We start from the raw sequence: 54,308 nt of genomic DNA, 5'->3' as shown, positions 1-54,308 counted from the left end.
CCTCGCCACAATGATTCAAGCTGGCCTTGGATTCAGGCAAGCCTTAAGTGAGCGGCATACCTGTGGGAGCGAGCCTGCTCGCGATGAGGCCGGCAAGCCATTCACATAAACCAGCAGGCAAAAAAAACCGGCGCAACCTAAGTCGCGCCGGCGGTGGTGCCAGTGGCTGCGCGGATATTCGTGGGTCCGCACAAACCACTGTTGAACCCGTGTGGGTTACGCCCGTTCCAGCGCCAGGGCCACGCCTTGGCCGCCGCCGATGCACAGGGTCGCGAGGCCTTTCTTGGCGTCGCGCTTGATCATTTCATGCAGCAGCGACACCAGGACCCGGCACCCCGAGGCGCCGATAGGGTGGCCCAAGGCAATGGCGCCGCCGTTGACGTTGACCTTGTCCATGTCCCATTTCAGTTCTCGGGCCACGGCCAGCGATTGGGCGGCGAAGGCTTCGTTGGCTTCGATCAGGTCCAACTGGTCCAGGGACCAGCCGGCCTTGTCCAGGCAGCGACGGGTGGCCGAGACCGGGCCAATGCCCATGATGGCCGGGTCGACGCCGGCATTGGCGTAGGCACTGATTTTCGCCAGCACCGGCAAGCCCAGGGCCTTGGCTTTCTCAGCGCTCATCAGAATCACTGCAGCGGCGCCGTCATTGAGTGAGGACGCATTGCCCGCCGTAACGCTGCCATCCTTCTTGAAGGCCGGCTTGAGCTTGCCCAGGGACTCGGCGGTGGTACCGGCGCGCGGTTGTTCATCCGTGGCGAACGCCACGGGATCGCCTTTGCGCTGGGGAATCAGGATCGGCGTGATCTCATCGGCGAATCGCCCACCTTCGATGGCGGCAACGGCCTTCTGCTGGGACCCGGCGGCGAAAGCATCCTGCTCCTCGCGGCTGATGCCGTACTTGTCCACCAGGTTCTCGGCGGTGATGCCCATGTGGTAATCGTTGAAGGCATCCCACAAACCGTCGGTGATCATGCTGTCGATCATCTTCGCGTGACCCATGCGCAGGCCGGTGCGAGCGGCCGGCAACACGTACGGAGCCAGGCTCATGTTTTCCATGCCGCCGGCGATGATCACCTCGGCGTCGCCACAGCGGATCGCCTGGGCGCCCAGGTGCAACGCCTTGAGGCCCGAACCGCAGACCTTGTTCAGGGTCAGCGCCGGTACCGCGTGGGGCAGGCCGGCGAGGATCGACGCCTGGCGCGCCGGGTTCTGTCCGGAACCTGCGGTCAGCACCTGGCCAAGAATCACTTCATCGACCTGTTCGCCGGACAAACCGGTCTGCTCCAGCAGGCGGCGAATCACTGCGGCACCGAGTTCCGGTGCGGGAATGGCCGCCAGCGAACCCTGGAAGCTGCCGATGGCGGTACGGGTGGCGGCGACAATCACGACTTCTTGCATCGAATCTCTCCTCACTGGGCAGTGAACTGCATTTCAGGGACGTGGTCCGGCACGATCAATTTGCCGGCGGTCTTGGCGACGATTTCCTCGACGCTGACGCCCGGGGCACGTTCTTTCAGGATGAAGGCGCCGTCCTGGATTTCCAGGTAGGCGAGGTCGGTCAGCACGCGCTTGATACAACCGGCGCCGGTCAGCGGCAGGCTGCAACGCGGCAGCAGTTTCGACTCGCCGTCCTTGGACGCATGGGTCATGGTGACGATGATGTTCTCGGCACCGGCCACCAGATCCATCGCACCGCCCATGCCCTTGACCAGTTTGCCGGGGATCATCCACGAGGCGATGTTGCCTTCGACATCCACCTCGAACGCACCCAGCACGGTCAGGTCGATGTGGCCGCCACGGATCATGGCAAACGATTCGGCCGAAGAGAAGATCGACGCGCCAATGCGCGCAGTGACCGTCTGCTTGCCGGCGTTGATCATGTCGGCATCGACTTCGGCTTCGGTGGGAAACGCGCCCATGCCGAGCAGGCCGTTTTCCGATTGCAGCATGACTTCCATGCCTTCGGGAATGTAATTGGCGACCAGGGTGGGAATGCCGATGCCCAGGTTCACGTAGTAGCCGTCCTGCATTTCGCGGGCGACGCGTTGAGCCATTTGTTCGCGGGAAAGTGCCATGGTGTTATTCCTTCATTCGGGCCGGGGGCAGGGGATCACTTACGCACGGTGCGCTGTTCGATGCGCTTTTCGAACGTGCCGCAAATGACCCGGTCGACGTAGATGCCAGGGGTATGGATCTGCGTCGGGTCCAGCTCGCCGGGTTCGACGATTTCTTCGACTTCCACCACCGTGATCTTGCCCGCCGTCGCGGCCAGCGGATTGAAGTTCTGCGCGGTGTGGCGATAGATCACGTTGCCGAAATGGTCGGCCTTCCAGCCTTTGACGATGGCGAAGTCGCCGGTGATGGATTCTTCCATCAGGTACTGGCGGCCGTGGAATTCACGCACTTCCTTGCCTTCGGCCACGGGCGTGCCGACGCCGGTGGCGGTGAAGAACGCCGGGATGCCTGCGCCACCGGCGCGCATTTTTTCGGCGAGGGTGCCTTGGGGGGTGAGCACGACTTCGATTTCGCCGCTCAGCAGCTGCTTCTCGAACAGGGCGTTCTCGCCGACGTAGGAGGCGACCACCTTGCGAATCTGCCTGTCTTCCAGCAGCACGCCGAGGCCGAAACCGTCGACGCCGCAGTTGTTGGACACCACGGTGAGGTCGCGGATGCCCTTGCGCTTGATCTCGGCGATCAGGTTTTCCGGGATGCCGCACAGGCCGAAGCCGCCGGCGATGACGGTCATGCCGTCCTTCAAGCCTTCCAGCGCTTCCTCATAAGAGCTCACGCGTTTGTCGAAACCTGCCATAGACACCTCTTTTATTCTTGATGGGGTCGCAATGGAATGCAGTGTTGCGCCAAGTCATATATTTGTTAAGTTGATTTTTAGATTGGATTGATTGATAAAACTCAATAATTGCCGGCATCCGCTTGCGGCTTGAAGCTAACCACTTGCCGCTGGAAGCAGAGCGACCATGACCCTCAAGCAAATCCGTGCCTTCCTCGCCGTGGCCCAGAGCCTGAGCTTCGCCGTGGCCTGCGAGCGGCTGCACCTGTCCCAATCGGCCCTGAGCCTGACCATCAAGGCCCTGGAAGAAGGCCTCGGTGGCCGCTTGTTCAGCCGCAACACCCGTAACGTGGCGCTGACCCCCGAAGGTGAGTCGTTGTTGCCATTGGCCCGCCGGCTGGTGGCCGACTGGGACAACGCCGAGGACGAAATGCGCCAGCGCTTTACCTTGCAGCGCGGGCGCGTGACGTTGGCGGCGATGCCGTCGTTTGCCGGAAACCTGCTGCCGCCGATCCTCAAGACCTTCCGCGCCCGCTACCCGAATGTCAACGTCACGGTCAACGACGTGATCAACGAACAGGTGCTGGAAATGGTCCGTGATCGTCATGTCGAACTGGGCGTGGCATTCGAACCGATGCAGGGATCGTCCTTGGCGTTCACGCCCTTGTATCTCGATCGCTTCGTTGCGGTGGTGCCGCTGGATTCACCGCTTGCCCAGCGCGACGAAGTCCACTGGGAAACCCTGCTGGAGCAGCCATTCATTACGCTGCAACGACCCTCCACCGTTCGGGTGATGCTGGAGGAGCATCTACAGGCCCGAGGAATGAAACTGCCCGTGGAGTTCGAAAGCCATCAACTGGCGACCGTCGGGCGGATGGTCGCCAGCGGCCTGGGTGTCAGTGCCGTGCCGGCGCTGTGTGTCGGGCAGATGCATGAGCTGGGTGCTCGCTGCATCACCTTGAGCGACCCAGTGATCGAACGGGCCATTGGCGTGCTGACCAAGCCGGGGCATGAACTGTCAGCGGCGGCGCAGGCGTTGTTCGATACGCTGAGGGATCAGGATTTACCCGTACGTTAACCCGTTCCCTTGTGGGAGCGAGCCTGCTCGCGATGCGGTGGCACATTCAACATAGATGCCAGCTGAACCACCGCTATCGCGAGCAGGCTCGCTCCCACAGGGGAGGTGGTGGTGCGATTAGAACGGGTGTTGTGTCAGCAGTGGCAGCAGTTCTTCGCACGGTACTTCAACCTTCAAGTCCAGCAACTCATCAGCCCGGGTCTTGCCGCGGTTGATCGCCAGCAGCGGCTTGCCCTGGTCCTTGATCGCCCGGCACAGGCGGAACGCCGAATACGCCATCAACGATGAGCCCACCACCAATAGCCCATCCGCCTGTTCCACCGCCTGGGTGGCGCGAATCGCGGTGGCAGCGGCGACGTTCTCACCGAAGAAAACCACATCGGGCTTCAGGCGTTCGCCATCGCAATGGGGGCAACGAGGCACCTGGAAGCGCGCCTCGAACGCCGGGTCGAGCAAGGTGTCGCCGTCGGGTGCCTGCACTGCATCGACGCCGGCCAGGTAAGGGTTTTCAGCTTCCATCAAGTGTTGAATCTGCTGTCGCTCGCTGCGCTGGCCGCAATCCAGGCACAGCACGCGATGCAGGCTGCCGTGCAGTTCGATGACACCTTGGCTGCCGGCCTGGTCGTGCAACGCGTCGACATTCTGGGTGATCAGGCCACTGACGCGATCCTGCCCTTGCAACGCCGCCAAGGCCTCGTGGGCCTGGTTCGGCCGGGCTTGACGCAGGCGTGTCCAGCCCAGCATCGCTCGCGCCCAATAGCGCCGTCGCGCCTCGGGCTTGGCGAGGAACTCCTGGTACATCATCGGTTGCTTGCCCCGCCGCACGCCGTCGCTGTCGCGGTAGTCGGGAATGCCGGACGGGGTGCTGATTCCCGCGCCGGTCAGCACCAGGAAACGGCGCCCGGCCATGTACTGCTGCAGTTGTTCGACGGGGTCACGCTGAAGATCGTCGGGCATCTGGGTTCTCCGTTGGCCTGGAATCGTTGAGGTTAGCAGCGGGCTTGCCGCGCGCCTTTCGTCGCCCTCCGAGGGTGTTTCTTCAAACTTTCCCCGGGCGTGGGACATCCACCTTATGTGCGCTATCTCAAAGCTCTTCGCACAGCAGTGCGCCAATGACACTGATAAGGAGAAGGAAATGGCAACCCCTAAAGAGAACCTGCTGGATTGGCTCAACGATGCCCATGCCATGGAACAGCAAGCGGAGAAAATGCTCAAGGCCCAGGCCGAGCGTCTGGAACATTACCCGGTCCTCAAGGCCCGGATCGAACAGCACATCGAGGAGACGCTCGGGCAGCAGAAGCTGGTGGAGCAGTGCATCCAGCGCCTGGGCGGTAGCCCGTCGATGCTCAAGGACATGGCCGGCAAGCTGATGGCGTTCGGTCAAGCCATGGGCGGCATGGCGATGAGTGACGAAGTGGTCAAGGGCGCCATGAGTGGCTACGTCTTCGAGAACCTGGAGATCGCGTCCTACACGGTGCTGATCGAAGCGGCGAAAGTGGCCGGCGATGTGGAGACACAACGGGCCTGCGAGCAGATCCTGCCCCAGGAAATCGCCATGGCTGAATGGCTGCGCGACCACCTGCCGCAGATTACCGCAGCGTTTCTGGAGCGTTCGGCCAACCCGCATACCGAAGCCAAGCGCTGAGGTGAAATGTGTGGCGCGGCTTGGCCGCGCCCAACCTGCCGTCAGACAAAAGAGGACAGGTATGAAGCAGACCACCGGTGAGGTAAGAGCCATCAATCGACAGAGCGCCAGGGTGGGCATCTACGTGTCGGAAGAGGAGGGCCATACCGTGCTTGAGCTGGGGCCCGCCAATGACGTCGACATCGGCGATGTCATGGAATGGGACACAACGGCCCTTGGCACCCAGACGTATCGCAACCTGACCAAAGGTTGGACCGACGAGGTGTATGTGGCGAAGCACGGCGTCGCAGCGGCCAACCTGGAGGTTCAATTACTGGTGGGATCGTGACAACACCCGGTCCCCAGGAGGACGAACATGAGCGAACTGCGTTGTGGCTGCCCCGGCTGCCATTGCGAGGTAGATGCTGAGCGGGTGTTCAATCATGACGGCGAGGCTTATTGCAGCCAGGCCTGCGCAGAACAACACCCCAATGGCGAGCCGTGTCCGGCGGCGGATTGTCATTGCGAACGAAGTGGCAAGGTCGGCGAGAGGGACATTACCAACAACCAACTGGATGAAGCACTAGAGGAAACGTTCCCGGCCAGTGACCCGATTTCACCCTGAACATAGCTATATCCGGGCATCGGCGACAGGGTGCCCGGACACCGCAAGCCGGTCAGTGCGGTGGTGCAGGACAACACCGGCAGCCCGCGAGTTTTGGCTTCCTGGAACGGCGCGAGGCTTGGGTGACGAGACCGGTGCAATGGGGTGCCGGCGCCACCTGGCCCTTGGCGGACGGCGTGGAAAGACACGCACTGTTTTTGCTGGTGAAGCGCGGCAATTGTGGAAGCGAGCTTGCGCGCGATAGCGGTGTGTCAGTCGACATCAATGCAGGCTGATCCGCCGCCTTCGCGGGCAAGCCCGCTCCCACAGGGTTATTGGATGACCTTGAGGTTTGGGTACAACACAGGGCCATTGTGGGAGCGGGCTTGCTCGCGAAGACGGCGGCACAGCCAACCTATATGCCAGCAGGTCCACCGCCTTCGCGAGCAAGCCCGCTCCCACAGGTTTCTTCGTTGGACGAAGTTTCGATATTTAACACTGCCAATCAATCGCCGCTTGTTTAATAGGCTGGCGCAATAAATACCCGGGCAGTGGGGATATAAATAAGGGTGTTGACCGTTCGTCGCCGTTTGCAGCTCTTTTTTAAAACCTTGGCGGCCTCAGATTTTCCGAATAAGACGAGCCAACAGGTTCGTTGACATCAACTAACGAGGTGAATGAAATGGCTAACACAGGTAATAACAACCCTGGCAATTTCGCTAACGATCGTGAGAAGGCATCGGAAGCCGGAAAAAAAGGCGGCCAGGCGTCGGGCGGCAACTTCGCCAACGACCCGGAACGTGCTGCCGAGGCCGGCCGCAAAGGCGGGCAAGCCTCGGGTGGTAATTTTGCCAACGACCCTGAGCGGGCTTCGGAAGCCGGCCGCAAAGGTGGCCAGGCGTCGGGTGGCAACTTTGCCAACGACCGGGAAAAAGCCTCCGAAGCTGGCAAGAAAGGCGGTGAAAACAGCCACGGTGGCGGTCGTAAATCGTAATGTCCCGTGGTCTCGCAGGTCCCATGCCGTTGGCATGGGACCTGTTCCTGCGGTGATATTAAAGTCGGGTATTTTATGCCCGGCTTTACCGATGTATTGATTGTCTAAAAGATGAGTGCGTTGCAATTAACCACTCGTCTTCTGTCTTGAACAAATACTAAATTTTATTCGTTTAACTTCTTCAGAGTTTCATGGGCCTGTCGTCGACAGTGTTCTCATGATGTGTGCCTGAGCGAGGAGTTCAATCATGTTTCTACATAACAAACGATTGCAATACACCGTGCGTGTCGCTGAGCCTAATCCCGGACTCGCCAACCTGCTGCTCGAGCAGTTCGGTGGCGCCCAGGGGGAATTAGCGGCGGCGTCGCGTTATTTCACCCAGGCTTTGTCCGAGGATGATCCAGGGCGCAAGGATTTGCTGATGGACATTGCCACCGAAGAACTCAGCCATCTGGAAGTGATCGGTTCGATCATCGTGATGTTGAACAAGGGCGCCAAGGGCAAGATGGCTGAAGGGGTCGAGCAGGAGGGCCAACTGTACCGGGACATCAACGGTGCCGGTAACGACTCTCATATCACCAGCCTCCTGTACGGTGCCGGTTCGCCATTGACCAATTCCGCAGGGGTGCCGTGGACCGCCGCTTATGTGGACACGATCGGTGAGCCGACGGCGGACATGCGTTCCAACATCGCCGCTGAAGCCCGGGCAAAAATTGTCTATGAGCGATTGATGAACGTCACTGACGACCCGGGGGTAAAGGAAGCGTTGGGCTTTTTGATGACCCGTGAAATCGCGCATCAATTGTCGTTCGAAAAAGCCTTGCATGCCATCCAGCCCAACTTCCCACAAGGTAAGTTGCCCGGCATGCCGGAGTTCACCAACGTGTACTTCAACATGTCCCAGGGTGAACCTACCGTGCGTGGTCCATGGAACCAGGGCGACGATTGGGAGTTCGTCGAGAATCCGGTTCCGGCAGTCGACGGTGGCGATGGCCTGGCCAGCGTGCAGCTGAGTGAAAAGGACGAAGCACTGTTGATGGACATGAAGGCGCGAACGATGTCCAACCCTGAAAGCAACCCCACCACAGGCGCCGACTTGGGTTCGGGGATGCAAAGTGACAAACTGTAAAAAATACGGCGGGGGAGGCGACTCCCTCGCCTGATATTCCGTTTGATCGTTGCCCCATTGCCGCGACGATCAGCCATGCCAGGGTCAAGACCTGTAAGGACATTCGATGGACCAACCCACCTCTCGGATTCGATCTCCCTGGCGCACCTGGCTCAACCCCGTGCAAGAGAACCTGCTGCTGGGCCTGACGTTCTGGATCGGGCTGGCGCTGGTGGCCGCGTTGTTGCTCTACAGTGGCTACAACGCCTTTGTGGGTGCCGACCGGCATAACCTGGGCTACGCCGTACTGGGCGGGACGTCAGGCTTTGCCGCCACCGCCCTGGGAGCGTTGATGGCGGTGGTGCTGCGGGACATCTCCTCGCGTACCCAGGACATTATGCTGGGGTTTGCCGCCGGCATGATGCTGGCCGCCAGTTCGTTCTCGTTGATCCTGCCGGGTATCGAGGCGGCACAGGTCATTTGCGGCAATCAATTGCTCGCCGCGTTTGTGGTCGTGGTGGGGCTGGGGTTGGGCGTGGCCTTGATGATCGGCCTGGACCGCTTCGTACCGCACGAACATGAGCTCAGTGGCCGTCGTGGTCCCCAGGCCGAGCGGATCAATCGCGTCTGGTTGTTTGTGCTTGCCATCACCTTGCACAACTTGCCGGAAGGCATGGCCATCGGCGTCAGTTTTGCCGACGGCGATTTCAAGGTCGGCTTACCCCTGACCACCGCCATCGCCATCCAGGACATTCCCGAGGGCCTGGCCATTGCCATGGCGCTGCGTGTCACCGGTATCAGCACCTTGCGTGCTGCGCTCATCGCGGTCGGTTCAGGGCTGATGGAGCCACTGGGGGCCGTGATCGGCCTGGGCATGTCGTCGGGCGTAGCCGTCGCGTACCCCATCAGCTTGGGGTTGGCGGCGGGGGCGATGATCTTCGTGGTCTCCCACGAGGTGATTCCCGAGACCCATCGCAACGGCCATGAAACCCCGGCCACTCTCGGCTTGATGATGGGATTTGCGGTGATGATGTTTCTCGACACGGCGTTGGGTTGAGAGACCACGGATACTTTCTGTCAACGTTTCGGCAAATTTCTTGAACGTCCGAAATTTTCTCCGGGTCAGTGTTGATGACAGGTGAAGCGATGCTTCACCACTTCAATTCGATGGAGGCTCACCTGAAGGGGGCCTCCTGCTGACCGGAGGATACCGAGATGGCCAGAAAAACCGTGACAGACCTGTTCATCCACGAACTGTCTGACGTCTACAGCGCCGAAAAGCAGATCACCCGTGCCTTGCCACGCATGGCCCGGGCCACCACCAACCCGTTGCTGGCGCAAGCATTCAACGATCACCTCGAGGAAACCCAAGGCCAGATCGAGCGAATCGATACCCTCGTCGAAGTGGCGGGTATCAAGCTCAAGCGCATGAAATGCATTGCCATGGAAGGGCTGGTGGAAGAGTCCAAGGAACTGATCGAGGAAATCGAAAAAGGCGCGGTGCTTGATGCGGGTCTGATCGGCGCGGCGCAGAAAGTCGAGCACTACGAAATCGCCAGTTACGGCACCTTGATCGCCATGGCCAAGCACTTGAACCTGGGCGATGAAGTGGTCGGCCTGCTGCTGGCGACCCTCAAGGAAGAAAAAGCCACCGACGAGAAACTCTCGAAGATTGCCGAGCAGGGCGGCAACCAGGCGGCGACGATGGAGTCCTGAGTTCGACGCCGCTTTTTTGTGGCGAGGGAGCTTGCTCCCGCTGGACTGCGCAGCAGTCCCAGGTTTTGGGGTTGAACGCAGAAATTATTGAGGCTGCTTCGCACCCCAGCGGGAGCAAGCTCCCTCGCCACAGGTTCCGTGTGCATTGGGCATCGGTATTCACAACCAATGCCCATTTTTTTGCCGTAAAAAACCATCAAGCGGCTTCAACGACCACACAGCGTCCAGCCTTCAAACTCGTTGGAACTAGCCCGCATCGCGTCCCGTCATTTGTTCTGAGAGGCACTTATCCAGGCATCGCTTAGCGACTGCCTGTCGTTGAGTTTTTCATCACGGAGGCGATGGACAGACATGACTATCCCGGACAACAACCCCGAGCGACAAAGCGGCACTTCAAGCCAAGGTCGGCCTGAGGAATCCCTGAACCACATCAAGGAGGACGTGAACGAAGCGATCGGCAGCGCCCGCGAGAAAGCCGATGCGCATTTCGGCCAGTACCGCGATACCGCGGCAGACCAGATCGATGCCTTGGCGCGAGGCGCCAAGTCGGCCGGCTCGGAGCTCGAAGCCAGCGATCCCCTTGGCCTGTCCCACTACCTGGCGGACATGGCGGATTCGATGACCGGCCTTGCCAGCAAGTTGCGCAACATGAGCGCCGAGCAGTTGCTCCACGACGGCACCCGGCTGGCCCGTGACAACCCAGGGCTGTTCATGGCCGGCAGTGTCGCGGTGGGCTTTGGCCTTTCACGCTTTTTGAAGGCGGGGAGCGCATCCATCCCCACCGACACCGAAGATCCGGCAGCCGGCCATTCCAACCCGCCGGCCGGTGGTTTTGCCGCGCATCGTCCCTTTGACCAACAGCCCGATCCCATTGGCCCGGGCGCCGGGACTGCCAGCGGCCTGGCCACCGGTGTCACCCCGACCTCACCGAGTGTCCACGACCATCCCAGTGATTCAGCCACCGGCTCGCTGCCGGGTTCGGCCAATACCAGAGGAGAATTGTGATGAACCGACCAGACCCAGAACTGCAGCGTACCGCCAGCGCCTCGACGCCCGAAAGCGATGCCTCGGTCATGGGGTTGCTCAGGCAATTGACCCACGAAGTCCCCTCGCTCTTCACCAAGGAATTGGCGCTGGCCAAGGCTGAATTCCAGGCGAGCCTCAACACGCTCAAGGCGGGCATCGCCGCGGTGGCCGGTGGCGCCATGGTGCTCATGGCCGGCTTCATCATCCTGTTGATGGCGGCGGTGTATGGCCTGAGTACGATGATGGCGCCTTGGCTGGCCGCGCTGATCGTCGGCGTGGTGGTGATGATTATTGGTTTTGTCATGGTCCAGTCGGGCAAGAAACAATTCGAACCGTCCCACTTCAAGCCTGACCGAACGCTCGATGCCTTGAACAAAGATCAGGAAGCCCTGCGGAGGAAAGCCTCATGAAGGACGAATTCAAAACCGAATCCGAAAAGAGCCCAGAGGCCATCGAGCGCGAAATCGACGAGCAGCGCGCCCATATCAGCCATATCGTCGACGCCTTGGGCAGCAAGTTCACGCCAGGGCAAATGCTCGATCAGGCCCTGGGGCTCGTGAAGGGAAATGGCGCCGAGTTTTTCGGCAACCTGGGCACTACGGTGCGCAACAACCCGGTGCCGACCGTGTTGACCACGGTTGGCTTGTGCTGGCTGATGCTTGGCCAGAACCATCCGCCACGGGTGGGGTATCGCGTCGGGCCGGACCAGGATTCCAGCGGTTGGAGCGAAGGGCTTGCCGGTGGCCTGGACAGTGCCCGGGAGCACCTGCACAGCGGCAGTGATTCATTGCGCGAAGGCTTTCACCATCTCAAGGACAAAGCTGCGCACCTGGCGGACGACGTGGGCGCCAGTGCCCGGCATGCCCGGCACAGCGCTCATCAGGCGGGCGAGCGCATGGCCCAAGGGTCGCAGCAGCTGGGCGATGAGTTCAGCCGTCTGCTCAAGGAGCAGCCGTTGATGATGGCGGCGGCGGGTATCGCCCTCGGGGCGATGCTGGGCGCGGCGTTGCCCAGCACCTCTACCGAACAGCGAACGATGGGCAAGACCAGCGCCGACCTGGCCGACAAGGTCAAGCGCACGGCGCGGGAGGGTTATGAAACGGTGCGCGATACGGTGAGCAAGACCACCGAACACCGTGACGAGCCCGCCGTTACGCCGGCCAACGGGCGGGCCCACTCCGGCACGGATCTGTCCGGCGGGCTGGGCACTTCGTAGGCGCACGCGGGGTGCGGCGCAGGGCGATCTGCGCCGCACCTGTCAACCTTGACAGTAGCCTCGATCACCGTTCGGTTATTTCATGGGCCGTACACCCTTCTCAAGGAGGCAGCACATGAAACGTCAGATCCCGTTCACCGGCCGTCTGATCTTCATCGGCTTCGGCTCCATCGCCCGGGCCACGTTGCCCCTGCTGCTGGGGCAGGAGCACGTCGAGATCAAACAGATCACCGTCATCGCACCGGTGATCGATCAAAACATCTGGTTCAAGGAGCGGGGAATCCGTTTTATCCCCAAGGCCTTGACCCGAAAAACCTATGCACAAATCCTGGATCGCTTCGTCAAGCGTGGTGATTTCATCGTCAACCTGTCCGTCGAGGTGAGCTCCCTGGACCTCATGGCGTACGCGTTCGAGAAGGGCGCGCTGTACCTCGACACCTGCGTCGAGCCGTGGGCGGGAGGCTACGAGGATCCGCACCTGGACCTTTCCCATCGGACCAACTACGCGTTGCGCTATCAAGTGCTGGGCCTGCGCAAAAAACTGGGCAGAGGCCCGACGGCCGTGGTGGCCCATGGCGCCAATCCCGGTTTGATCACCCATTTGCTCAAGGCCGGGCTGGTGGAACTGGCGACGCAATTGAAGCAGCCGCTGCCGCAAGAACCGGGCGGTGTGGACTGGGCCAGGCTGAGCATGGCGTTGGGGATCAAGGTCATTCATTTTGCCGAACGCGACAGCCAACGCTCCCAGCGTCCCAAGGCAGACGACGAGTTCGTCAACACCTGGTCGGTGGAGGGGTTCATCAGCGAGGGCCGTCAGCCGGCCGAGTTGGGTTGGGGCTCCCATGAACGGACTTGGCCAACGGCCGCCCGGCGTCATGGTTTCGGGAGCCGCAACGCGGTCTATCTGGAACGCCCGAGCGCCAGCGTCTTGATCAAGACTTGGACGCCGGTGGGCGGGCCCTGCCTGGGGCTGATGATCACCCACCACGAAACCGCTTCGACGGCCGATTTGCTGACCGTGAAAGACCAGCGCAAGTTGGTGTATCGACCGACCCTGCATTACGCCTATCACCCCTGCAACGATGCCTGGCTTTCTGTCCATGAGCTGATCGGTCGTGGCTGGGAAACCCAGGCCCGGCAGCGGATCCTCAACGGCGAAATCGACCCCGGTGGGGTGGATGCCCTGGGGGTCTTGCTGATGGGGCATGAAATGAACGCCTACTGGTTCGGTTCGGTGTTGAGCATTGACGAGGCGAGGGCCCTGGTGCCCTTCAATAACGCCACCAGTCTGCAAGTGGCGGCCGGTGTCATGGCGGGAATCGTCTGGGCCATTGAACATCCGGATCGTGGCATCGTCGAGCCGGAACAAATGGACTATGAGCGCGTGCTGGAAGTCGCCCGGCCTTACCTGGGGACGTTGGTGGGCAAACGCACCGATTGGACGCCGACCGGTGCCCTTCACAAGGCCCGCGGGGATGGAGCGGCCGATGATTGGCAGTTCGAGCATTTCACCCGGTTCTGAATGAGCGGCTGAGCGACACCAATCCCCTGTGGGAGCGAGCTTGCTCGCGATAGCGGTGGTTCAGTTACAAGAATGTTGACTGACACCACGCCATCGCGAGCAGGCTCGCTCCCACAGGGAATCGCGGTGTATTTGGCGTGTTTGGGCCGGATCCCTGTTCATCGCGACCTATACTCAACCCCATGGATGACAGGAATCCGGGGTGGCGCGACTGTGCTGCGTTCGCTGATGTTGGCTGTTGTGCTCGTTCTGGCGGGGTGCGCCACGTCACCGCGCGGGCAACCGGTCGCTACGGTGGTAATTGCCCAGGACACGTGGCGGCAGGTAGACCAGCAGATCATCGCGGCGTCGAAGAGCGCCCTCGAACAGGCGGCCGTCTATGCACGTGGGTCGATGGAGCATTGGCGCGTGTTGGTGTATGAACGCACCGAGGCTGAATTCATCCCCTGGTTCAGCAGCTACTGGACCCAGGAATGGCTGGCGGTGAAGGTCAGCTGGTACGCGGCCAGTGCCGAGGGCGAGGCGGATTCTTCGGCCAAGCGCCTGGCGGTTTACCTGCAGGAGCAATATCGCGAGCAGGTGCTGGCGCCGGTGGCGGTGGAAATCGATCCCGAGGCGATCAGGGCCAACGCGACGGGCTACTACATCCGTCAGCTCAATCAACAGGCCCAGGTCATCGCCCAGCGGCATCGAATCCCGAACGAACTGATGAACCGGCGCCTGCATGGCATCCCTGCCATCCGCCTGGGCCCGCCGGCGGCGCGTGACGCTTCGTTGTACGAGATGATTCACACCGAACCGCTGAACACCCTCCCGGCCTATGCGGCCCTGATCGATCACGTCAACAAGGCTGCAACCACGGGGGCCGGGCCATCGGAGGCGGTGATCGCCACGGTGGCGCAACGCACCAGCGAAAAGATCGAGGCTCAATTCGCCACGCGTGGGGCAACCGGTGCGGCGGCGGCCGTGGCCGGGAAGGCGGCCGGGGCGTTGATCTCGGTGGGCGTGGCGGGCATTCGCGCGATCATCCACGAGGGTGAGCGGCCGGAAATGGAGGCGCAGATCCGCAAGAGTCTGAGCGCGGCGTTCGACGAAGCCTGGTTCAAGTCACTCAAGCATCCCCTCAGCGGGGTGATGGCGCCGGTGTATTACCTGGACGAGGAAATCAAAGGCCACCTGGTGGAGGCGGACCTGGCCAATCGAGCGGTGGTCTTGCCGGACCTCAAGCCCTGACGGGGCGACTCATTCCGAGCCGAGGGTGACGCGACAACCCTTGCGATGGCGGATCTGTTCGTCCGACGGGCGCTCCTTGATGAATTCGAAGCGCGGCTCGCCTTCGCTGTAGATCACCAGCCAGCCCCATTCCAGTTCGCTTTCATCCTGCCCGGGCTGGGGCGGCGAGGCCCACCAGGGTTCTTTTTGCATGATCTGACGCATCGTGTACTCCTGCCGATTGATCCTTTGAACTATAGACCGCTCATTGAAGACGTTTGCATCCTGTGGGAGCAAGGCTTGCCCGCGAAGCAGGCGACTCGGTTCCGGATAGACCGTGTGATCTTTATCGCGGGCAAGCCTTGCTCCCACAAAACAGGGGCCCTCAATGCCTCTGCTACAGGTCATGAACCTCAAGTTTGATAGTCAGTGTGCTCTGATCCCGTCCACCAGCGTCTAGCGTCTGTATCCCCGCACTCGAACGGGGAATGACTGGACCCCGCGCATATGCAAGCACTGTTGAACGAGATCCTCGATGCGGTTCGCCCCCTGATCGGTCAGGGCAAGGTCGCCGACTACATTCCTGCCCTGGGCACCGTGGCGCCCAACCAGTTTGGTATTGCCGTGTACGGCAATGATGGCGAGTTGTATTACGCCGGCGACGCTGAAACAGCGTTTTCAGTGCAGAGTATTTCCAAGGTGTTCAGCCTGGTGCAGGCCATCGGACACTCCGGCGAAGCGATCTGGGAGCGCCTGGGCCATGAGCCCTCCGGCCAGCCTTTCAACTCCCTGGTGCAATTGGAATTCGAGCGTGGCCGCCCGCGTAACCCGTTCATCAATGCCGGCGCGTTGGTCATCTGCGATATCAACCAGTCCCGCTTCGCCGCGCCAGCGCTGTCGATGCGCGATTTCGTGCGCCGCCTGTCGGGTAACCCCCAGGTGATGGTGGATGGCAAGGTCGCCGAGTCGGAGTACCAGCACCGCGCCCGCAACGCGGCGATGGCGTACCTGATGCAATCGTTCGGCAACTTCCACAATGATGTGGAAGCGGTGCTGCGCAGTTATTTCAGCCACTGCGCCCTGCGGATGAGCTGCATCGACCTGGCGCGGGCGTTCTGCTTCCTGGCCAACGACGGGTTCTGCAAACACAGCGGCGAACAGATCCTCAGCGCCCGGCAGACCCAGCAGGTCAATTCCATCATGGCCACCAGCGGCCTGTACGATGAGGCCGGCAATTTCGCTTATCGCGTCGGCCTGCCGGGCAAGAGCGGTGTCGGTGGCGGGATTGTTGCCGTGGTGCCGGGCCGGTTCACCGTCTGCGTCTGGTCGCCGGAACTCAACGCCGCCGGCAACTCCCTGGCCGGCATGGCGGCGCTGGAGATGATGAGCCAGCGCATTGGCTGGTCGGTGTTCTAGTGGCCTGTGTGGCTAATTCGTGCACTCAAATTAACCGTACAGACCACTAGTTTCCCGTCTCACAAAAAAGGGCCCGCTCCTGGTTCAGGCGCGGGCCCTTTTGTTAGGGGAGTTCAGCAGAGGCGGTCGATGACCCGGACCTCGGACGTGTTCTGCATCGACTGCCAGGCCTGGGTCAGTGTTTGCAGCACGCGGCCCATGAAGTCTTTGTCAGCCGCGGCCTTCTTGCCCACGTAGCCCTGGCCACGGCGGTACATCTTCAGCCGGGCGCACAGCTCTTGCGTGTTCTTTTCGAACTCGTCTTCCTGGGTGTAGGGCGACAGGCAGTCCATACGCACCTGGCCAGTCTTGCTGATCCACAGGATATGGCTGTCGAGTGTGTCCTTGTGTGCGGCGAACATGCGAGCCAGTTCATCAATAGATGGTTGATTATTCAGATTCATGTGTAAGCCCCTTGACCATTTGGTTGATCTGTCTGGTGGTTCGCAAAAAACTTCGCTACTCGGTAAGTGCCTGCCTGCTACCGAAACCAGGCCGTCAGCGTTCGTCCGCCTGACTTCGACGGGGTCGTGCATCGGTTGTGTAGTGTTATCGAAGGGCTGCTACGCAAATGCGCTACAACGAAGAGAAACAGCGAAGAATCTTCAGGCAGTGTCAACTTTCGAGGGTCGACCACGCGCGTCATGAGGATCTTCGCTAGCGTTTCTCGTCCTTGTTACCGGACGGTCATGCCAGGTCAGCACCTTCAATCTGCCTTGTGGGCAGTCCCTTATCCAAAAAACAGCTCGGCGGTCAGACGAGCTTGCTCAAACAGTTGCCTGTACTCCCGATCGGGGAGACGTCTGCATCATGCAAGGGCAAATCGGAGGCGTCAACGGTTTTGTAGTGATTATTTTTGCTCACTACATATTGTCGGACAAAATGGTTTGGGTATGAAAAACGGTAGCGAGTGATCACCTGTGGCGAGGGAGCTTGCTCCCGCTGGGGCGCGAAGCGGCCCTTGAAACCAGGCCTTCGGGTTTCAATCCGGGTGTGCATATAGACTTTTGGGGCTGCTGCGCAGCCCAGCGGGAGCAAGCTCCCTCGCCACAAAGGCAGCGCTTGGAATCGGCGCTGTTCAAGTGGCCTTGGCCTTGCTCGCCTTGCGCGGTGCACCGCCAGCCTTGCGCTTGGTCGGTTTGCGTTTGTTTTTCCATGGCATTGCGCCACGCCCGGCGGGGCTGGCCGGGCCGCTGATGGTCAGGCTCATGCCCTGGCAGCGGGCGACGTGCTTACTCATCCAGGCGGCTTGCCGTGTGACGAATTCTTCCAGGCTCATTTCCCCGCTTTGCACCATGTCCAGGGCTTGTTCCCAGATAGCGGTTGTACCTGGGTCGGCGATGGCCCGGGGCACGGCGTCGATGAGGCTGAAGGCCGCCGGGGTAGCGGACAGGGCCTTGCCGTTTTTCATCAAGTAACCGCGGTCGAGCAGCCCCTGGATGATCGAGGCCCGGGTCGCTTCGGTGCCGATGCCGGTGGTGTCCTTGAGCTTCTGCTTGAGCAACGGGTCCTCCACCAGCTTGGCGACGTTCTTCATCGCCTTGATCAGGTCGCCTTCGGTGAAGGGCTTGGGTGGCTGGGTCCAGAGGTCCTTGGGTTTCACCTCGTCCACCGCGCAATCGCGGCCTTCGGCCAATGCCGGCAGGACCTGCGGCGCCGGTGCTTCACGGCCCCTGGCCGGCGCCAGTGCTTCGGGCAGGGCGCGTTTCCAGCCGGGCTCGACGATCTGCTTGCCCACGGCACGCAGCGCCTGGCCGGCACAGTCGAAGTCGGCCTGGGTCCGGTCGTATTCGTGGTTGGGCAGGAACTGCGCCAGGTAGCGCGCGCGAATCAGCGTGTAGACCGCGCGCTGCTTGCCGGCGAGTTTGTCCAGGTTCCGGGCGGCGGCGGTGGGGATGATGCCGTGGTGGGCGCTGACCTTGGCATCGTTCCAGGCCCGGGACTTGCGCTGCGCCTGCAAATGCTCGCGCAGTGGCGCGAGGCTGGGATCGGCCTGGGCGAGTGCGGCCAGGATCGCCGGTGCTTCGCTGTGCTGGCTCAAGGGCAGGAAACCGCAATCGCTGCGCGGGTAGGTGATGAGCTTGTAGGTCTCGTAGAGCGACTGGGCAATGTCCAAGGTTTCCTGGGCGCCGAGGCCGAGTTTCTTCGAGCAGACTTCCTGCAGGGTGCCCAGGTCGAAGGGCAACGGCGCCGCTTCGCGCAGGCGCTCGGTACGCACTTTCAGCGTCCGGGCGGTGGCGGCGTTGCTCATGGCCTGGGCGGCGTCCCGGGCCAGGGCCTGGTTCAGGCAGCGCTCCTGGTCGTCGCAGGCATCTGGGTCGGCACGCCACTGGGCGGTGAACGCCGTGCCGTCGTGGCTGAGCTGCACGTCGATGGCCCAATAGGCGACCGGCACGAAGTTGGCGATGCTGCGGTCGCGGTCCACCACCAGGCGCAGCGTCGGCGTCTGCACGCGGCCTACCGGCAACACCCCCTGGTAGCCGGACTGGCGCCCCAGCAAGGTGAACAGGCGACTCATGTTCATGCCGATCAGCCAGTCGGCCCGGGAGCGACCCAGGGCCGAGTGATACAGGTTGAAGGTTTCGACCCCCGGCTTGAGGGCGGCCAGGGCCTTGCGGATCGATGCCTCGTCCAGGGCCGACAGCCATAGCCGCCGGATCGGCCCGCGATACCGGCAATGCTCCACCAATTCCCGGGCGATCATTTCGCCCTCACGGTCGGCGTCGGTGGCGATCACCAGTTCCTTCGCCTCCCCCAACAGGCGCTTGACGGCCTTGTACTGGCTGGCGGTTTTCGGCTTGACGGTCATTTTCCATTGCGCCGGCACGATGGGCAGGTCGGCCAGGACCCAGCGCTTGTAGCGCGCGTCGTAGGCATCGGGTGGGGCGGTTTCCAGCAGATGGCCGATGCACCAGGTGACCGTGATGCCCGGGCCCAACCAGCAACCGTCGCCACGGCGCGTGGCACCGAGCACGGCGGCGATATCCTTGGCCTGGGACGGCTTTTCACACAGGTACAGCTGCATAGCGCCCTTTTCCTGAAGCAGATTTCATGGGCCTGTAGCATGGTCATGGATGCACGCCAGGGCAAGTTTTATCTGTATGGATATACAGATAAAAGCGTTGCGCTGCGTTGCGAGGAGGCTCTGGCATGACATTCGGCGGCCTGTTGGCATGCAGAATGAATTTCTCGCAGGGGTATCGCTCATAACTTCAAGGCGGTTGCTACCGCAAAGAAGGTTTATGAGGTCAAGGAGAGTCACTTTCATGAATTCGATGCCCAATGGCGACGGCCAGGCGACTACACGTTTGATTCTCGTTGTGGAAGATGATCCAACCATTCTGGAGTTCCTCTGTGAAATCCTCGAGGACGAAGGGTTCGTCGTGGAGCCTCGGGAAAGCGCCGACGCAGCGTTGACGTTCCTCGAAGAAAGCGCCCACTACGTCGATCTGTTGCTCACGGACATCACTATGCCCGGCAAGATCGACGGTGCGGACCTGGCCAACCTGACGGGGGACCGCTGGCCGCAGATCCCGCTGCTGATCATGTCCGGTTTCGAGACGCCGGAAAGCGCCGGGATCAAGCACCACGCGTCGTTCATTGCCAAGCCTTGGGCGCTGGGACAGATGTTGGACCTGGTGGAGAGCACGGTGAAAAATCACTCGATCAACTGAGTGATTCCGGAGAGGGGGAGTGTCCGGGCACGTTTGGGTTGCAAGCGGCGGTGGCGTCTATGACAATGCGAGTCATTATCAGTCGCGAATTATTCCATTGCCATGCCCGCCAACGATCTGACCCTACGCAGTGCTGTCGACGTTCTGTACAGCGATCATCACGGTTGGCTCCAGGGCTGGTTGCGCAAGCGCTTGGGCAATGCCTTCGATGCGGCTGACCTGACCCAGGATACGTTTGTGCGGGTCATCAAGGCGCGCACGGCGCTGGATATCCGCGAGCCGCGCCCGTACCTGTCGATGATCGCCAAAGGGCTGTTGATCGACCTGTTTCGCCGCCGCTCGCTGGAACAATCCTACCTCGAAGCATTGGCCACCATGCCGCAAGAGCAGCACCCGTCGTTGGAAGAGCAGGCGATCCTGCTCCAGGCCCTGATGGAGATCGATCGTCTGCTCCTGGGATTGGGGCCGCGCGTCAGGCAGGCGTTCATCCTGTCGCAGTTCGATGGCCTGACCTATCCGCAAATTGCCGAGCGCCTGGGCGTCAGCGTCCGCACGGTCAACAATCACATGGCCAAGGCCATGGAGCATTGCTGCCTCATGCAAATTCAATTGCAGCTTTCATGAACCTGCCGCCCGAAGAATTGCAAGCCATCCGTGTGGCGGCACGGTGGTACGCCCGGCTGAATTCCGGGATTGCCACCGACGCGGACCGGGCCGATTGGCGCGCCTGGCTGGCTGCCGATCCGTTGCACGGCCAGGCCTGGCAGCGCATGGCCGCGGTGGCCGAGCAAATGGCGAGTGTGCCGGGCGCCCTGGCGGCACCGACCTTGAGCGACACCCACCAGCGCTCCCGCCGCCAAGTGTTGCGCAGCGCCTTGCTGCTGACATCCGCTGGCGGCCTGGGTTGGTTGAGCTGGCGCAGCCAGGCCACGCAGAACCTGCTTTGCGATTACCGCACGGCGGTGGGCGAGCGTCGCGAGTTCCAGTTGGCCGATGGCAGCACGCTCATGCTCAACACCGACACCTCGATCAACGTTCGTTTCGATGGACAGCAGCGGCGCCTGGAACTGTTGCGGGGTGAGGTGCTCGTGACGACGGCGGTCGATCCCTTGCGCCGTCCATTCAAGGTGGTCACGGGGCCGGCCGAGGTGCTGGCCCTGGGCACGCGTTTCATTGTCCGTAGCCAGGCGCGGGGCGGTGAAGTGGCGGTGTTGGAGAAAGCGGTCGAGGTGAGCCTGCCAGCACGTGGAGCCAGGATGCGCGTCGAGGCCGGCCAGCGCCTGGATTTCAATGAGCGTTCGTTAGGGACGCTGCGCGGCAACGATGTGTCGGTGGGGGCCTGGCAGAAGGGAAGCATTATCGCCATTGACCGTCCCCTGGCGGCGCTGCTGGACGAACTGTCGCGTTACCGTCCCGGCGTGCTGCGTTGGGATCCGGCGATTGGCGACTTGAAAGTGTCCGGTGTGTTTCCCGTCGATAACACCGATCTCGCCCTGGCCGCGCTGGAAAGCGGCTTTTCGTTGCGGGTGACCCGCTACAGCCGATTCTGGGTCCAGGTCGCGGGTGGCGATCGACGCTAATGCGGCGTAATAAAAAAACCAACCCCTGCACTTTTTATCTGCATCGTTCGGCTCTTCCTCAGTGAGTTTTTATCGACCGTTTGGGGGAGGGGAAATATGACGTGGGTGAATGCGCCAGGCCGTCTGGTGTTTGCAGTGAAAATCAGCTTGCTGGCGGTCACGACCGCTGGCGCCACGGCCATGAATGCCAGCCCGGTTGCAGCGGCTGCGGCGCAGCAGAGTGCGGTGCAGGCCTACGATATCGGCGCCGGCCGCCTGGTGGATGTGCTGACCCGTTTTTCCAGCGCCGCCGGTATTGCCCTTTCGTTTGATGCTCGGCAACTCGAAGGTTTGCAATCGCCCGGCCTGAAAGGTTCTTTCGGCGTGGGCGAGGGCTTTGCCCGCATTCTTGGCAGTAGTGGCCTGCAAGCCGAGCCCCAGGCCAACGGCACGTACGTGCTGCGCCGGCTGCCTGCCAACGGTTCGGCCATGGAACTGGGCGCCACCCGCATCGAGGCACAGCGGCTCGGGGCGACCACCGAGCAAAGCAGTTCCTACACGACGGGGGCGGTCACCATCAGCAAGGGCGAGCACTCCCTGCGCGAAACGCCGCAGTCGGTGACGGTGATCACCCGCAAGATGCTCGATGACCAGAACCTCAATACCATCGAACAAGTCATGGAGAAGACGCCTGGCATCACCGTCTACGACTCGACCATGGGCGGCAAGTATTTCTACTCCCGCGGGTTCCGCATGTCTGGCCAGTATCAATACGACGGCGTTCCGCTGGACATGGGCAACAGCTATGTCCAGGCCGACAGTTTCAGCAGCGACATGGCTTATTACGACCGTGTCGAAGTCCTGCGCGGCGCCGCCGGGATGATGAAGGGGGCGGGCGGTACGTCCGGCGGCGTCAACTTCGTGCGTAAACGCGGCCAGACCACGGCCCAGACCGAACTCAGCCTGTCCGGTGGCACCAGGGACAACTACCGTGGGCAAGTCGATACCGGTGGCCCGTTGAATGACTCCGGCACCGTGCGGGGCAGGGCGGTGATCGCCGAGCAGAGCCGGCATTATTTCTACGACGATGCCCGGCGCAAGGACCAGATCTACTACGGCGCCCTGGACTTCGACCTGTCGCCCGACACGACGCTCGGCCTTGGCGTTGCCTATGAAGACGTCGATGCAAGCCCCTGCTGGGGCGGGCTGCCGCGCTACCGGGACGGCAGCGACCTGAAACTCAGCCGCTCCACCTGCCTGGACCCGTCGTGGAACACCTGGCGTAGCCAGCGGACCACGGTGTTCGGTGATATCGCCCATCACCTCAATGACGATTGGGCCGTGAAGGTCGCCGGGGTCTATACGAAAAATACCCAGGACATCAAATACGCTTTTGCATCGGGCTCGGTGGCGCCCGGCACCTCGACCACCAACATGCTGGGCAGCATGTACGACTATGACCAGGTCGATTACGGCCTCGACGCCTACCTGGACGGCAAGTTCGACGCCCTGGGGCAGCAACATGAATTGATCGTCGGTTTCAACGCCAGCCGCTCGGACAAGGATGACTTCTTCTCGGTGGCACTGCTGCCCCAGAAGCAGAATGTGTTCGAGCCGGATCGGCATATTCCCGAACCGGACGACAGTTACTTCATCGAAAACTCGACACGCGGTGGGCCGGTCAAGACCGTGACCGAGCAGCACGGCATGTATTCGACCCTGCGGCTGAAACTGGCGGACCCGTTGACGTTTGTCGTCGGCAGCCGGGTGAGCTGGTACAGCTCCAAGACCGATTCGGAGTTCCTCACCGGCGGTTCGGAGCACGCCAAGAGCACGGAGACGGGCCAAGTCACGCCGTTTACCGCCGTGTTGCTGGATCTCAACGAGCACCTGACGGCCTATGCCAGCTATTCGGATATCTTCACGCCCCAGGGCAACTATCGCTCCGAAAGCGGCTCGGCACTCAAGCCCCTGGTGGGCGAGAGTTATGAACTGGGGATCAAGGGCGAGTGGTTCGAGGGACGCCTGAACAGTGCCTTCAACCTGTTCCGTACAGTGCAGAAAGACCAGGCCCAGACGGACTACGCCTCCAGCTGTGCGTCCTCGGACGGTTACTGCTATGAGAACGCCGGCAAGGTGCGCGCCCAGGGTTTCGAAGCCGAGATCAGCGGTGAAGTCATCGAGCGCCTGCAATTGCTGGCCGGCTACACCTACACCCAGACCAAGACCCTCGACGACATTGATACCAGCCTCAACGGCGGCTCGTTCAACAGCTACGTGCCGCGCCATGTGCTGCGCCTGTGGGGCGATTATGCCCTCGGCGGGGCGTTGGAACGGTTCAGTGTCGGTGCCGGGGTCAATGCCCAAAGCGACAATTTCCGCGTCTCGCCCACGACGGGCGAGAAGATCACCCAGGCCGGTTATGCGGTGTGGAACGGTCGTGTTGGCTACCGCATCGATGACACCTGGTCGTTGGCCCTCAATGGCAACAACCTGTTCGACAAGCGCTACTACACCACCATCGGCACCGAGGGCTTCGGTAACTATTACGGGGAACCGCGCAACTTCACCATGACCGTGAAGGCGCACTTCTGAGGCGGTGGCGAGGGCGCCAATGCCCTCGCCACGGTTCTGCCCTCAGTTGGTATCCAGGTCCACGTTACGGGTTTCCCGCAGGCAGATCATGCCCACCACCAGGCTCACCCCGGTGATCACCACCGGGTACCACAGCCCATAGAAAATATCCCCCGTATAGACCACCAGGGCAAACGACACGGTAGGCAGGAAACCGCCGAACCAGCCGTTGCCGATGTGGTAGGGCAGGGACATGGACGTGTAGCGGATCCGGGTCGGGAACAGTTCGACCATCAGCGCCGCCAGCGGTCCGTAGCACATCGCCGAGATGATGATCAGCGCGACGATCAGGGCGACGATCATCGGCCGGTTGATCTGCTGCGCATCGGCCTGTTGCGGGTAGCCGGCCAGGGTTACCGCACCACGCAGCGCCGCCTCGTCGTAGCCTTCGAGTTTCACGTCGCCAACGCTGATCTGCACGGTGCTGCCGGCCGGGGCCGCGACGCTGCTGTAGGGCAGGCCTTGCTTGACCAGGAAGGTCTTGACCTTGTCGCAAGGGCTGTCGAAACGCGCCTTGCCCACCGGGTCGAATTGGAAGGTGCAGGTGGCCGGATCGGCGATCACGGTGATGGGTGCCTGGCGGCTCGCCAGGTCGATGGCGGGGTTGGCGTAATGAGCGAGGGTCTTGAAGATCGGGAAGTACAGGGCAGTCGCCAGCAGCAGGCCGATCATCAGCACCGGTTTGCGCCCGACCTTGTCCGACAGCCAGCCGAAAAAGATGAAGAACGGTGCACCGATCACCACGCTGACAATCAGCAGGCTATTGGCGAGGGCCGGGTCCATCTTGAGGAATTGGGTGAGGAAAAACAGCACGTAGAACTGTGCGGCGTAGAAGGTCACCGCTTGCCCGGCGTTGATGCTGAAGAGTGCGATCAGCACCACCTTGAGGTTTTCCCATTTGCCGAAGGATTCGCGGATCGGCGCCTTGCAGCACTTGCCTTCCTCTTTCATTTTCAGGAAGGCCGGCGATTCGTGCAGGCTCAGGCGAATCCAGGTGGAGATGCCCAGCAGCAGGATCGACAGCAGGAACGGAATGCGCCAGCCCCAGACTTCGAACTGATCGCCGGTGAAGTAGCGGCAGCCCAAAACCACCAGCAGCGACAGCAGCAACCCGAGGGTGGCCGTGGACTGAATCCAGCTGGTATGGAAACCGCGCTTGCCCATTGGCGCGTGTTCGGCGACATAAGTTGCCGCGCCACCGTACTCACCGCCCAGGGCCAAGCCCTGGAGCATGCGCAACACCACCAGGATGATCGGCGCGGCAATGCCGATGCTGGCGTAGTTGGGCAGCAGGCCGACGCAGAACGTCGCCAGGCCCATGAGCACGATGGTGGCCAGAAACGTGTACTTGCGCCCGATCATGTCCCCCAACCGACCGAACACCAGGGCCCCGAACGGCCGCACGATGAAACCGGCGGCGAAGGCCATCAGGGCGAAGATGAACGCGGTGGTGTCGTTGACCCCGGCAAAGAACTGCTTGCTGATCACCGCCGCCAGGGCGCCATAGAGAAAAAAGTCGTACCACTCGAACACCGTCCCCAGGGACGAGGCGAAGATGACTTTCTGGGTTTCCTGGCTGGTGCCGGCGCTGCGCGTGGCTTCCAGGGTCTGAACATGCTCTGACATAGCGGTATCCCTCACAGTGATTGTTTTTGTTGTTCCACTGCGACGCCGGGCTGGCGTCTCCTGATTTGACACGTTCCCTTTGCTTACACATTTCCCCTGTGGGAGCGGGCTTACTTATTTTTCAGACCGTGGCAGGCTCCTTTTGCGGCATGGTGATTCGGGTGTCTGCCTCAAGCATCATCTGCGCCGCCTTCTCGGCAATCATCAGCGTCGGCGAGCAGGTGTTGCCCGAGGTGATGCGCGGCATGATCGAGGCATCGGCGATGCGCAGGCCCTTGATGCCGTGCACGCGCAGTTGTGCATCCACCACAGCATCATTGTCCTGGCCCATGCGGCATGTGCCGACCGGGTGGAAAATCGTCGTGCCGATGCGGGCGGCGGCCTGGTGCAATTCCTCTTCGGTTTGCAGGCTGGGGCCCGGCAGGTATTCCACCGGTTTGAACGCGCTCAAGGCCGGGGCCGCGACGATGCGTCGGGTCAGGCGGATGGCGTCGGCGGCGACTCGCAAGTCTTCGGGGTGACTCAGGTAATTGGGCTGGATCAGCGGCGCTTCGTGTGGGTCGGCCGAACGAATGTCCACTCGGCCACGGCTTTGCGGGCGCAGGTCGCAGACCGACGCGGTGAACGCCGGGAAGCTGTGCAGCGGTTCGCCGAAGCGTTCCAGGGACAGCGGCTGCACGTGGTATTCGAGGTTGGCCGAGGTCTGCTCCGGGCCCGAACGGGCGAACGCGCCGAGTTGACTGGGGGCCATGGACAGCGGGCCGCTGCGGTCGTACAGATAGCGCAGGCCCATGCCCATCTTGCCCCACAGGCTGCCGGCGATCTGGTTCAGGGTGCGGGCGTTTTCCAACTGATAGATCAGCCGCAGTTGCAGGTGGTCCTGCAAGTTGCCGCCGACACCGGGCAACTCATGGGTTACGCCGATGCCCAGGCGTTGCAGCAGGTTGCGCGGGCCGATCCCGGAGCGTTGCAGGATGCCCGGCGAACCCACGGCGCCGGCGCACAGGACGATTTCCTTGCGGGCCTTGAACGTCATACCCTTGCCTTGCCAGCGGGCGCTGACGGCGTGGGCGCGGTCGTCACGCAGCAACACCCGGTCGACTTCGACGTCGGTCAATACGGTGAGGTTGGCGCGCTGGCGAATGGGTTTGAGAAACGCCTTGGCCGCGTTCCAGCGTACCCCGGCTTTCTGGTTGACCTGGAAGTAGCCGCAGCCCTCGTTGTCGCCGCTGTTGAAATCGTCGACGTTGGGGATGCCGCTCTGCTCGGCGGCGCTGCGAAAGGCATCGAGAATCGGCCATGACAGGCGCTGGCGTTCGACGCGCCACTCGCCGTCGGCACCGTGGAATTCAGACGCGCCGGCAAAGTGGTTTTCGCTCTGGCGGAACAGCGGCAGGACGTCTTTCCAGGCCCAGCCGGGATTGCCTGCGGCGGCCCAGCCGTCGTAATCGGCAGCCTGGCCACGCATGTAAATCATGCCGTTGATGGAGGAACAACCGCCCAGCACCTTGCCGCGCGGGTAGCTCAGGGCGCGGCCTTGCAGGCCCGGTTGCGCTTCGGTCTTGAAACACCAGTCGGTGCGTGGGTTGCCGATGCAGAACAAGTAGCCGACCGGAATGTGAATCCATGGATAGTTGTCGCGCCCACCGGCTTCGAGCAGCAGGACCCGGTGTTGCGGGTTGGCCGAAAGCCGATTGGCCAGCAAGCACCCGGCAGGGCCGGCGCCCACGATCACGTAATCGTATTCATCGACGACAGGTTGCATTCGCGACCTCATTCTTGTTGTTGTGGGAGCCATCCTAGTTGTTAGTTTTCGTCAAAAGAATGTTAGTTTTTGCGCAGCCGCTGTGCGTTTATAAACAGCGCTGCCTTCAGGCGCGTTCAAGGATCGCCCCATGTTCGACTGGAATGACCTGCGCTATTTCCTGGAACTGCAACGCAGCGGGCGTTTGTTGACGGCTGCCCGACGGCTGAACACCACCCACGCCACGGTGGCCCGGCACATCGAGGCCATCGAGAAAAGCCTCGGCACTGCGCTGTTCGTCCAGCATGCCCAGGGCTATGAACTGACCCCGGCCGGCGAGACATTGCTCAAGCACGCCGAAGCCATGGAGAACGTGGCGTTGCTGGCCCAGGAGGACATTACCCAGTCCAGTGCACCCCTGGGCAAGATCCGCCTGGGGGTGACCGAAGGGCTGGGCATCATGTTCCTCGCCAGCCGCATGGATGGGCTGTTCCAGCGCTATCCGGGGCTGGAGGTGGAACTGGTGGCGGTGCCGCGCTTTGTCAGCATCCTCAACCGTGAGGCGGAAATCAGCATCCACCTCGAACGCCCGGCGGCCGACCTGTTGGTGACCCGCAAACTCACCGACTACAGCCTGGCGCTGTACGCCAGCCAGGCCTACCTGGACCGCTCGCCAGCATTGCGCAGCCGCGAGGACCTGGGCCGCCACGCCTGGATCGGTTATGTCGATGATCTGCTGTTCAGCCAGGAACTGATGTTCCTCAACAGTTTTTGCCGCAACCCTCGAGTGGTGTTTCACAGCACCAGCGTCATCGCCCAGCAACAGGCCGCGCGCTCGGGCCTGGGGATCGCCGTGTTGCCGTGCTACATGGCCAGCGGCGACCCGACGCTGGTGCCGCTGCTGCCGGACGAAACCATCCGCCGCAGCTACTGGATCAGCACCCGTCGCGAACTGCACAAATCCGTCCGCCTGCGGGTGTTGTGGGATTACGTGGTGCAGTTGTGCGAGCGGGAGCAGGAGTTGTTGTTGCCCTGAGCACGCAATATCCCTGTGGCGAGCCTCTATGTGGAACAAGGCTCTGTGGAGGCAAGGTTCTGTGGGCTCTGTGGGAGCAAGGCTTGCCCGCGATGAAGAACACACGGTCTATCTGGAACCGAGTCGCCTGCTTCGCGGGCAAGCCTTGCTCCCACAGAACCCATAGAGCCCACCGATGAATCCCCTCGCCACAAAGGTCGTTGGTGCCCCGGCAACTGGCCGCCCAAGCCCCCTTTTCTGGCCCCCAATGACCTCAGCCGACGCGCTGGCGTGCCTTAGTGTTGACCCACAACAAGAAAAGCGCAGCCAAGAGGGGCCCTATGTTGGCAATCACGCCTTCAACCTTGCTTCACTCCGCCGTCATCGTGCTGCTCGGCAGCCTGCTCGCCGGCTGCGGCGAAGAGCCCAAGCCGCCCGTACCCACGGTATTCACGGCCATGCCCAGCGACGCGGCGTTGGCCCAGGTCTACGACAGCAGTTGCAAGCTCTGCCACGCCAATCCCGGCGCCGGCGCACCGTTGACCGGCGATACGAACGCCTGGGCCCCACGGGTCGCCCAAGGCGCCGAGACCCTGCTGGACCACGCGATCAACGGCTACAACGGTATGCCGCCGATGGGCCTGTGCATGCACTGTTCCGAAGAGCAGTTCCTGGCCCTGATTGCCTTCATGTCCGACCAACACTTCCAATAATAAATACGGGTACTTTCGGCATGACGATGGACTACTCACGGCGTCGGTTGCTGCAACAGGCCGGCGTTGTCGCCGCCTTTACCGCACTGGGCAGCCAGGGCGCCCTGGCCGAGCTGATGCGCGCGCCTCGCTTGATCCCGTGGCGCAACTGGTCCGGTGCGCAGAGTTGCCTGCCGGCGGCGCGCCTGGCCCCCAAGGACCTCGACGAACTGGTGCAGGTGGTGCGCCGCGCCGAAGGGCGGATTCGGCCGGTGGGTTCCGGGCATTCCTTCAGCGCCCTGGTGCCCACCGACGGCACCTTGTTGTCGCTGAGTTTTTTCAGTGGCCTGCTGGACCACGACGGCGCCAGCCTGCAAGCCGAGTTCGGTGGCGGCACGCCCATGTCCCGCATGGGGCCGGCGCTCAAGGCCATCGGCCAGGCACTGCCGAACATGGCCGACGTGGATTACCAGACCTTGGCCGGTGCCATCGCCACCTCGACCCATGGCACCGGCAAGGCCTTCGGCTCTTACGCGTCCCAGGTGGTCGGCCTGCAACTGGTGACGGCCAAGGGCGAGGTCCTCGATTGCGATGCGCGGCGTCATCCCGAAGTATTCCAGGCCGGCCGGGTGTCCCTTGGCGCGCTGGGGCTGGTGACCCGCGTGCGTTTACAAAACCGCGCGGCTTATCGCTTGCGCGAGCACCAGTGGGTGGCGAACACCGAGGAGTTGCTTGAGGACGTGGACACCAACACCCGGGACAACCAGCACTGGGAAATGCAAGTCGTCACCCATTCCGACTATGCGCTGTCGATCACCCTGAACGAAACCACCGATCCGCCCACGCCGCCGATCAGTCCCGAGGAGGAGGGCGGCAACGAGTTCGTCTCCCTGATCGAAAACCTCGACAAGTACGGCAGCGATTTTTCAGCGATCCGGCGTGCGCTGCTCAACAGCCTGCGACTGGTGGCCGATTTCGATGACCGCGTCGGTGACTCCCATGACATCTACGCCAACGCCCGCACCGTGCGTTTCAATGAGATGGAGTACTCGGTACCGGCCGAACACGGGCCGGCGTGCCTGCGGGAAATCCTCGCGCTGATCCGCGACAAGGACCTGCGCACCTGGTTTCCCATCGAATACCGCTACGTGAAGGCCGACGACATTGCCTTGAGCATGTTCGAAGGCCGGGACAGTTGCTCGATCTCCGTGCACCAGCATTACCAGATGGACCACCACAATTTCTTTGCCGCCATCGAGCCGATCTTCTGGAAGTACCAGGGCCGTCCGCACTGGGGGAAGCTGCACTCGCTGAACGCCAAGGCACTCCAGGCGTTGTACCCGCGCTGGACCGAATTCACCCAGGTGCGCCAGGCATTGGACCCTGGCGGCAAGTTTCTCAATGGGCACCTTGCATCGATTCTGGGGGTGGGCTGAGGTTTCAATTGTTTGGGCCGAGAGCTGGTTAATCTGCAGCTGATCCATTCCTGTCAAACACAAAACCTATGGCTGAGAGGCTTCTGTGGGAGCAAGGCTTGCCCGCGATGAAGAACACTCGGTCTATCGGGAACCCAGTTGCCTGCTTCGCGGGCAAGCCTTGCTCCCACAGAAGCCTTGCTCCCACATAGCGGTTCACCACAGGTTCTGTGAGGCCCTCTAGAACGCAAACGGAATACTGATCTTGGCCCAGAGCATTTCGCCTTCGGTGCGGTTCTCCACTTCAAACTCCTTGGCCCAGCGGATCTCGGCGCTGGCGTACTTGAGGAAGGTCAGGTGCAGCGCCGGGCCGATGGCGAAGACCTGGCCGCGGACCCCGTCGTCCACATCCTGACCGGCGAATTGCACGGTGCGGCCGTACTGTTTGTCGTCGGTGGTCTGCTTGAGGTAGTAGCCGTTGAGCCCCAACCTCAGGTTGTCGGTCACGCGGTAGCTGGCGGAATAGTCGAAGTGGAAAATCTGCCCGGAACGGTAGTCGGTGTCCTTGTTCTTGCGGTTGAAGCTGTAGGTGGTCTTCATCGACACCTCGGTGTCTTCCGTGGGCAGCCAGGTGAAGGAAAACAGCGGCTTGTAGGTGTAGAAATTATTGCTGGTGTTGGCCAGTCGATCGGTGCTGTATTCGCCGGTCGGCACAGTGATTTCCACCGCTGCGGCCAGCGTCAGGTGCTTGCCCATGTCCCAGAGCACGATGGGCGAAATGGTGGTGTCGCCCATGCCCTCGCGGGTGTCATGCAGGCCGAACACCGAGACTTCCTGCTTGAGCCAGGGTTGGGCGATGTAGATCCCCGCGCGTCCACCGGCCACCCGCCACGGGCTGAGGTAATCGATACGTGGGACCACAGCCGTGGATTCGATTTCGACGTCCGGCACTTCGCCGCCCAACGAACTGATGTTGAATTTCCGGGCCTTGTAATGGTTGTAGTAGAGGTTGAACGCGACCATGTGGTCGGGAAGGCTGTCGACTTCCAGCGGCAACACGAAAAAGCCATCGGTGCCTGGGCCGATGTTGTCGACCCCCGATTCGGTGGCCAAGGCGGGCAGGGCTGCGCCGCAGGCCAGGGCGAGGGTCAATTGCAAGGCGAATGTCGTGCGGATCGGGTTCATGTGGGGGGCTCATTATTATTGTTGGAAATGCACCGGAGGTCCGAGTCATACAAATAAGCCGTTCGCCGCCGACAGGGCAGGGTATTGGCGGCCAGACAGGGGACATGGGCGGCCAGATTTTTCCACCCCTCTATTCAGCGGCTCGTGCTAACTTTATGAAATAACCGGTTACAAAAACGCCACCTAACGTGCTCCGGAACCCGCCCCATGCAGATGAAAGTCATCGACCCCACCTATGAATTGGCGCTGGTATCGCCATTTTTGCTGCAAACCTTGGCCGAGGTGGTGGCGGACAAGGGCTTCGATGCCGCTAGCCTGTGTCGCGGCCTGGGGTTCGGCCTCGATGACCTGCAAGATCCCGCCCAGCGCATTTCCTATCGCCAGGCCGTGGTCATGATCCAACGGGCGCTCAAGCTGCTGCCGGATCAAGGCCTGGGGTTATGGGTGGGGGACCGCAACGTGCTCGGCACCCTCGGCCTGCTGGGCCACGTCTTGTCGCTGTGCGAAACCCTGCGCGATGTCTTCGCCCTCGGGGTTCGTTACCAGCACACCACCGGCGGCATCGCCGTGACCCGTGTCGAAGAGGCTACCGACCGGATCATGGTCGAGGCCACTTGCCGCCTGCCTTTCGCCGAGATCCAGGTGTTTGCCGTGGAAGAGTTCTTCGCCAGCCTGATGGTCTACGGCCGGGCGCTGGCGGGGGCCGAATTCAAGCCCTTGGCCGTGGAATTCATGCATGCCGCGCCGTCCTATGCCCAGGCGTACCAGCGGATCCTGGGGCCTGAGGTGCGCTTCGGTTGCCGGCACAACCGCATGCTGATCGACGTGCGCTGGCTCGACATGCGTTTACCCAATCATCACCCGCTGGCCCTGCGCCAGGCATTGGCCTTGCTTGAGCAGGAAGCCTGCGAGGTCCACCAGAAGATCGACTTGATCCAGGCCGTGGAACGGGCGATTGCCCGGGACCTGACCCGGGGCAGCCACATCGAGAAAATCGCCAGCGACCTCAACATGAGCAGCCGCACCCTGCGTCGGCGCCTGACCGAACACAGCCTGACCTTCGAAACCTTGCTCGAGCAGGTGCGCCGCGGCCGCACCCTGAACCTGCTGGCCAACCCAGAGCTGTCCATCGAGCGCATTACCGAAGAGGTCGGCTACAGCGATGTGCGCAGCTTTCGCCGGGCGTTCCGGCGCTGGACCGGCATGAGCCCCAGCGCGTTTCGCAATGAGAGCGCTGACGCTCGGCCCTAAGGATATGTCCACACGGTATTTCTCAAGTCCCGTGGGCTTTCCCTAAATGAACAGAGACAGGCCGAACAACCAGGCTTTTTGTATCCGCTTGTTGCCTGGAGGCGGGTGTTCGTCGATCTACCGGCTTGACATCTTTTTCCTGCAAACAACCCCCAGTAAACTCGCACCCCCCATGAAACAAGATTAGCCACGCTGCCTGGTCGCGTTCTGTTGCACAATACGCCCCGGACCGTTTCTCTCAGGATGTTCAATGTTCAAATCATTTCCCATGCGCACCGTCGGGCTTGCATTGGTGCTGGCCGCCGCAGCCGGTTGCTCGTCGAAGAAAACCGCCATCTATGAGCACGAGAACTTCGATGATTCCGGCACGTTCTCCCGCACGTATCCGGTGAGTGACGCGGCCACCTGCGAAGCCGGGCGCCGGGCGTTGCTCAGCCAGGGCTACATCATCACCAGCAGCGATCCGAAGCTGGTCAGCGGTCACAAGAGTTTCCAGCAGACCGGCGAAACCCATATGGAGATCAGTTTCAACCTGGTCTGTGCCGAAGATGGCGGTACCGGGCACCGGGCGACCATGTTCGCCAACGCCTTGCAGGACCGTTATGCCCTGAAGAAAACCAACAACTCCGCCAGCCTGGGCGTGGGTGTGCTGGGTTCGGTGTCGATGCCGATCGGCTCCTCGGATGATTCGATGGTCAAGGTCGCCAGCGAAACCGTGTCGGCGGCCAAGTTCTATGAGCGTTTCTTTGCCTTGGTGGAGCTGTTCCTGCCTCCCGAAGCGAAGAAGGCCGCCGAGAATGCCGACAAGCCGAAGGCTGAGCTGGGGGTGCCGGAAACCAAGGCCGAGTCGGCTGCCTTGATGCCTGCACCGACTCCAGATCCGGCTCCAGCCCCAGCCCCAGCCCCAGCGGCCGAGCCTGTTGCGCCTGAGCCTGCGCCTGCAGCGGCCACCCCCGTCGAGGAGGCTGCGCCGGCCCCTGTCGAAACCGTTCCTGCGGTGTCGGAGCCTGTCGCACCGCCGAGCGAGCCCGCGCCGATTGCGCCTGAATCGTTCGAGTCTGCGCCGACGACCGAAACCGTGACACCGCCACCACCACCGTCCAGCTCGTTGCCGGCCCCGACCGAGCCGATCCAACCGCTTCCGGCCTCCTGAGATCCCGTGGCAGGGAGTTACTTCCTGCCACACTTCACGCAGTAATTTCCCGACCCTGTGCTACGTTTAATTCATGAAGCCTTTGCTTCATGTTTTGTTCATAGAGCAGCTTTATGCTGATGCCAGCGCCATCAGGCATTGGTTCAACGACAGGGGAAGGACGCGTAATGGATGATTATCAGGAAGAGCTGCTGGAATACCAGGCCTACGAACTGGACCCGCTGGAACCCGCCGAAGATGCAACGGAGTTGTAACGCAGCTGCAAGCTGCAAGCTAGGATCTTGAAGCTTGAAGCTTGAAGCTTAAACCCCTCTGTGACTTCGGCGAAACTCCCCTGGCGTCTGGTCATTCCAGCGCTTGAAGGCCCGTTGAAAGGCCTCGGCTGAGGCAAACCCCAACAGGTAGGCGATTTCGCCGAACGCCAGTTCGGTATCGCGTATGTAGGTCATGGCCAAGTCGCGACGGGTGTCGTTGAGGATGGCGCGAAACTGTGTGCCTTCCTCGGCCAGCTTGCGACGCAGGGTCCAGGTCGGCAGCTTCAGGCGAGCCGCCACTTCTTCCAGGTCGGGTTCCCGGCCGCCGCTGAGCAACGGTCCCAGCAGTTGAATGATGCGCTCGCGCAGGCTGCGGGTGCGGGTCAGTTGTTCCAGTTCCCGTTCACATAACTGAACCAGATGATGCCAGGTACTGGGGCAATGCTGCGGGTTGCGCTGGGCAAGGCTGTCCAGGCCCAGGCGCAGTTGATTCTGTTCGGCGCCAAACTGGATCGGGCAGTCACCCAGTGTGCGGTAGGCCGACAGGTATTCCGGTTCCTCGAATTCAATGTCAATGCGTTCGGGCCGCAGCGCGATGCCGCTGACGCTGGACAATTGCGTCAGCCAGCCGGAAATGATCGAGTCCACGACGAAGCGGTTGTAGGCGTTATAGGGGCTGATGGAATAGAACCGCAGCCAGGCGCCGCGGGCATCCTCATGGAAACTCGATTGGCCACGATAGTTGGAGCCATACAGTGGCTCGAAGCGGATCATGCAGCGGGCCGCCTCGCGTACGGTCGGCGCCTGGGCAGCGGTGACGCCGGCCAGCCCGGCCTGGCTCAAACGGCCGAACTGCCCCATGCGCAGGCCCAGGGCCGGGTCCTGGGTCTGTTGAATCGCGGCGTGGCCCAGGCGCATGTACCGTGGAATCGACAGGCGTGCCCCGGGCTCGGCCAGGCGCGCGGCATCAAGGCCGTACTGTTCAAGCAGGGGCTTGGGGTCTTGTCCATGGCTGGCGACCGCGTCAGCCAGGCTATGGACGAAGCCAACTGACAGGTCCCCCAGGCGCATCGGCTGCGGTTTCGTGTTCACAACCACAAGTTCAACAGGCGGGCGCCACGGGCTTCGCCGTCGGGGAAGTGCTGGCCGTTGTGGCTGATGAAGCTCTGGCCGGCGCTGCCGCTGTCCCAGAACTGCCCACGCAGGAACACGCTGACGCCGCCCCGGGCCTGGCTGATAGGCAACTGGCTGGTCAGTGTCAGGCGATGCCAGGCTTGCCCCTCGCTCACTTCACCAGGCTTGAGGCTCACTTCGCTCGGCGTCGACAGGCCTTTATAACCGCTCCAGGGCTTGTCCCAGGCGCCGCGACCGATGACAAAGGCGGGTACCGCGATCAGTTGCGCGCCCTGTTCATTGAGCTGCCGGTAGTGGAGCGGGTACCAACTGTCGCTGCCGATCAGCACGCCCAGGCGCCCGGCAGGCGTGTCGATGACGAGGGGGGCGGCCGGATGGTCGGCGCCCAGCACATCCTGTTGCTCGAACACCGGATGCCGTTGGCGTTGCGGCTGACCGAGCGGCCGGCCATCGCTGCCGAACACCAGGCTGCTGTTGTACAACGCGCCGTGGCCAATTTTCAGCTCGCCTTCGTCGACGCTGGGTTCGGGCAGCACGATGGAGCCAGCCACCAGGGTGATGCCGAACTCCTTGGCCAGCCCGCCGAACAGCGCTTGATAGTCATGGGCCATGCGCTCGGCTTTCATGCGCAGGTAGGCATCGTCCAAACGGTTGTCGCCCTCGGCGCTGACCAGCGCCTGGACGAACGCCAGCGGATTGCTCACCGCCAGCCAGTTCATGGCTTCCTTCAGGGTGGTGGCCTGGTACAACTCGTCTTTTTCGCCACCGACCATCAGCCAGGTACCAATGTGCTCGGGCAGGACCACGACGGTCTTGGCATTGAGAAAACCCTGGTCGCGGGCTGCCTGCAGATAGGCCGCCAGTTTGCGATGCAGGCGCTCGGGGCTCTGGTAGTCGGTGGGGAACAGTTCGGGCTGGATGCCCAGCAGATTGCCACGGTCGGCCGGCGTGCCCTGGTCGACCGCCAGGGTAATACGCAGGTCTGACAGGTAATGGCCGGCCGGCCGATCCGTCGTCCACAGTGCGTAGGTAACCAGGGCGGCAATCAAGGCCAATGAAAACAGCAAGTACAGAAATTTGCGCATGGGGGAACAGTCAGCGGCCGTATTCAGGTTCGTGATTTTTCATCAAGAGTCACGGGGCAGGGTACGGTAAAACAAGGGATTAGCGAAGGGCGGACGCTGATTTGTACGCATGGAAAGTGTCCGCAAAGGCGTCCATGGAGCCCGTGGACGCCCTTGGCGCTGGGCGGGGCGGCTAGTGACTTTTGGCCTTCCTGATCCGGATCAGGATCATCAACATGATCAACAGCACCGGTGGCGCCATGCCCAGCAGCGCTTCACGGGCCGAGAGGTGTGCGCCCAGGGTGTGCAACCCGCTGTAGACCAACTTGAACAGGTTGATCAGGTAGTAAGTGATGGCGATGATCGACAGGCCTTCCACCGCGCGCTGGATCTTGATCTGGGCATCGGCGCGGGCATTGAGGCTGCGCAGGATCTCGGCGTTCTGGTCTTCCATCTCGACTTGCACGCGGGCTTGCAGCAGGTCGCCCAGGTTGGCGACGCTCATGGCCAGTTGTTCGAGGCGCTGTTCGGTGGCGGCGCAATAACGCACCGTGGGCTTGAAACGCCGTTCGATGAACACGCCCAAACGCTGGCAATCCCCCAAATGACTTTCGCGCAATTCCCCCAACCGCTCGAACACCAGCTGTGCGTAGGCGCGGGTCGCGCTGAAACGGTGGCGATTCCTGACTGTACTGCTGACGACCTGGCGCGACAGCAGGGCGATATCTTCCAACAAGGCCTTGGCATCCACGCCGCTGGCGTTGGCGTTGCGTTCGGAGAGACTCACCAGGGTGCGATCGAATTCGTTCAGTTGCGGGTCCAGTGCCTTGGCGATACTGAGCGACAGGGACGCCATCATGCGATAGGTCTCGATTTCCAGTAGGCGGCGAATCATGCGTCCCTGGCGATAGGCGTTGAGCCGTCGGTTGATGAACAGCAGGCGATTGGTGCCATCCTCGGTCAGGCGGAAATCACTCCAGACCACCGCATCGCCACCGCCCACGCAGGAGCCGCAGGGGTCCTTGAACCCGTAGCTGGCCAGGTCGAGACCATCTTCGGCGCGCACCACCACCTGAACGGCATTGATCAGGTGCTGGGCGTGACCTTCGATGCCCCGGGCCAGGCATTCAGGCAGCGTCGTCCATTGCAACTCGTTGCTGCTGGCGGGAACGACCAGGGTCAGGGTGAAGAACTCGGCGTGGCGCTCCCACTTGAGCGGATGCCCTTGCAGGCGGGTGATGCCTTGTGCGGCGTCTGCTGCGACGGTATCAGGGCACAGTCGCTCCAGTAGAGCGTTGCACTGGGCATTGTCGCCCAGGAATGCCAAGTGAAAGACGTGGGCCGGTTCGTCGAAATACAGTGACGGGCGGGCGTGCAACTCGTTGTGCAGCATTTTTCGTTGGGGATGCATGCAATGACGACTCTGTTATTGGCGTTATTTTTTGGGTTTGAGCACGTGAGCCAGCGTTGGTAGCGTGGGTAATCACTCAGTCTGAAATGCGGAACACGACAAATCAATCACTTATGACGGTTCGTCCACATTAGGTGGAATTTTTTTTGCGGATGATTTGGTTTTTTGGCCCGACTTGAGCCGCACATGTGGAATTTTGCACGGGTCAATTGAATGTGTAGAAAAGAGCGGCACGCTCTTTTTCAATTGGTACCGATTGCGCACGGCGTATCGCCCGTCCCGGGGGTAGCCCTCCATGACTATGACCCTACTTTTGACCTACAGGGTTGACATCAAGAGGATAAAAATTAGCCCAACGCTTATGATGAGGTGGGTTTGCGGGCGGGGCTTCGAACGCTGCTGATTGGTCTTAGGCTCCGTTAATAAAGGCATGCGTGGACTGCTTAACCAAAGGTTTCAGCCGAGCCTAATCCTTTCGAGGTCGGTCAACTCAGCGTTCTCAACGCAGCTGGGATTCGGTGGCCAAACAGGAGGATGCTGGACGAGATGGATGCAGAAGGACTGGTCCAACAGGTGCACGGCCGATGGGTCACCGCACACGGTGATCCAGCGACCGGCGGCGATTGCCGTTGCTCAGAAAGGCTATGACTGAACGGGGAAACAATATGATCGAACGATGGCGTCCAGCAACTCGGGAGTAGTAAGGGAAGTGGCCAGTTTGGGAGGTCGCGCCGTCATCTTACGAATGGTAGAACTTCGCGGCCTACGCGGCGTTCGCTTTCTCTGATAGTCGGTTGCAAATTGCTCGGCTTCATCTGCCTTGAAGAGGAACAAACCCTTAATGGCATCTGGGTGTTCTTGCGGTAGTGGAATGAGTAGCTTTTCTTCAACGAAACTGACTAAGGAATTTTGCGACATCCCGGTCATCGAGCAGAGATCATTCCACGTAATATATGAGCTGAGATGATTCACAATAAATTTGGCAGCATCGATGGATACAAAGTAAGTGTCGAGTTTAATGAAGGGTACTACCGCGGTATCTAAGAAACGATTATAAATCGTTCGCGTGCCGTACCCGCCGCATTCCTTGGCTAGTTCCGAAATAGACAAGTGCTGTTTTCGCCATTCGAGTGCGTGTTGCAAACTCTCTTGAGTACAACGCTCGCTGACTGACCGATTATTTTTCCCCAGAAAGGGTGCTGTCAGTAGAATTCCCACGTCGCGAAGTGCTCTAACGTCTTTACTTGCAAGATTGAGGCGCTTGCATACAGTACCAAACGTCACCATTCCGTCCGCTGGCAAGGGAGGTTGCAAAAAGGCGAGATCTTTTTTCTCCAGGTGTAACCTCATCCCCTCTGACAAGTGTTTTCGTTGGTAAACAAGCACAGTGCTGCCAAAGCGGACGATGCTAATCGCGATCGGAGTAAACCCTGCGAGTAACTTTCTTAGGCTAGCGCCCGAGAGACCGCTCCGTCGCACAACTTCAGATCTCAGTACGTATTTTTGTCCGAATTTCTGTACAGCCTCCAGTGACGTCCTCAAGCCATTTGGATAGGAGACGGAATGCCCTTTTAACAGTCCTGAGACGATCAGCGCGCGAACAGTGCTTGTTTTTGTATCGAGAACCTCCGCTGCAGCCGTCAAGCTGAGAACTTCAAAGTTATCCCCTGGCTCACCGGGTGTATCGTCGTTGTCCCACAGAAGGTCTTGCCGATTGTAGAGCACCTTGCAGAAATCAGGGCATTGATAGCGTCGCTCAGACTTCGGTGCCCTTCTGGTAAGTGGTAGGGCATTCAGCGGAATGTCAGGGTTCCGTTGTAGAACAACGTTGTGGCTATCAAAGATAAAACCCAATTCTTTGCGCGTATAGCTTAATTCTCCGCACTGGCATTCAGATGAATGGCTCAGTGGCTGAGTTTGGGAACTTCGGAATAGGTACTCCATTGCGTACTCTCTGAGTGTCGCATCGTCACTTAAAACGAAGGGCGCCAGAAGAGCTCTTCTATGCAAACTTGGGAATAGCTCTTGGATTCGGTCAATTTCACGAAAAAAATTGGACTTATTGCCAGTCGCAATCCGTGCGCAGCTGTCTACTATAATCCCGCGATTGTTGGGTGTGTGGGCGAAGCGCATAGCGGCAATCGCTGCCACCAACGTTGCAAAGAACCTTTCATCTTTCGCCTCCAACGCACCATTGAAGAGTTTGGGTGTCTTCATGTTTAATTCGACTGTTAATGTTTCTCGTAGATCATACTTGCAAGGGCAAATGTAGTCGTTAATGGCAGTCCAAAGCAACGGTTTGCAGCAGCTTGGACATTGAGTTATGTAGCGCTCGCTATGAACTGGGCAAATTTCACTGAAGCTAAATATGTGCATCTGATTCAGATGCCCTTCTCTCGCGCATCCAGGGCACAGCGCAAGGTGTTGCTTCAGCAAAGATAGAGGGAAGGTCATACCTGCTATTTCAACATTTGGATAACCTTTCTCAGGGGAGATTCTGTAAAAGCATGACGTAATTGCATCCTTCTCCGCAGCAGTAAAGCCTGTATGGCTTGCCAGGAGTTCGCACGGGCCGGATCCCTGCCAAAGAGCACTGGTCATTGTAACGGCCTTGCGGTCGAGTCTGTCATCACGAAGGAGATGCGCTGTGGAAATGCCATTTCCTGTTGCGCAGCGGAATAGCAGTGACATGGCACTCTCATGTGGTTTGGGCAGAGGGTAAAACGTCAGCTGATTCACAGGCTCTTCCCCTTAGGGTTCTTAGCGATAATTTTCTTGAGCTCACCAATCGTGAGTTCGAACGAGTTTTTTTCGGTCAACCGTGTACTTACTTGAATAGTGCTGCAACCGGAAATTAAGTCTTGTGTGCAAAAATCTCCTGCATTTCGACGTAACGCTGTATATACGGCCTCTTTCAAAATATTGGAGAGTCCGCGAAAATTTCCACCCGTTGCTGCATAGAATGCGAGGACCATTTTCTCATCAGTCATCGGTAGCACTTCTTCGAAACCCAGTTCGCCGTTTAGGAACTGGCCATATGCTCTTAGGACCTTGGCGAAGATGTTTCGACTTTCTGGACTTGCGAGGGAAAAAGGGTAGAGGGCAGCCCTATAGGGACAGCGATCTGCCAAAGCCGCGTGGCAGTTAAAGGCATACTCATATTGTCCCTCGCCGACAAATAGAATAGGCCGCTGGAAGAAATCCATGAGAGTTTTAGCGAAGTCTGCAGCATCTTTGATCGCTCTGTCCGTTCCAGTTCGGTACAGGTGAGGCCATTCATCTAGTATAAGAAGCCGAGTTTGACACTTTCGCAGATTGTGCAGCAGGCAGTGTTCCAGAGCTTCGAGAGACTGGTACTCTCGATAGGCTCCCAGCAGTCGAAGCGCGCCTGACATGAGCGATTTCACTGTAGAATCATTGGGTACCCTACAATAAAAAACCGGTATGATTTGTTGCTCGTCACCGTCAAGCCTGTCGAAGTGCGCGGCAGGGTACTCTGACCTGAGTTGGTCGCAAAACCGGCTCTTGCCGGTTCCTGGATCTCCTAGCAGGATCGATCCACAACTGTCTCCAATCGCGTCCCCTAGGTCGATGGCGCGATGGATGGTTTCGAGTGCCGCAGAATAGCCGGGATGGAGAACGGTAAAACTGCTCAAGCGCTCGAGTTTGTAACTATGTTCCGGAGTCATCACCGTCCTTCCCACGACGCGTGTGTAGCGTCTCGAAGTCAGCTTCATTGAGAGACGGGTCGACAGCGCCAGCTACCTGCTTCTGCACGTCGCCTTCCTTTCCATTGGTAGCGGGAGGGGCTAGTGAGTTCGTAGAAGCTCTCTTTTTTTTCTTGTCGGCTTTTTTACATTCCTCAACGTATTGGCCAAGCTCATACCAGGCAATCAATGCATTATCCGCATTGAATGTTTTTTTTTCGGCCAACAGTTTAGCCACGATCAACTCGTGGTCGCCCAAGGTGAGTCCGTTCTGATATTCAGGCCTGTCTGCGATCGCCGGCCGCCAATCGTCTGGTGTATCTGGGTGAGCGACCCACACCAGCCCCAGATCGCAGGGGTTGTAGCGCACAATTGCTTTTTGTTTTTTTTTGAGTCTTTGCCGGATATCGGGGAGACCGACGCCGTGCCAGGAGAGATGATGGCTGATGACCCGACCACCATCGAGCCGCAGCTGCCATCGGCTCACACAGTAAAGTTTGAGCTCTTCTTCGGTATAACGCTCGGCAGGCGGGGCCGTGGCGATTAGTTGTTCTTTCTTCTGGGCAGGACTGGCGCATAGATCGTCTTGCCACGTATTGTGATACGCCTTTAGCCAAATTTCGTAGGCCGTGCGCAGCTGTTCAAGATTCAGGCAAGCATGGTTTTCGGATGAGTAATCTCCGCGTTCGGTCGGTGAAGACTTCGTAGTGCCCGGCAAGTTGTTGGAAAATCCGCTGCAGACTGTACCGTTGAACCGCTCAATCAACGCCTTGGCGTCCGGGTCTCCAACTGGGACGTAGTCAGCATTGATTCCCAGCCTCTCGAAAGTCGTGATTGACCACGTGTTCAGGACTTCCGCACCGCGGTCCGCAACCATCACCGCCATTTTGCCGTTATTAAGGATTGCCCGAACGGTGGCGCGCATCATTTTTTCTGCGCTGGGCGCGCCCAGCGAAATGTCCCAACCCGAGTTTTCCCTCGTAGCCGGTACAAGCAGGGCAGACAGCACCGCTCGGCCTACTGCGCCCGTATTCTGATCCTTTACCAAGACATTGAGGTCATGGCTATCGAATACCGTGCATGCATAGGGGTCATCATCGATGAACAGTTTTCCACTGGCCTTGTTTAGCCGTTTGGCTGCCTTGCCACCCATTCTTCGTTCGGTGACGTAATAACGATCCATGGCGAGCACTCGGCGGCGAAAAGTGGCGTATGAAGGCGTCTGCTGGGGATTGCCTCCGCAGCGCAGGCGTTCATTGTTTTCGTGCAGGATATGGGACTTGAGCAGCCTGTAGGCGTGGGCCAACGATGGCCGCTCCGGCAGAAGGTATGACGTTTTGATGTAGTGTCTGACCAGCTCTTCAGACGACGCTAGGATCCGCTTCCTCCGTGGGCTTGGTTTTTTTCGAGCTAGAGAAAGTGGGTGACGGTCGCCTACTAGATACCGCTTCTTCCAACGCCAGACCGTCGTTATCCCCGGTGGGTTCGAGTCGCCGATTCGGGCTGCTACCTGAGCGATCATCACCTTTGCAGCTTCACGCGGAAGGGTGCCCCCCAGCCCGTCCAGACATGCATCCACGTAGGCTTGATGGCATTCAATTTTGTGTTTTTCCAGATCAGACATCGAGATCCAGCGCACTATAGGAGTGACATCACTGGCTGCTCGTTTATGAAGTACTAGCTTGCCCTTTACCTCCATGCTCGCAAACTCAATCCGTTTGATGAACCGGCGATATTTATGAATGAGCGAGCACATCGCGATCACATCATCGTTAATACTGATGACTTCGTAAATCTGCCCATCCAGTTTGTATTGAGCGCCAGGCTTAGGTTCGCTAGTGCTCATGCCTTTCTCCCATAATTCGCGAGTCCAGCGTCAGGCGTTCGTTCAGGTCAAACTCCAGTAACTGCTCGAACATCGCCCTATAGATCGCTCGCTCACGTACATTGTGAGGGTGATGCAGCATGCTTCGCAGGGTCACGGGATAGCGCAGCATGGACAGCAGACGCCGGCATCCTCCGAATTCGTCCGCTGAAACATTGAAGGAATGGAAATAAAGAAACTTCAAGTTTCTCAGCTTTGCTCCTGCCCGAATGCTGTCGATGTCAGCGAATACCAGCTCGCTGCCTTGTGTCCGCAGCATAGATTTCGCCGCCTGTAGTTTGGACCTGATCCGGGTGGAGATTTCGTTAAAGTTGTGTTTGACCTCGGTATAGGAAGTCTTGTCCACAGTTTCAATCCGAAAGTCAGGCTGGTATAGACATTGACGACCATTCACCGTGACCATTAGGGCTTCAGGTTGACTGAAATAACTTACGACGCCCGGATCGTACTCCAAAAATGTGCAGTAGTCAGACTCCAGCACGCTGTGGCAGATAAGCTGCGACTGGGTCTTTCGCGAAGGAAAAAACAGCAAGTGTTTGCCATATCCATGCTGCTTGGCGGCATTTCTTACTTTAATGGGCTTGCCCATGATCACTCTCCGGATCCTAGATCAGACAACCTCGTTGATGCGGTCCCTAGGCTGGCAAAGGGGCAGTCGACTTTTACCCGATCTTGAATCAATTCGTTTGTTAGCGATCGGGGTCGTTTTCATTTATGTTCGTTTCACAAACAAGGCTACCCTCACGTGCCGACGTCAATTGGTCCCTTGATTTTGGGAGCAAGATACGTCGCAACTATCGCAACGTGTAGTCACCGCTGATAACGCTGCCAAACAGTCATGATCGCTTTAAGGGGAATTATTAGCCTCAGGTGTTCCTCTGTACATGGATATCAAACGCAGAGGAAAAAAAACTCTAGCTTCCCATAAGGAGAGCGGCGAGCAATAATTGACTAGGATTGATACTTTTCGCGCAATCCTAAATCCTTAGGGAGTATATCTAAGCAATTTTGTTTTTCGTGTATCCACGCCATAATTGCGCCACTATCATCATTTTCGATAGTAGCCGGTCTATGCTGTTCAATAAAACGAACGAGTACGAGGGAACCGTCGTGGCCACTTCTATGTACCGTGTTGCCCATCAACTTAAGGCGATTGTTTTTATTAATCACGTGATTATGTTGGCGGGATGTCTCCGGTCAGCCTGTTCCTTAGAACAATGGGGCGAAGCGTTCGAGATCCGTAAGGGCATTGTCGGGCCGGGTGGCGGGGGAACGGGCAAGTGGAGGAGATATCTGAAGGGACGGCTACCTAGGGGCAAGTTGCTTAATGCTTTGATTGATGAGTTCCCAGTCTTGGCGCAGGTGCTGAACAACCCACTCTGGGAAGTTCTGCGTGAGCTGGAGGAGGCAGACGACCACGGTAGATCATTGGTTAGGCGCTTGAAGATGGATGGAACGCCGCTCTCGGTGAGGCGCCTTAAGCGTCTGCAACGTCGCATCTCGACCGCCGACTGGCAGGACCTGGGATTTTGGCTGGTGATTTTGGCCACCGAGCCCACTCAAAACCGCCCGGTGCTTGCGTTCATGCAGACGCGTTTCGTTTCTTATCTCTTTCTTATTTCTGTACAGCCTTGTTTCGTTGGAGCCGAGACATTGCTCTATCCGCTGCTGGACCAGCATTTCCGTGAGGGGCATTTGGCCTTGGTCGAGCGCTGGCCAGGTAATAACAGGTTATTTATCCGGTGCCTTCGACGTCTGCAGCGTCTTCCGCGCAGTGCCGTGCTGAAGGCAGGCATTGAGGGTGACGGGCACATCGGTTTTTTTATTGCCGATCCGGAAGGTGCTCAATGGGCAAGTTCAGGTTATGGCTTCTACTGGGATTTGAACTGGAACCGGGTGGCATTGACTCCCAAGGAGAAGCGATTCTTGTGGCCTCCGTTGACGATCGGCCTAGAAAAGATTTCTGAAGGCGTTAAGCGCCCAGGCGCAAGAGTACGTAAAACGAAGGCGGTTTGAGATGATTGCCGGTGCGAGTGCTCCCTGCTGCTCTTGGGTAATGCAAACACAACGTTGCGTAATACCACGTCAACTGGGGCCTTATGTTGCAGATGGGGTCAAGCGTTCTACTAGCGTTTGTAGGTGGGTGATGTGCTGGTCCTTGGCCCGTAAATCGCGTTGTGTCTCCCGTTGCTTAGACCGTTGTAGTTTAACTGTCTGCCGAAGAGCGGTGGCCTGGTGGGCCAGGCCTTGCATTTGTCGCAGATCGCTCCGATGCTCAAGTTGCGCCGCTTGCAACTGCTCCTGCATGGACTGTAAATCGTGTTCCAGGCGGCGAGCTTCCTGATGAAACCGCAATTGCTCACCACTCATCCGTTCCAGGTCGCGGTATATCTGGCTCAATTCCTCTTGCTTGCTGAGCACTTGATCGTGCGCAGCACGAGCTTCGCGTTGCAACTGTAGGATTTGTTGGTCGTGCCGCTGGGTTTCCCGCTCACGCTGGAGCACGTGTTGCTCCCGGTAATGATCCAGCGCCTCTTGAGTGAAGCGATGTTTTTCCTCCAGCGAGCTGATCTGCAAGGCACGTTCCTTGAGCAGGCGCTCTTGCTGCTGATGGGCTTCCTGTAGTCGCCGCTGCTCCAGCTCACAAGCTTGTAACTGAACGCTCAGAGTCTCTTGGTAGGCTAGGCCTTCCTCCCGGGCCCGCGTCAGTCCGTCATGCGCGCGTCGCAATTGATCCCAGCTCGCCTGTTCCACCTCTCGTTGATGAAGCGCGACAGCTTGCTCATGCTCGAAGGCCGCCCGATCAGATGCCAGCGCACGCTGGGCCGCCCGCTTCATATGCTCGACTAGACTGCCAATGTAATGTGCGAGTTCTTCGTCCAGCGGCATATCTGGCTCCGGCGCTTCGACCTCGGCGAGTTCTTTCAGATAACGCTGAATGGTGGTTTTAGAGCCGGTGTTGCCGAGTTCGACCCGCACCGCATCGATACTCGGATGCAAGCCACGGGCGAGCAGGGCATTGCGCGCAATTTTCACTACCGCTTTGTTTACGCCGCCGCGGGCCATGATCGTCACTCCTACGATTTCGTAGTGTTTTACGCAGTATGGAAGTACGGGTGTACAAACGCTTGCCACGGAGCGGCCGGGGCGACGAACTGACGTTTGAGAATCCTGAATTCCCAAACGTGAGAGCAGATTTCACCCATTTTCTTGGTGACAGGCAGTATGCAGAGAGGAAGCGGCATGACTTCTTCAGCGGATCGATATCTCAACGCGGCACGGCGCGAGAGCACGCTGCGGCGTTATCGTCAGGCGGTGGCGCACTTCGAGGGCGAGTGGGGCGGATTGCTGCCAGCTTCCAGTGAAAGTGTGGTGCGATACCTTGCCGAACACGCTGAACTGCTGTCCGGCGGCACCTTGCGCACTCATCTGGCGGCGCTGGCGCAGTGGCACAAACGTCATGGTTTTCATGACCCGACCAAGGAATCCAAAGTCCGCGATGTCTTGCGCGGAATCCAGGCGGAGCACCCGCGGTTGGTGCAGCAAGCCGAAGCATTGCAGTTGCAGATGTTAGAGGAATGCATTGCCGGTTTGTCCTTGCAGGCTACCTCAGCTGTTGCCGTGGAGCGGCTCCGTGCCTCTCGCGACCAGGCTTTGATCCTGATGGGGTTCTGGCGAGCCTTTCGCAGCGATGACCTATGTCGTCTGCGTATCGAACACATCCAGGTGCGTACGGGGAAGGGTCTGGAGATCTTTTTGGGCAGTAGCAAGACTGATCGCTTAAAACCAGGGTCGTACGGTCGGCGTTACGGCGCTGAAACGTCTCTGCCCGGTACAGGCCTATGAAGCCTGGCTGGAAGCCAGCGGCTTGCAGAAGGGGCCGGTGTTTCGGGCGATCGACCGCTGGGGCCATATCGCTCTCGAAGGCCTGAATCCGAACAGTGTGTCGCGTTTGTTGCGGATGGCGTTTGCCCGCAATGGCGTGGACGGAGAAAGCCTCAGTGGGCATTCGTTACGCCGCGGTTTCGCGACCTGGGCCAGCCGAAATGAGTGGGGGACGAAAGCATTGATGGATTATGTCGGCTGGAAAGATGTGCAGTCGGCGCTGCGCTATGTAGACACGGACGCGCCCTTTGGCGATTTAGCACGATGACGCTTGGCCTGCACCACTGAACCCGTTAGCGAGGCGCTTTGATTACGAGGCGCTCAGATGGATTTCGTCAATCGTGAGCGGGCGTTACTCCATTTCCCCCACTCTTGCCTTGAACATAGCAAGCCTTACTTGACAGTCGATCAAGCGACAATTCGACACGCATTCGAGGTTGCGCTGGCATAGCGACATCAGTGATGCTTCCGGGATGCATTTTAGTCTAGGTGACGGGCTCTACAGGCTCGCATAATCAAGCTAGCTCTGCGCAGAAGCGCAGCTAAGGAGTCGTCATGTCGGATTCACCCGAGAAACAAGTAGCGGTCGCGCGTTTGCTGGAGCTGGAGCAGATCCTGGCAGCAGCCGAAAAGGACCTGGCAGACTGGAATGATCATGACTACCGTCGCCGCGACGGCAGCATGCGCCAAGACCTGATGCACGAAGAAGAAGGCAAGAGATTGCGCGACGCTGTTTATCACGCGCGCCAAGCGGTGGAAGCTCAAAAGCAGGCGATCGCAAAGTTGCCCTGAGGCCTGCCTTGTAACTTCAAGAAGCCCGCGGTGCGGGCTTCTTTTTCCCCTCGGAAATCGTTCAACTGCACCCCAAGCCCCGGCCTAAAAAATCGGGCCGAGGACGTAGCAGAGTCCTTTCCCCATAGGCAGGAGTTTCAAGATGCAGCACGTACGCGATTTAATTGTTACCGAGACCCAAGAGACTTCTGGTCAAGTTACTGGCAACACTTACTTGCGTGCTGGAGGGGTCTGATTGCGCGTGGACAGCTATCAGGCGGGTTAATTATCGAAGCCGGCGGCCACGCCATCGTCCATGGCCAGGTGTCTCGCAACGTGTTGAATCATGGGACGCTTGAACTGCTAGGCCAGGTCTCAGACAAGGTTATTGGGAATCAGCCGATCAACCCAGTAAAGTCGGTCCAAATCGTCGGTAGTGATCTTGAGGTTCCGTTTCGTGGCAAGACCACCTCATGGACGTATACCTGCTAGTTCGAGGAAAAGTCGCACCAGGTGCATCAAATGGTACTGCGCCACTCTTGATCAAAAGTACGTCATCGCTACCCACTAACACCTCACAACTACCTCTCACTAAGGAACACCATGAAAGAGTTTTTCCAAGCTCGTTACCACCTGCTCTCTCCGATGTCGCTTTCGATCCTTTTGATCGCCATCGCGTTTGGATATGGCGTTGCCTATCAAATCTATCCAGCTCACTGGCGTTTTGACGTGCCAGTACCGATGATCAAAGGCCTCAAGTTCACGGCCTTCATCTTGGCCTCCTACCCACTCTGGAACGCCATTGGCCGTGACGAACACCGTGTCCGCATGCTGGAACAGTCTGTAAAACCGGGCCTAAGCACTGCTGAACACCAGTACGCACTGCAACAACTTATCCGACTTGATTCGGATGAACGGATTGGCATTCGCTTGGGGGCGGTCGCCTTTATCGTGCTGGCCCTTCTGGCATGCTTTGGCGAGGTCTGATCCATGACAAGTTGCTTACGTACAGACAACAACCCCTACACAGGCCCTGATGCTGCCGATTGGGAAAAAGGCCGGAGCCAGGACTTAGCCGACATTTACAAGATGGAATAGACCATGGCCGCGACCGTTACCCCAATCAAGCACGTCATCACGAATTGTTCGCGGTGCAATACCTGGATCACGGACGGCCAATCGACTGTGACCATCACCGTGGCAAATGAAACCTGGCACGGGGTTCGCGGTGAAATGGCAGAGGTCGAGGTTGAAAATGCGAAGTCGCGCTGCTGTTCTGCCGCCACTGCTGCGCGGCCGGATAATGTTCGAAGTGGGCTTTGCCCGGGCGATTCGAAAGATACTAGGCGACTCAACGTACAAATAGTTGCACGGACTGGCCCCTCCCTCAGCATTCGATAACCAGCGGTGCTTTGCACTACCTATCGATACCTGACTCACTCGATCATATAGCCAAGGAAGCGTTATGAGAACCAGCGCGATCAGCCACTTAGTTGTTGTTCCAAGTAACTCTGCCGAGAGAAGGACGACATTTTTTCAGGGGTATTCTGAATTTTGGCATCCTGATTTTATAAAAATTTTAAACTGTTTAGTTTTTTTTCCACATGACGCCTCTGATATCTACCTCTCTGGTGGAAATTTTGTCAAAGCAAGATCTATTGGCGCGTGCTTACAGGTAGATTTTCTGCGCGCCGATTTGGTGGAAAAGTATTTAGACATGCCGTATAACCCTTTAACCGTTTTGTGGAGTACAGAAGAAACGTTCGATTATGTTGAAAAAGCCATTTCCGAAATTCATTTAAAGCCGCTACATATTACAACCGCAGATAGAAAGGATTGCACTTCAGTAGTTAGCCTGAATGATAAGACGGTTTTTAGAATAATTGATAGTCTTTTCGCACGTGCCGCATGTGCCGACTCAGAGCTGAACAAGTTCAGGGCTTTTTTGAAATCAAAAAAGTTTAAGAGCCGGGAGAAAATTGGGTTGCGTTTGAACGCCAAAGGTCATAATTGCACCGAGCCCCTTATCGAGACGCTTGTTAATTATGGAGCGAAAATTAAAGTCACAGGAATTAAGCCTTCTGGCAACATTACAGAACACATATCAGGCATGATGCATTTAACGCGCAAAATAGATGCTCTTCGCCCAAAGAAAATTGTTGAATCCCCTTTTCGAAAAAATGACGTTATTGTGCACTGCCCATCTGCTTACAGCTTCCTTTATCGTGCAGAGGGAAAACTCTGGCGTGACTTGAATAGACATTTAACCAACCCGAAGCGAAATTTTCTTAAGGCAACCTTGATTCGGGGTAAAGGATATGGAAATTCCTCAATAGCCATGTCTGAAGAAGACGTGTTCAACCCCTATGAAGACGGAATACTTGGCCCGCTATTACGAGATCGTCAAGTCGAGCTTAAAATATTTACAACCACAATTTCCATAATAGCATCTAATCAGTTTGTGCCTGCGTTGAGACTTCCAAACTCCGTTATGCTCCACCACGACAAGCTTAAAGATATTGGGAAAACTGTAAACTCAAACGTAAAGCAGTGGCATGAAAAATTAAGTAAAAAGTTTTTCGATTACAGCGAGTTACTTAAGGCGGACATTGGCAAAGAATTACTTTGCGGCGTTTTCAACAATCGAGAAAAAATACTAGCAGTCTGCGACTTCCCTATCGAATGGGTTTCAATTGATCTATTGCCAACGATGTTCAGGCATGAGCTTTCTCGCATTCCTTCCACACCAGGAAATGTTACAACCAACGTATTATTATCTCTACCCAAACGTGCTTATGCCTATAGCGCGCTGTGCGATATTCTCATAATCCGTTCTTTTGATGCAGATGATGAAATCAGAGACCATCTGTCAGAAGTCGTGCAGTGGGGGCATGAGGAAGGGCGCCTGAAAGGTCTTAAAGTAGAGCTGGTAGATGTAGCATCTAAAGAGGAAGTAATAGAAGCACTGAATTCATTTAAAGGACTCATGGTTATCTTTGATTGCCATGGAGGACATGGAGGTGAGGAGGACTCAGCCTGGCTGTATATCGGAGGAGAAAATATAAGTGTTTGGCACATATACCAATCCGCCAGAGTTCCACCGATAATTGTTTTAGCTGCTTGTAGCACGCATCCGGTAGAAGGTTCCCATGCGTCCGTAGCAAACGGTTTTTTGGAGTCGGGAGCCTGCAGTGTCCTTGGTACATTTGCGCCAATTAACTCGGACCACGCTGCGACATTTGTTTTACGACTCTTAAGCAGAGTTGCAGTTTATTTACCTATAGCGCTGAAATCACGACCATACACTTGGCGCGAGATAATATCCGGTCTCTTTAGAATGTCATATACACGAGACGTTTTAACATATTTGCGCGACGATAAAAAGCTATTGGATCATAATCAATATGCTGCCATACACATCAAAACCAACATGCTCGTAAATACATATGAAGATAAATATTGGTTCGACAAATTTAAATCGTTAGTAGCTGAAGAGTTGGAGCTCGAAGATCTAGCAGCTAATGAGTTATTTCAACAAAACTTTCAGTTCGTAGAGACAATGCTTATGGTTCAACTGGGGCGCCCAGAAAACATCGTCATTATCGCTGGCTAACCGCTACTTACTGGTCGCATATATTTTAAGCATCCTAGCTTTTCTAAGGAGAAATAATGGTAGATGTGAAGTTTTGTGTATTTTGTGGAAGGCCGCCCGAGTCAAAAAACAAAGAGCACGTATTGCCTCAATGGTTGTTGAAATTGACTGGCGACCCTAATAGGGTTGTTAGCATGGGGTACAACTACAAAAGAAAAACAGAAATCTCTTTCCGCTGGAAATCGCTAGTCACTCCAGCCTGTGAGGCATGCAATACAGAGTATGCGTCTTTAGAAAGTGAAGTGCGCCCAATAGTAGAGGCCCTCCTTGAGCGAGAACCTTTATCAGTCGCCAACTACTGTACGCTATTGGATTGGCTTGATAAAGTTCGCGTAGGCTTGTGGTTAAACTATCATCTTTTGATGGGCAACCCTACTGGCATTACACCCTCATTTTACATCAACTCTCGGTTGCGTAAAAAGGATCGTTTTGTCGCGATCTACCCACTTCAAGAGGAAAATGCGGGGCTAAATGCGCATGGTGTGGAAACGCTGTCATTTCACGGAGCTCCGTCGGCTTTCGGTTTACGAATCAACAGTATTTTTTTGATAAACTGCTCAAGTGATTATATTTTTTCAGGGCGCTGTGGTTTTCCATATCCCGCCAGCATGAAGTTGCATCTAGATGGTGAGAACTCAGGCTATCTGCAGATGGATGAATTTAAAGCTACAAGAAAAATAAAATCACCTATATTCAGCTTTAAACTTCACAAACCTTCAGTGTTCCTTCTTCAACCCATAATGCAGAGTCCCGTAAGCGAGATAGATCAGAGCTCTACTGTTCTAGGTGGCGATCCAACTCACGACCCGTACTTACTCGCTAGTACCATAACAGGTATGCAGGCTGGAGTTGGAAAAATTTATCGTCAGTTTAAAGGTCACACCTCTAGATTGGACGATCAAAATGCGAAAATTACGTTTGACACTATTACGGGTTCTGAATGCAGGCCGGCAGGGCAGCTAGTGTCGCAAGTATATGAGCTACAGACATTTTTACAGGGTGCTTACAGTCCGATAACCGAAGATTTAGAGATTCGCAAAAGCTGGAATCAACGGCAAAAAATAATGAAGCAACTAAATAGGATAATATCAAAAAGTTATATTAATGCTTCCAGTCCTAAACGTTGATGTAGCTAGATTTTAGGCTAAGAGCAATTCTGGACTGTTGCAGGACGTGTTGAGGGGTTAGAAATTTAGGTAACGGTGCAGTCCCGCACGGTTCTCCCAACGAAAAAAGCATCGGCATTGCCGCCGACGCTCAGGAATTGCGATGCATTACTGTGTATTTGTACATAGTAATGCCTTAACGCCCAAAGCCCATAGTCAGTAGGCTTTTGCGGAGACTTCTAGATACTATGTACCATTAGGGTAGAAGTCCACTGGGCCGGCTAAGCCCGTAAGACTTAGAAGAGGCGCGTTATCGCGTCCAAGAAAAGGAGTTGCGATGTTTACCAGAAGTTTTCACGATTTAGACGAAGGTTACGAGCTTCAGACAGTCATCCGGCGCAATGATGGAGACGAGATAGTTTTCGATTTCTGGCATTCAGGTGACGAGCAAACCTACACGGTCAAACTCACTAGGAACAACGCTTCCGTTTTCACTGGCATTGCGACAAGCCAGGAGTCGCCCGATGTCGCCCAGCTCACGTGCCGCGTTTTCGTCGACCCCAATGAGGGCGACACAATCATCTTCGGCTCAAAGTGGAAATACCCCGACAACCCAAAGACATTTAACTGGGTCGTTCGCCTCGAAGGCGATTAGAAGGAAAAATGGTATGGGCTACAACCTTCGCCCAGGCGAACCAACACCGCCGATTTTCGAACCCAAGGCTCAGCTTCTGTTTTACCTGATTGATGGTCGAAGTTACCCGCTTACGCTGGTTGCGGGCGACTATTGGTTGACGTATGACGGCTGCGTTTGGACGGTCAATGCGGATGAACCAGCGACGGAGGAAGAAGTGGCGGCTTTGCTGGTTGAGGCTGGCGGTGTCACTACGTGGTGGGGAGCATAGGAAAAGTCGCCCAAGTACACCACAAGCCCCGCCTTTGGCGACTTCTACCCTAATGGTACATAGTTTCTGAAGGGCGCTCCTGACGCTTAATGGATATAGGCTTTGGGCGTTAAGCCGTATGCGTCCGGCCAACACACCTTCCTGACCCCGACGCCAAAGGCGATGGTGTCCACCTGATTTAAGTGGACACCATTTCTAGCCTTTTAAGCGGGTCTTTCATGCAGCCACAACGCCGTTCTTACT

The 54,308-nt window shown here is 58.5% G+C and carries 50 protein-coding genes and 2 pseudogenes; 34 read left to right on the top strand and 18 right to left on the bottom strand.

What is annotated here, in order from left to right; genetic code table 11:
• Positions 1–216: 216 nt before the first annotated feature.
• From J3361_RS24430 to J3361_RS24420, 3 genes are read right to left on the bottom strand one after another with little or no spacing between them, the layout of a single operon-like run.
• Entirely contained in the window at positions 217–1,398 is a 1,182-nt protein-coding gene (locus J3361_RS24430; protein ID WP_207966692.1) for an acetyl-CoA C-acetyltransferase, read from the bottom strand.
• Positions 1,399–1,409: 11 nt separating this feature from the next.
• The gene (locus J3361_RS24425) at positions 1,410–2,075 is read right to left on the bottom strand and encodes a CoA transferase subunit B (protein WP_207966691.1); all 666 of its coding nucleotides are present in this window, start codon (positions 2,073–2,075) and stop codon (positions 1,410–1,412) included.
• A gap of 35 nt (positions 2,076–2,110) precedes the next feature.
• On the bottom strand, positions 2,111–2,809 hold the full coding sequence (locus J3361_RS24420) for a CoA transferase subunit A (protein WP_003200117.1): 699 nt from the start codon (positions 2,807–2,809) through the stop codon (positions 2,111–2,113).
• 166 nt (positions 2,810–2,975) lie between these two features.
• Here J3361_RS24420 and J3361_RS24415 point away from each other — a divergent pair, with 166 nt between their 5' ends.
• Positions 2,976–3,866 carry a LysR family transcriptional regulator gene (locus J3361_RS24415; protein ID WP_207966690.1) on the top strand — a complete coding sequence of 297 codons (891 nt, stop codon included), beginning with the start codon at positions 2,976–2,978 and terminating at the stop codon, positions 3,864–3,866.
• 117 nt (positions 3,867–3,983) lie between these two features.
• Here the strand turns inward: J3361_RS24415 and J3361_RS24410 are convergent, their stop codons facing one another.
• Positions 3,984–4,823, bottom strand: a complete 840-nt coding sequence (locus J3361_RS24410) for an NAD-dependent protein deacetylase (protein ID WP_207966689.1) — start codon at positions 4,821–4,823, stop codon at positions 3,984–3,986.
• A gap of 178 nt (positions 4,824–5,001) precedes the next feature.
• Between J3361_RS24410 and J3361_RS24405 the strand changes: the two genes are divergently transcribed.
• The 13 genes and pseudogenes from J3361_RS24405 to J3361_RS24350 all read left to right on the top strand — a co-directional run bounded on the left by J3361_RS24405 (position 5,002) and on the right by J3361_RS24350 (position 14,909).
• Positions 5,002–5,511 carry a ferritin-like domain-containing protein gene (locus J3361_RS24405; protein ID WP_186710509.1) on the top strand — a complete coding sequence of 170 codons (510 nt, stop codon included), beginning with the start codon at positions 5,002–5,004 and terminating at the stop codon, positions 5,509–5,511.
• A gap of 61 nt (positions 5,512–5,572) precedes the next feature.
• Positions 5,573–5,839, top strand: coding sequence for a hypothetical protein (locus J3361_RS24400; RefSeq protein WP_207966688.1), 267 nt, complete (start codon positions 5,573–5,575; stop codon positions 5,837–5,839).
• Positions 5,840–5,866: 27 nt separating this feature from the next.
• On the top strand, positions 5,867–6,115 hold the full coding sequence (locus tag J3361_RS24395; protein ID WP_207966687.1) for a metallothionein: 249 nt from the start codon (positions 5,867–5,869) through the stop codon (positions 6,113–6,115).
• 696 nt (positions 6,116–6,811) lie between these two features.
• A pseudogene (locus J3361_RS29825) lies at positions 6,812–6,865 on the top strand (hypothetical protein); the annotation flags it as partial.
• 12 nt (positions 6,866–6,877) lie between these two features.
• Positions 6,878–7,088, top strand: a pseudogene (locus tag J3361_RS24390) (general stress protein); the annotation flags it as partial.
• A 247-nt stretch (positions 7,089–7,335) separates the two neighbouring features.
• Positions 7,336–8,217: a manganese catalase family protein gene (locus tag J3361_RS24385; protein WP_207966685.1), complete on the top strand. Its 882-nt coding sequence runs from the start codon at positions 7,336–7,338 to the stop codon at positions 8,215–8,217.
• 106 nt (positions 8,218–8,323) lie between these two features.
• Positions 8,324–9,253, top strand: a complete 930-nt coding sequence (locus J3361_RS24380) for a ZIP family metal transporter (RefSeq protein ID WP_207966684.1) — start codon at positions 8,324–8,326, stop codon at positions 9,251–9,253.
• Positions 9,254–9,411: 158 nt separating this feature from the next.
• Positions 9,412–9,912 carry a ferritin-like domain-containing protein gene (locus J3361_RS24375; protein ID WP_053123359.1) on the top strand — a complete coding sequence of 167 codons (501 nt, stop codon included), beginning with the start codon at positions 9,412–9,414 and terminating at the stop codon, positions 9,910–9,912.
• Between the two features lie 351 nt (positions 9,913–10,263).
• Positions 10,264–10,917, top strand: a complete 654-nt coding sequence (locus J3361_RS24370) for a hypothetical protein (protein ID WP_207966683.1) — start codon at positions 10,264–10,266, stop codon at positions 10,915–10,917.
• Positions 10,917–11,348 carry a phage holin family protein gene (locus tag J3361_RS24365; RefSeq protein ID WP_207966682.1) on the top strand — a complete coding sequence of 144 codons (432 nt, stop codon included), beginning with the start codon at positions 10,917–10,919 and terminating at the stop codon, positions 11,346–11,348. Before J3361_RS24370 ends, J3361_RS24365 begins: the two co-directional genes overlap by 1 nt.
• Positions 11,345–12,154 (top strand): DUF3618 domain-containing protein, encoded by an 810-nt coding sequence (locus J3361_RS24360; RefSeq protein ID WP_207966681.1) that lies wholly within the window; start codon positions 11,345–11,347, stop codon positions 12,152–12,154. The genes J3361_RS24365 and J3361_RS24360 overlap by 4 nt, the downstream gene beginning before the upstream one ends.
• A 115-nt stretch (positions 12,155–12,269) precedes the next feature.
• Positions 12,270–13,676, top strand: a complete 1,407-nt coding sequence (locus tag J3361_RS24355; protein WP_207966680.1) for a saccharopine dehydrogenase C-terminal domain-containing protein — start codon at positions 12,270–12,272, stop codon at positions 13,674–13,676.
• Between the two features lie 213 nt (positions 13,677–13,889).
• Complete coding sequence (locus J3361_RS24350) at positions 13,890–14,909, top strand: hypothetical protein (protein ID WP_207966679.1); 1,020 nt, start codon at positions 13,890–13,892, stop codon at positions 14,907–14,909.
• 9 nt (positions 14,910–14,918) lie between these two features.
• Here the strand turns inward: J3361_RS24350 and J3361_RS24345 are convergent, their stop codons facing one another.
• Entirely contained in the window at positions 14,919–15,113 is a 195-nt protein-coding gene (locus J3361_RS24345) for a hypothetical protein (protein ID WP_053123348.1), read from the bottom strand.
• Between the two features lie 282 nt (positions 15,114–15,395).
• Here J3361_RS24345 and glsB point away from each other — a divergent pair, with 282 nt between their 5' ends.
• A complete protein-coding gene (gene glsB, locus J3361_RS24340; protein ID WP_207966678.1) occupies positions 15,396–16,304 on the top strand; it encodes a glutaminase B in 909 nt (302 codons plus the stop codon).
• A gap of 113 nt (positions 16,305–16,417) precedes the next feature.
• Here the strand turns inward: glsB and J3361_RS24335 are convergent, their stop codons facing one another.
• The gene (locus J3361_RS24335) at positions 16,418–16,747 is read right to left on the bottom strand and encodes a hypothetical protein (RefSeq protein ID WP_186710489.1); all 330 of its coding nucleotides are present in this window, start codon (positions 16,745–16,747) and stop codon (positions 16,418–16,420) included.
• Between the two features lie 674 nt (positions 16,748–17,421).
• Positions 17,422–19,368, bottom strand: coding sequence for a DNA topoisomerase III (locus tag J3361_RS24330; RefSeq protein ID WP_207966677.1), 1,947 nt, complete (start codon positions 19,366–19,368; stop codon positions 17,422–17,424).
• A 241-nt stretch (positions 19,369–19,609) separates the two neighbouring features.
• On the opposite strand from J3361_RS24330, the gene J3361_RS24325 reads away from it, so the two are divergent.
• From J3361_RS24325 to J3361_RS24310, 4 genes are all read left to right on the top strand, one after another.
• Positions 19,610–20,017 (top strand): response regulator, encoded by a 408-nt coding sequence (locus J3361_RS24325; protein WP_207966676.1) that lies wholly within the window; start codon positions 19,610–19,612, stop codon positions 20,015–20,017.
• Positions 20,018–20,119: 102 nt separating this feature from the next.
• On the top strand, positions 20,120–20,641 hold the full coding sequence (locus J3361_RS24320; protein WP_207966675.1) for a sigma-70 family RNA polymerase sigma factor: 522 nt from the start codon (positions 20,120–20,122) through the stop codon (positions 20,639–20,641).
• Positions 20,638–21,597: a FecR domain-containing protein gene (locus J3361_RS24315; RefSeq protein ID WP_207966674.1), complete on the top strand. Its 960-nt coding sequence runs from the start codon at positions 20,638–20,640 to the stop codon at positions 21,595–21,597. Before J3361_RS24320 ends, J3361_RS24315 begins: the two co-directional genes overlap by 4 nt.
• 96 nt (positions 21,598–21,693) lie before the next feature.
• Entirely contained in the window at positions 21,694–24,171 is a 2,478-nt protein-coding gene (locus J3361_RS24310) for a TonB-dependent receptor (protein ID WP_207966673.1), read from the top strand.
• 42 nt (positions 24,172–24,213) lie between these two features.
• Here J3361_RS24310 and J3361_RS24305 read toward each other — a convergent pair whose 3' ends face one another.
• Together J3361_RS24305 and J3361_RS24300 are read right to left on the bottom strand one after the other, a co-directional pair.
• Positions 24,214–25,836 carry an MFS transporter gene (locus J3361_RS24305; RefSeq protein ID WP_207966672.1) on the bottom strand — a complete coding sequence of 541 codons (1,623 nt, stop codon included), beginning with the start codon at positions 25,834–25,836 and terminating at the stop codon, positions 24,214–24,216.
• A gap of 121 nt (positions 25,837–25,957) precedes the next feature.
• Positions 25,958–27,601, bottom strand: coding sequence for a GMC family oxidoreductase N-terminal domain-containing protein (locus tag J3361_RS24300; RefSeq protein ID WP_207966671.1), 1,644 nt, complete (start codon positions 27,599–27,601; stop codon positions 25,958–25,960).
• Between the two features lie 130 nt (positions 27,602–27,731).
• Here J3361_RS24300 and J3361_RS24295 point away from each other — a divergent pair, with 130 nt between their 5' ends.
• The 3 genes from J3361_RS24295 to J3361_RS24285 all read left to right on the top strand — a co-directional run bounded on the left by J3361_RS24295 (position 27,732) and on the right by J3361_RS24285 (position 30,723).
• On the top strand, positions 27,732–28,616 hold the full coding sequence (locus tag J3361_RS24295) for a LysR family transcriptional regulator (protein ID WP_207966670.1): 885 nt from the start codon (positions 27,732–27,734) through the stop codon (positions 28,614–28,616).
• A gap of 320 nt (positions 28,617–28,936) precedes the next feature.
• Positions 28,937–29,308, top strand: a complete 372-nt coding sequence (locus J3361_RS24290; RefSeq protein WP_207966669.1) for a c-type cytochrome — start codon at positions 28,937–28,939, stop codon at positions 29,306–29,308.
• 116 nt (positions 29,309–29,424) lie between these two features.
• Complete coding sequence (locus J3361_RS24285) at positions 29,425–30,723, top strand: D-arabinono-1,4-lactone oxidase (RefSeq protein ID WP_207966694.1); 1,299 nt, start codon at positions 29,425–29,427, stop codon at positions 30,721–30,723.
• Between the two features lie 219 nt (positions 30,724–30,942).
• Here J3361_RS24285 and J3361_RS24280 read toward each other — a convergent pair whose 3' ends face one another.
• Positions 30,943–31,887 carry a transporter gene (locus J3361_RS24280; RefSeq protein ID WP_207966668.1) on the bottom strand — a complete coding sequence of 315 codons (945 nt, stop codon included), beginning with the start codon at positions 31,885–31,887 and terminating at the stop codon, positions 30,943–30,945.
• Positions 31,888–32,094: 207 nt separating this feature from the next.
• On the opposite strand from J3361_RS24280, the gene J3361_RS24275 reads away from it, so the two are divergent.
• The 3 genes from J3361_RS24275 to J3361_RS24265 all read left to right on the top strand — a co-directional run bounded on the left by J3361_RS24275 (position 32,095) and on the right by J3361_RS24265 (position 34,545).
• Positions 32,095–33,138 (top strand): AraC family transcriptional regulator, encoded by a 1,044-nt coding sequence (locus J3361_RS24275; RefSeq protein WP_207966667.1) that lies wholly within the window; start codon positions 32,095–32,097, stop codon positions 33,136–33,138.
• Positions 33,139–33,388: 250 nt separating this feature from the next.
• Positions 33,389–34,291, top strand: coding sequence for a DUF2242 domain-containing protein (locus J3361_RS24270; RefSeq protein ID WP_207966666.1), 903 nt, complete (start codon positions 33,389–33,391; stop codon positions 34,289–34,291).
• A gap of 113 nt (positions 34,292–34,404) precedes the next feature.
• On the top strand, positions 34,405–34,545 hold the full coding sequence (locus J3361_RS24265) for a hypothetical protein (RefSeq protein WP_207966665.1): 141 nt from the start codon (positions 34,405–34,407) through the stop codon (positions 34,543–34,545).
• A gap of 48 nt (positions 34,546–34,593) precedes the next feature.
• Here the strand turns inward: J3361_RS24265 and J3361_RS24260 are convergent, their stop codons facing one another.
• The 7 genes from J3361_RS24260 to J3361_RS24230 all read right to left on the bottom strand — a co-directional run bounded on the left by J3361_RS24260 (position 34,594) and on the right by J3361_RS24230 (position 44,335).
• Positions 34,594–35,616, bottom strand: a complete 1,023-nt coding sequence (locus J3361_RS24260; protein ID WP_207966693.1) for an AraC family transcriptional regulator — start codon at positions 35,614–35,616, stop codon at positions 34,594–34,596.
• A gap of 17 nt (positions 35,617–35,633) precedes the next feature.
• Positions 35,634–36,764: a carbon-nitrogen hydrolase family protein gene (locus J3361_RS24255; protein WP_207966664.1), complete on the bottom strand. Its 1,131-nt coding sequence runs from the start codon at positions 36,762–36,764 to the stop codon at positions 35,634–35,636.
• Positions 36,765–36,936: 172 nt separating this feature from the next.
• Positions 36,937–38,154 (bottom strand): DUF3422 domain-containing protein, encoded by a 1,218-nt coding sequence (locus J3361_RS24250; RefSeq protein ID WP_207966663.1) that lies wholly within the window; start codon positions 38,152–38,154, stop codon positions 36,937–36,939.
• A 642-nt stretch (positions 38,155–38,796) separates the two neighbouring features.
• Positions 38,797–40,893, bottom strand: a complete 2,097-nt coding sequence (locus J3361_RS24245) for a TniQ family protein (RefSeq protein WP_347709640.1) — start codon at positions 40,891–40,893, stop codon at positions 38,797–38,799.
• Positions 40,890–41,843 (bottom strand): TniB family NTP-binding protein, encoded by a 954-nt coding sequence (locus J3361_RS24240; protein WP_207966661.1) that lies wholly within the window; start codon positions 41,841–41,843, stop codon positions 40,890–40,892. Before J3361_RS24240 ends, J3361_RS24245 begins: the two co-directional genes overlap by 4 nt.
• The gene (locus tag J3361_RS24235) at positions 41,827–43,707 is read right to left on the bottom strand and encodes a hypothetical protein (protein WP_207966660.1); all 1,881 of its coding nucleotides are present in this window, start codon (positions 43,705–43,707) and stop codon (positions 41,827–41,829) included. Before J3361_RS24235 ends, J3361_RS24240 begins: the two co-directional genes overlap by 17 nt.
• Positions 43,697–44,335 carry a hypothetical protein gene (locus J3361_RS24230; protein ID WP_207966659.1) on the bottom strand — a complete coding sequence of 213 codons (639 nt, stop codon included), beginning with the start codon at positions 44,333–44,335 and terminating at the stop codon, positions 43,697–43,699. Before J3361_RS24230 ends, J3361_RS24235 begins: the two co-directional genes overlap by 11 nt.
• 482 nt (positions 44,336–44,817) lie before the next feature.
• Here J3361_RS24230 and J3361_RS24225 point away from each other — a divergent pair, with 482 nt between their 5' ends.
• Entirely contained in the window at positions 44,818–45,762 is a 945-nt protein-coding gene (locus tag J3361_RS24225) for a hypothetical protein (protein WP_207966658.1), read from the top strand.
• 81 nt (positions 45,763–45,843) lie between these two features.
• Here the strand turns inward: J3361_RS24225 and J3361_RS24220 are convergent, their stop codons facing one another.
• Positions 45,844–46,812, bottom strand: coding sequence for a DNA-binding protein (locus J3361_RS24220; RefSeq protein WP_207966657.1), 969 nt, complete (start codon positions 46,810–46,812; stop codon positions 45,844–45,846).
• A 177-nt stretch (positions 46,813–46,989) separates the two neighbouring features.
• Here J3361_RS24220 and J3361_RS24215 point away from each other — a divergent pair, with 177 nt between their 5' ends.
• The 8 genes from J3361_RS24215 (at position 46,990) to J3361_RS24180 (ending at position 54,065) form a co-directional block, all read left to right on the top strand.
• Positions 46,990–47,592 (top strand): hypothetical protein, encoded by a 603-nt coding sequence (locus J3361_RS24215; RefSeq protein ID WP_207966656.1) that lies wholly within the window; start codon positions 46,990–46,992, stop codon positions 47,590–47,592.
• A 22-nt stretch (positions 47,593–47,614) separates the two neighbouring features.
• On the top strand, positions 47,615–47,899 hold the full coding sequence (locus tag J3361_RS24210) for a tyrosine-type recombinase/integrase (protein WP_207966655.1): 285 nt from the start codon (positions 47,615–47,617) through the stop codon (positions 47,897–47,899).
• Positions 47,900–48,186: 287 nt separating this feature from the next.
• Positions 48,187–48,423, top strand: a complete 237-nt coding sequence (locus J3361_RS24205; RefSeq protein ID WP_207966654.1) for a hypothetical protein — start codon at positions 48,187–48,189, stop codon at positions 48,421–48,423.
• 582 nt (positions 48,424–49,005) lie between these two features.
• Positions 49,006–49,389, top strand: coding sequence for a hypothetical protein (locus J3361_RS24200; RefSeq protein ID WP_207966653.1), 384 nt, complete (start codon positions 49,006–49,008; stop codon positions 49,387–49,389).
• A 478-nt stretch (positions 49,390–49,867) separates the two neighbouring features.
• Positions 49,868–52,015 (top strand): CHAT domain-containing protein, encoded by a 2,148-nt coding sequence (locus J3361_RS24195; protein ID WP_207966652.1) that lies wholly within the window; start codon positions 49,868–49,870, stop codon positions 52,013–52,015.
• 56 nt (positions 52,016–52,071) lie between these two features.
• Positions 52,072–53,181 carry a hypothetical protein gene (locus J3361_RS24190; RefSeq protein ID WP_207966651.1) on the top strand — a complete coding sequence of 370 codons (1,110 nt, stop codon included), beginning with the start codon at positions 52,072–52,074 and terminating at the stop codon, positions 53,179–53,181.
• Positions 53,182–53,497: 316 nt separating this feature from the next.
• Positions 53,498–53,815 carry a hypothetical protein gene (locus J3361_RS24185; protein WP_207966650.1) on the top strand — a complete coding sequence of 106 codons (318 nt, stop codon included), beginning with the start codon at positions 53,498–53,500 and terminating at the stop codon, positions 53,813–53,815.
• A 13-nt stretch (positions 53,816–53,828) separates the two neighbouring features.
• Positions 53,829–54,065: a hypothetical protein gene (locus J3361_RS24180; RefSeq protein WP_207966649.1), complete on the top strand. Its 237-nt coding sequence runs from the start codon at positions 53,829–53,831 to the stop codon at positions 54,063–54,065.
• Positions 54,066–54,308 lie beyond the last annotated feature (243 nt).

The sequence above is a fragment of the Pseudomonas sp. OA65 genome, from assembly GCF_017498305.1.
In the GTDB taxonomy this organism is placed as follows: Bacteria; Pseudomonadota; Gammaproteobacteria; order Pseudomonadales; family Pseudomonadaceae; genus Aquipseudomonas; species Aquipseudomonas zanjanensis.
Note: the sequence above shows the minus strand (reverse complement) of the source record. Positions and strands in the feature narration are given on the sequence as shown.

Bases quoted from the DNA above. Each gene is read 5' to 3' on its own strand.
- J3361_RS24430 (WP_207966692.1), bottom strand. From the start codon at position 1,398: ATGCAAGAAGTCGTGATTGTCGCCGCCACCCGTACCGCCATCGGCAGC.
- J3361_RS24425 (WP_207966691.1), bottom strand. From the start codon at position 2,075: ATGGCACTTTCCCGCGAACAAATGGCTCAACGCGTCGCCCGCGAAATG.
- J3361_RS24420 (WP_003200117.1), bottom strand. From the start codon at position 2,809: ATGGCAGGTTTCGACAAACGCGTGAGCTCTTATGAGGAAGCGCTGGAA.
- J3361_RS24415 (WP_207966690.1), top strand. From the start codon at position 2,976: ATGACCCTCAAGCAAATCCGTGCCTTCCTCGCCGTGGCCCAGAGCCTG.
- J3361_RS24410 (WP_207966689.1), bottom strand. From the start codon at position 4,823: ATGCCCGACGATCTTCAGCGTGACCCCGTCGAACAACTGCAGCAGTAC.
- J3361_RS24405 (WP_186710509.1), top strand. From the start codon at position 5,002: ATGGCAACCCCTAAAGAGAACCTGCTGGATTGGCTCAACGATGCCCAT.
- J3361_RS24400 (WP_207966688.1), top strand. From the start codon at position 5,573: ATGAAGCAGACCACCGGTGAGGTAAGAGCCATCAATCGACAGAGCGCC.
- J3361_RS24395 (WP_207966687.1), top strand. From the start codon at position 5,867: ATGAGCGAACTGCGTTGTGGCTGCCCCGGCTGCCATTGCGAGGTAGAT.
- J3361_RS24385 (WP_207966685.1), top strand. From the start codon at position 7,336: ATGTTTCTACATAACAAACGATTGCAATACACCGTGCGTGTCGCTGAG.
- J3361_RS24380 (WP_207966684.1), top strand. From the start codon at position 8,324: ATGGACCAACCCACCTCTCGGATTCGATCTCCCTGGCGCACCTGGCTC.
- J3361_RS24375 (WP_053123359.1), top strand. From the start codon at position 9,412: ATGGCCAGAAAAACCGTGACAGACCTGTTCATCCACGAACTGTCTGAC.
- J3361_RS24370 (WP_207966683.1), top strand. From the start codon at position 10,264: ATGACTATCCCGGACAACAACCCCGAGCGACAAAGCGGCACTTCAAGC.
- J3361_RS24365 (WP_207966682.1), top strand. From the start codon at position 10,917: ATGAACCGACCAGACCCAGAACTGCAGCGTACCGCCAGCGCCTCGACG.
- J3361_RS24360 (WP_207966681.1), top strand. From the start codon at position 11,345: ATGAAGGACGAATTCAAAACCGAATCCGAAAAGAGCCCAGAGGCCATC.
- J3361_RS24355 (WP_207966680.1), top strand. From the start codon at position 12,270: ATGAAACGTCAGATCCCGTTCACCGGCCGTCTGATCTTCATCGGCTTC.
- J3361_RS24345 (WP_053123348.1), bottom strand. From the start codon at position 15,113: ATGCGTCAGATCATGCAAAAAGAACCCTGGTGGGCCTCGCCGCCCCAG.
- glsB (WP_207966678.1), top strand. From the start codon at position 15,396: ATGCAAGCACTGTTGAACGAGATCCTCGATGCGGTTCGCCCCCTGATC.
- J3361_RS24335 (WP_186710489.1), bottom strand. From the start codon at position 16,747: ATGAATCTGAATAATCAACCATCTATTGATGAACTGGCTCGCATGTTC.
- J3361_RS24330 (WP_207966677.1), bottom strand. From the start codon at position 19,368: ATGCAGCTGTACCTGTGTGAAAAGCCGTCCCAGGCCAAGGATATCGCC.
- J3361_RS24325 (WP_207966676.1), top strand. From the start codon at position 19,610: ATGAATTCGATGCCCAATGGCGACGGCCAGGCGACTACACGTTTGATT.
- J3361_RS24320 (WP_207966675.1), top strand. From the start codon at position 20,120: ATGCCCGCCAACGATCTGACCCTACGCAGTGCTGTCGACGTTCTGTAC.
- J3361_RS24315 (WP_207966674.1), top strand. From the start codon at position 20,638: ATGAACCTGCCGCCCGAAGAATTGCAAGCCATCCGTGTGGCGGCACGG.
- J3361_RS24310 (WP_207966673.1), top strand. From the start codon at position 21,694: ATGACGTGGGTGAATGCGCCAGGCCGTCTGGTGTTTGCAGTGAAAATC.
- J3361_RS24305 (WP_207966672.1), bottom strand. From the start codon at position 25,836: ATGTCAGAGCATGTTCAGACCCTGGAAGCCACGCGCAGCGCCGGCACC.
- J3361_RS24300 (WP_207966671.1), bottom strand. From the start codon at position 27,601: ATGCAACCTGTCGTCGATGAATACGATTACGTGATCGTGGGCGCCGGC.
- J3361_RS24295 (WP_207966670.1), top strand. From the start codon at position 27,732: ATGTTCGACTGGAATGACCTGCGCTATTTCCTGGAACTGCAACGCAGC.
- J3361_RS24290 (WP_207966669.1), top strand. From the start codon at position 28,937: ATGTTGGCAATCACGCCTTCAACCTTGCTTCACTCCGCCGTCATCGTG.
- J3361_RS24285 (WP_207966694.1), top strand. From the start codon at position 29,425: ATGCGCGCGCCTCGCTTGATCCCGTGGCGCAACTGGTCCGGTGCGCAG.
- J3361_RS24280 (WP_207966668.1), bottom strand. From the start codon at position 31,887: ATGAACCCGATCCGCACGACATTCGCCTTGCAATTGACCCTCGCCCTG.
- J3361_RS24275 (WP_207966667.1), top strand. From the start codon at position 32,095: ATGCAGATGAAAGTCATCGACCCCACCTATGAATTGGCGCTGGTATCG.
- J3361_RS24270 (WP_207966666.1), top strand. From the start codon at position 33,389: ATGTTCAAATCATTTCCCATGCGCACCGTCGGGCTTGCATTGGTGCTG.
- J3361_RS24265 (WP_207966665.1), top strand. From the start codon at position 34,405: ATGCTGATGCCAGCGCCATCAGGCATTGGTTCAACGACAGGGGAAGGA.
- J3361_RS24260 (WP_207966693.1), bottom strand. From the start codon at position 35,616: ATGCGCCTGGGGGACCTGTCAGTTGGCTTCGTCCATAGCCTGGCTGAC.
- J3361_RS24255 (WP_207966664.1), bottom strand. From the start codon at position 36,764: ATGCGCAAATTTCTGTACTTGCTGTTTTCATTGGCCTTGATTGCCGCC.
- J3361_RS24250 (WP_207966663.1), bottom strand. From the start codon at position 38,154: ATGCATCCCCAACGAAAAATGCTGCACAACGAGTTGCACGCCCGCCCG.
- J3361_RS24240 (WP_207966661.1), bottom strand. From the start codon at position 41,843: ATGACTCCGGAACATAGTTACAAACTCGAGCGCTTGAGCAGTTTTACC.
- J3361_RS24235 (WP_207966660.1), bottom strand. From the start codon at position 43,707: ATGAGCACTAGCGAACCTAAGCCTGGCGCTCAATACAAACTGGATGGG.
- J3361_RS24230 (WP_207966659.1), bottom strand. From the start codon at position 44,335: ATGGGCAAGCCCATTAAAGTAAGAAATGCCGCCAAGCAGCATGGATAT.
- J3361_RS24225 (WP_207966658.1), top strand. From the start codon at position 44,818: ATGCTGTTCAATAAAACGAACGAGTACGAGGGAACCGTCGTGGCCACT.
- J3361_RS24220 (WP_207966657.1), bottom strand. From the start codon at position 46,812: ATGGCCCGCGGCGGCGTAAACAAAGCGGTAGTGAAAATTGCGCGCAAT.
- J3361_RS24215 (WP_207966656.1), top strand. From the start codon at position 46,990: ATGACTTCTTCAGCGGATCGATATCTCAACGCGGCACGGCGCGAGAGC.
- J3361_RS24205 (WP_207966654.1), top strand. From the start codon at position 48,187: ATGTCGGATTCACCCGAGAAACAAGTAGCGGTCGCGCGTTTGCTGGAG.
- J3361_RS24200 (WP_207966653.1), top strand. From the start codon at position 49,006: ATGAAAGAGTTTTTCCAAGCTCGTTACCACCTGCTCTCTCCGATGTCG.
- J3361_RS24195 (WP_207966652.1), top strand. From the start codon at position 49,868: ATGAGAACCAGCGCGATCAGCCACTTAGTTGTTGTTCCAAGTAACTCT.
- J3361_RS24190 (WP_207966651.1), top strand. From the start codon at position 52,072: ATGGTAGATGTGAAGTTTTGTGTATTTTGTGGAAGGCCGCCCGAGTCA.
- J3361_RS24185 (WP_207966650.1), top strand. From the start codon at position 53,498: ATGTTTACCAGAAGTTTTCACGATTTAGACGAAGGTTACGAGCTTCAG.
- J3361_RS24180 (WP_207966649.1), top strand. From the start codon at position 53,829: ATGGGCTACAACCTTCGCCCAGGCGAACCAACACCGCCGATTTTCGAA.